The sequence below is a fragment of the Streptomyces sp. NPDC058678 genome (assembly GCF_042714835.1).
Classification (GTDB): Bacteria; Actinomycetota; Actinomycetes; order Streptomycetales; family Streptomycetaceae; genus Streptomyces.
In genome coordinates, this window is the sequence record NZ_JBHXSG010000035.1 from 1 (window position 1) to 55,119 (window position 55,119).

Consider the following 55,119-nt stretch of genomic DNA (forward strand, 5'->3'; position numbering starts at 1 on the left):
CGGACGGGCTGATTTCAGCCCCTCCGGCGTTTGAGGAGCGGGGTCTGGGGCGGAGCCCCAGAAGGACGGGAACGGGAAGGGGCGGCGGGGGCGGTCACTCCGGGGCCGTGACGAAGTCGATCAGTTCCTCCACGCGGCCCAGCAGCTCCGGCTCCAGGTCCCGGTAGGAGTTCACCCGCTTCAGGATCGCCTGCCACACCGCGCCCGTGTTCTCCGGCCAGCCCAGGGCCCGGCACACGCCCGTCTTCCAGTCCTGGCCGTGCGGGACGCGGGGCCAGGCATCGATGCCCACCGCCGCGGGCTTCACGGCCTCCCAGATGTCGATGTACGGGTGGCCGACGACCAGCGCGTGGTCGCTGGTCACCGACTCGGCGATACGGAACTCCTTGGTGCCGGGAAGCAGGTGGTCCACCAGGATGCCCAGGCGGGCGTCGGGGCCCGGCGCGAACTCCGCGACGATGGCCGGGAGGTCGTCGACGCCCTCCAGGTACTCCACGACCACGCCCTCGATGCGCAGGTCGTCGCCCCACACCTTCTCGACCAGTTCGGCGTCGTGCCGGCCCTCGACGTAGATGCGTCCGGCGCGGGCCACGCGCGCGCGTGCGCCGGGGACGGCGACCGAGCCGGAGGCCGTACGGGTGGGGCGCACCGGAGCCCGGCCGGCGGAGCGTACGAGGGTCACCACCCGGCCCTCCAGGAGGAAGCCGCGGGGCTCCAGGGGGAACACGCGGTGCTTGCCGAAGCGGTCCTCCAGGGTGACCGTGCCCGCCTCGCAGCGGATCACCGCACCGCAGAAGCCCGTCCCCGCCTCCTCCACCACCAGGCCGGGCTCCGCAGCGACCTCGGGTGCGGGCGTGGGCTTCTTCCACGGCGGAGTCAGGTCCGCAGAGTACTGGCGCATTCGGATGACGATAGGAGAAGACGCCGTGGAGACGACGCGGGGCCGTCACGACACGCCGAAACGCCCGGCCAGGGCGTCCCGCTGCGCCCGGACGAACGCCGCGTCCACCACCGCTCCGTGACCGGGCACGTACAGCGCGTCCTCGCCGCCCAGGTCCAGCAGGCGGTCGAGGGCGGCCGGCCAGTGGGACGGTACGGCGTCGGGGCCCGCCTGGGGTTCGCCGGACTCCTCGACCAGGTCGCCGCAGAAGACCACCTCCGGCGAGCCGGGGACGAGGACCACGAGGTCGTGGGCCGTGTGGGCGGGGCCCACGTTCGCCAGCAGGACCTGGCGGCCGCCGCCCAGGTCGAGCGTCCACTCGCCGGAGACGTGGTGGCGGGGGACCGTCAGGGCGTCGACCGCCTCGTCGGCCAGGCGCGCGTCGAGCCCGTTGCCCACCGCGTCCGCGCGCAGTTCCTCACGCCCCTGCCGGGCGGTGAACACCGTCTCGACGCCGACCGCGCCGAAAACCTCCGCACCCGCGAACGCCGCCGCCCCGAAGACATGGTCGAAGTGCGGATGCGTCAGCGCGAGATGGGTCACACGACGACCGGCGAGTTCCTGCGCCCGCGCCCGCACCCGCGCCCCCTCCGCCAGGCTCGACCCGGCGTCGACCACCAGGGCCGCGCCCGCCCCGACGACCAGCCCCGCCGTGCAGTCCCACACCGGCAGGCGGCACCGGCCGACCCCGGTCGCCAGCCGCTCCCACCCCAGCTCTTCCCAAGTCACCGTCATACCGCGACGCTAGCGGGGAAGCCTCCACGGGCACGGCATCGCAGGCCCGGCCTTGCCCCGGGCGTACCCCACGGCCGTACACTGGCCGGGGTGCGCTGGCACTCGGATGTGACGAGTGCCAGGCGAAGCGCAAGGGGTCGACTTTCTGGAGGTGTGCGCGATGCTGAGTGAACGCAGGCTCCAGGTGCTGCGCGCCATCGTCCAGGACTACGTCGGCACCGAGGAGCCGGTCGGCTCCAAGGCGCTCACCGAGCGGCACAACCTCGGTGTCTCCCCGGCGACCGTGCGCAACGACATGGCCGCCCTGGAGGACGAGGGGTACATCGCCCAGCCGCACACCAGCGCGGGGCGGATCCCGACCGACAAGGGCTATCGGCTGTTCGTCGACAAGCTGGCCGGGGTCAAGCCGATGACCGGACCCGAGCGGCGCGCGATCCAGAACTTCCTGGACGGCGCGGTCGATCTCGACGACGTGGTGGCGCGGACCGTGCGGCTGCTCGCGCAGCTGACGCGGCAGGTCGCCGTCGTGCAGTACCCGTCGCTCACACGGTCGACGGTGCGGCACGTCGAGCTGCTCTCCCTCGCCCCCGCGCGCGTGATGCTCGTTCTGATCACGGACACGGGACGGGTCGAGCAGCGGATGGTCGACTGCCCGGCGCCGTTCGGCGAGGCCTCGCTGGCCGATCTTCGGGCGCGGCTCAACAGCCGGATCGCCGGCCGTCGCTTCGCCGACGTGCCGCATCTGGTGGAGGACCTGCCCGAGGGCTTCGACGCCGAGGATCGCGGCACCGTCTCGATGGTGCTCTCCACGCTGCTGGAGACGCTCGTCGAGGAGAACGAGGAGCGGTTGATGATCGGCGGCACCGCCAATCTCACCCGCTTCGGACATGACTTTCCCCTCACCATCCGGCCCGTCCTGGAAGCCCTCGAGGAGCAGGTCGTGCTCCTCAAGCTCCTTGGCGAGGCGGGGGATTCGGGCATGACCGTACGCATCGGTCACGAGAACGCCTACGAGGGACTCAACTCCACTTCGGTGGTGTCGGTCGGCTACGGTTCGGGCGGCGAGGCAGTAGCCAAGCTCGGCGTGGTCGGACCGACCCGCATGGATTACCCGGGAACGATGGGAGCGGTACGCGCAGTGGCACGGTACGTCGGACAGATCCTGGCGGAGTCGTAAGTGGCCACGGACTACTACGCCGTTCTCGGCGTGCGCCGCGACGCGTCGCAGGAAGAGATCAAGAAGGCCTTCCGGCGGCTCGCACGCGAGCTGCACCCGGACGTCAACCCCGATCCGAAGACCCAGGAGCGGTTCAAGGAGATCAACGCCGCCTACGAGGTGTTGTCGGACCCGCAGAAGAAGCAGGTCTACGACCTCGGCGGGGATCCCCTGTCCCAGGCGGGCGGCCAAGGCGCGGGCGGCTTCGGCGCCGGCGGCTTCGGGAACTTCTCGGACATCATGGACGCCTTCTTCGGTACGGCGTCCCAGCGGGGTCCGCGCTCGCGGACCCGGCGCGGCCAGGACGCGATGATCCGGCTGGAGATCGAGCTCGACGAGGCGGCCTTCGGCACGACGAAGGACATCCAGGTCGACACCGCGATCGTCTGCACCACCTGTAGCGGTGAGGGTGCGGCGCCGGGGACCTCCGCGCAGACGTGTGACATGTGCCGCGGTCGCGGTGAGGTGTCGCAGGTGACGCGGTCCTTCCTGGGCCAGGTCATGACCTCGCGCCCCTGCCCGCAGTGCCAGGGCTTCGGCACGGTCGTCCCGACGCCGTGCCCGGAGTGCGCCGGCGACGGCCGCGTCCGGTCCCGTCGGACCCTGACCGTCAAGATCCCCGCCGGTGTCGACAACGGCACCCGCATCCAGCTGGCCGGCGAGGGCGAGGTCGGGCCCGGTGGCGGTCCCGCCGGTGACCTGTACGTCGAGATCCACGAGCTGCCGCACTCGCAGTTCCAGCGGCGGGGTGACGACCTGCACTGCACGGTCACCATCCCGATGACCGCGGCCTCCCTCGGCACCAAGGTCCCGCTGGAGACGCTGGACGGCCTGGAAGAGGTCGACATCCGGCCCGGCACCCAGTCCGGACAGTCGATCCCGCTGCACAGCCGGGGCGTCACGCACCTGCGCGGCGGCGGACGCGGCGACCTGATCGTCCACGTCGAGGTCCAGACCCCGAACAAGCTCGACCCCGAGCAGGAACGCCTGCTGCGTGAGCTGGCCAAGCTGCGGGGTGAGGAGCGGCCCACGGGGCAGTTCCAGCCGGGGCAGCAAGGGTTGTTCTCGCGGTTGAAGGACGCGTTCAACGGTCGTTGACGGGTGGGCTGCGGGTGGCCTTTCTCGCCCCCGCCGCCCCTTCCCTTCCCGTCCCTGGGGGCTGCGCCCCCAGACCCCCGCTTCGGCCGAAGGGCCTCGTCCTCAAGCGCCGGACGGGCTGAAAGCACGCCGGTTGCAGTGGCGTGTGCCAAGGGGAAGGGTCGATTCGGACTTGTTCGGAGGACGTGACAACATGCCGTCATGTCCTCCGCACTGACCGATCTCTTCCCCCACCCGATCGTGCAGGCCCCCATGGCGGGCGGTGTCTCCGTACCGACGCTCGCCGCCGCCGTGTGCGAGGCCGGCGGGCTGGGGTTCCTCGCTGCCGGGTACAAGACGGCCGACGGCCTGTACCAGGAGATCAAGCAGCTGCGGAGCCTGACGGCCCGCCCCTTCGGCGTGAACCTGTTCATGCCGCAGCCGGAGTACGCGGACCCGGCCGCCGTCGACGTGTACGCCCATCAGCTGGCCGGCGAGGCCGCCTGGTACGAGACCGAGCTGGGTGACCCCGAGAGCGGGCGTGACGACGGCTACGAGGCCAAGCTCGCGGTGCTGCTCGACAACCCGGTGCCGGTGGTCTCGTTCCACTTCGGCGTGCCGAGCCGGGATCTCCTGGACTCGCTGCGCCGGGCCGGCACCTTCACCCTGGTCACCGCGACCACCGCCGAGGAAGCCTTCGCGGTCGAGCAGGCGGGTGCCGACGCGGTGATCGCCCAGGGCGTGGAGGCGGGCGGCCACCAGGGCACCCACCGCGACATCCCGGGGACCGACGGCTCGGGCATCGGCCTCCTCTCCCTGATAGCGCAGGTCCGCGAGACCGTGGGCATCCCGATCGTCGCCGCCGGCGGCATCATGCGCGGCGGCCAGATCGCCGGCGTGCTCGCCGCGGGCGCGAGCGCGGCCCAGCTCGGCACGGCGTTCCTCGCCACCCCCGAGTCCGGCGCGTCCGCCGTGCACAAGCAGGCGCTGACCAATCCCCTCTACGTGCGTACCGAGTTGACCCGCGCCTTCTCCGGCCGCCCGGCCCGCGGACTGGTCAACCGCTTCCTGCGCGAGCACGGCCCCTACGCGCCCGCCGCCTACCCGGAGATCCACCACCTGACCGCGCCGCTGCGCAAGGCGGCCGCCAAGGCGGGCGACGCGCAGGGCATGGCGCTGTGGGCGGGCCAGGGCCACCGGATGGCCCGCGAGCTGCCCGCCGGACAGCTGGTGGAGGTGCTGGCGTCCGAACTCGCCGCCGCCTGGACAGCGTTGTCGTGGGGCGGGGCGCGATGACGGCGCCGGTGTTCGTCGTCGAGCACTTCGACGCGGGCGGCGGCGGGCAGTACGTCCTCGACGGGCCCGAGGGGCGCCACGCCGTCTCCGTGAAGCGGCTGAAGCCCGGGGAGAGCGTCGTCCTCACCGACGGTGCCGGGCGCTGGGCCGAGTGCGAGGTGGTCGGCACCGAGGGCAAGGACCGGCTGATCGTCCACCTGACCGGCATCCGTGAGGAACCCCCGCAGTCCCCCCGCATCACCGTCGTCCAGGCCCTTCCCAAGGGCGACCGCGGCGAGCTGGCCGTCGAGACGATGACCGAGACCGGCGTCGACGCGATCGTGCCCTGGGCGGCCTCCCGCTGCATCACGCAGTGGAAGGGCGACCGCGGCCTGAAGGCGCTCGGCAAGTGGCGGGCCACCGCCCGGGAGGCCGGCAAGCAGTCCCGCCGGGTGCGCTTCCCCGAGGTCGCGGACGCGGCGACGAGCAAGCAGGTTGCGGCACTTCTCGCCGAAGCCGACTTCGCCGCCGTACTGCACGAGAGCGGCGAAGAGACCCTGGCCACCGCAGAACTGCCCGCCGAGGGCGGGATCGTGCTCGTCGTCGGCCCCGAAGGCGGCGTCTCCCCCGAGGAGCTGGCGCTCTTCGAGGAGGCGGGCGCGAAGGCGTACCGGCTCGGACCCACCGTCCTCCGGACGTCGACCGCCGGGACCGCGGCGACCGCCCTGCTCCTCGGCCGCACCGGCCGCTGGTCCTGAAACGTCTGCCACCAGGAGAACCGTTCGTGGAACTCGCCCAGGTACGCCTGCTCGTCAGCGACTTCGCCGCCTGCTACCGCTTCTACGCAGAAGTCCTCGGCCTGAAGCCGCAGTCGGGGACGGCGGAGGGGCCGTACGAGAAGTTCAGCCCGTCCACCGGCTCCGCCGGAATCGCCCTCCAGGACCGGGCCATGATGTCCGAGGTTCTCGGCGACGAACTGGGTGACGCGGCTACCGGCCACCGCTCCCTGGTGGTGCTGCGCGTCGACGCCCTGGACGCCTACTGCGAGCAGATCACCACCCGCGGAGCGACCCTGCTGCACGGCCCGGCCCCGATGACCGACCGGATGCGGGTCGCGCACCTCAAGGACCCTGAGGGCAATCTGGTGGAGCTTCAGGAGTGGCTGCTGCTGCGCGGCTGACGGCCACGGCGGGCAGCAGTTCCCAGCCGTCCAACTCGCCGCCGCCGGACAGCAGTCCGCGCTTCGCGGCCTCGTCGACCAGGGCGCGTACGACGCCGGGTTCGTTCAGGTTGACGTAGTGCTGGGTGTCGCTCACGCCGCCCGAGTGGCCGGGGTAGCCGCCGCCGGCGTCGCGTCCCGGGCCGGAACGGAAGACGACCCGGGTGCGGACGCCGTCACGGAGCAGGGTGAGGGTCTCGCGGCAGGGCTGGCCGTCGTCGTGCCGGTGGCGGACGTTCCACAGGTAGACGGTCCGCTCGTCCACGACGAGCCTTCTGAGACTGTGGTCCTTGCGCATCCGTCCACGGTAGACGCGGGGCGCGCAAGTGGCCGTATGCGCTCTACCGCGACGGGCGGGACGGTGGCAGGCTGCCCTGCATGGGGGCGTTGACGAGGATGCGGCGTCGGCCGCTCGGGCGGCGAGTGGCGGCTGTGGCGACTCTGGGCGTGCTCGCCGTGGGTGGCACGGTCGCCTGCGATCCGAGCGGGCTGAACTCCGCGACCGTGGCGTACACGACCGACCAGACCGTGACCGACGAGCTGGAGCGGCAGAAGGCCGACGTGCGCTGGCTCAACTGCACGGCCTCGTACGGCGACAGCGGCTCGACGCCCACGGCCACCGAGAACGCCGTCGCCGATGTCGACTGCCAGGGCGAGACCGACGACGGCAAGGACATCACCGTCACGGGCAAGGTCACCCGCGCGGTCAGCGGCGCCTGTGTGCGCGGGGACCTGACCGCCAAGATCGACGGCAAGCAGTGGTTCCACGTGGAGGGGCTCGGGAACTGCGAGTCGCGGACCACCCCGCCCGTCGACAACCCCGGTCAGCCCGGGCCGACGGTGACGGTGACCGTCACCAAGACCGTCTACTGCCAGAAGGCACCCCAGTGCTGGCCGGAAGGCAAGTGAGCCAACCGTCCGGGGCGGCTGGTCGCGTGATCCAAACCTGGTTCAAACGACTGTCACCGGTCGCCGCGCGTGCATAGGGTGATCGGGTGACACAGTCAGCGACCGCCGCAACCTCAGCGTATTTCCGATTCCCCCACCTGCACGGCGAGTTGGTCGCCTTCACCGCCGAGGACGACGTCTGGCTCGCCCCGCTCGACGGCGGCCGGGCCTGGCGGGTCAGCGCCGACAACGTGCCGGTCACCCACCCCCGCATCTCGCCCGACGGCACCACCGTCGCCTGGACCTCCACCCGCGACGGCGCCCCCGAGGTGCACATCGCCCCGGTGGACGGCGGCCCCGCCAAACGACTGACGCACTGGGGCAGTTCACGCACCCAGGTGCGCGGCTGGACCGCGGACGGCGAGGTCCTCGCCCTCAGCACCTACGGCCAGGCCAGCCTGCGCCGCAGCTGGGCCCGCGCGATCCCGCTCGACGGCGGCCCCGGCACGACCCTGCCGTACGGACCCGTCGGCGATGTCGCCCACGGAGGCCCCGGCACGGTCCTGCTGTCCGCGCCGATGGGGCGCGAGGCGGCCTGGTGGAAGCGGTACCGGGGCGGTACGGCGGGCAAGCTCTGGATCGACAGGGACGCCCGCGACGGGGAGGGTGCCGGCGAGTTCGTGCGGCTGCACGAAGAGCTGGACGGGAACATCGAGTACCCCGTGTGGACGGGCGACCGGATCGCCTTCCTGTCCGACCACGAGGGCGTCGGCGCGCTGTATTCCTCCCTCGCCGACGGCTCCGACCTGCGGCGGCACACTCCACTCGACGGCTTCTACGCCCGGCACGCCGCCGGTGACGGCACCCGGGTCGTGTACGCGTCCGCCGGTGAACTGTGGATCCTGGACGACCTCGACGGCGCCGAGCCCCGCCGGCTCGACGTGCGGCTCGGCGGGCAGCGCACCGACCGGCAGCCGTTCACGGTGAACGCCTCCCGCTGGTTCGGATCGGCCGCCCCCGACCACACCGCGCGCGGCAGCGCGGTCGCCGTGCGCGGAGCCGTGCACTGGGTGACCCACCGGGCCGGACCGGCCCGCGCACTCTCCGCCGAACCCGGGGTCCGCGCCCGGCTGCCCCGCACCTTCCGCGCCGAGGGCGAGGAGTGGGTGGTGTGGGTGACGGACGCCGAGGGCGAGGACGCCCTGGAGTTCGCGCCCGCCACCGGCCACGCGCCCGGCGCCACCCCGCGCCGGCTCGCCGGCGGGCAGCTCGGCCGGGTCCTCGGGCTCGCCATGGCACCCGACGGCAGCCGGGCCGCGGTCGCCGCGCACGACGGACGCGTCCTGCTCGTCGAACGCGAGACGGGCGAGGTCCGCGAGGTCGACCGCAGCGAGGAGGGGGACGCCACCGGGCTGGTCTTCTCACCCGACTCGGCCTGGCTCGCCTGGTCGCACCCCGGCCCGGGCCCGCTGCGCCAGCTCCGGCTCGCCAACACCACCGACCTGTCGGTCACCGAGGCGACCCCGCTCCGGTTCCGGGACTACGCCCCGGCGTTCACCCTGCACGGCAAGCACCTCGCCTTCCTCTCCAACCGCTCCTTCGACCCGGTCTACGACGAGCACGTCTTCGACCTGGCCTTCGTGGTCGGCGACCGCCCGCACCTGATCACGCTGGCCGCGACCACGCCGTCGCCGTTCGGTCCGCAGCGGCACGGCCGCCCCTTCGAGGCGCCCGACAAGGACGAGACACCCGACAGCGAGGGCACCCCGGCCACCCGCATCGACCTGGACGGCCTCGCCGACCGGATCGTGCCCTTCCCGGTAGAGGCGGCCCGCTACTCCAACCTGCGGGCGGCGAAGGACGGCGTGCTGTGGCTGCGGCACCCGGTGCGCGGTGTCCTCGGCTCCTCCCGGGCGACCCCGGACGACCCGGACCCGCACACCGAGCTGGAGCGCTACGACCTCGCCCAGCAGCGCATCGAGCACCTCGCCGTCGACGCCGACCACTTCGCCGTCAGCGGCGACGGCAAGCGGGTCCTGCTGTGGACCGACGGCCGGCTCAAGGTGGTTCCCAGCGACCGGCGTGCCTCGAACGACGACGACAGCGACACGAACATCACCGTCGACCTCACCCGCGTACGGCAGACCGTCGACCCGGCGGCCGAGTGGCGGCAGATGTACGAGGAGACCGGCCGCGTCATGCGGGACCACTTCTGGCGCCCGGACATGAACGGGGTCGACTGGGCCGGCGTCCTCGACCGCTACCGTCCCGTGCTGGACCGCGTCGCCACCCACGACGACCTCGTCGACCTGCTGTGGGAGGTCCAGGGCGAACTCGGCACCTCGCACGCCTACGTCGTCCCGCGCGGCGGCCACGGCGGCGGGCCCCGGCAGGGGCTGCTCGGTGCGGACATCTCCCGTCATGAGGAAGGCAGGTGGGTCATCGACCGCATCCTGCCGACCGAGACCTCCGACCCGGACGCCCGCTCCCCGCTGGCCGCGCCCGGTGTCGCGGTGCGCGCCGGGGACGCGATCGTGGCGGTGGCCGGGATGCCGGTCGACCCGGTGACCGGGCCGGGCCCGCTGCTCGTCGGTACGGCGGGCAAGCCGGTCGAGCTGACGATCTCGCCGTCCGGCGGGGGCGAGGTGCGGCACGCGGTGGTCGTCCCCACGGCGGACGAGGAACCGCTGCGCTATCACGCGTGGGTCGCGGACCGGCGGGCGTACGTCCACGAGAAGTCAGGCGGACGGCTGGGCTACCTCCACGTGCCGGACATGCAGGCGCCCGGCTGGGCCCAGATCCACCGCGACCTGCGGGTGGAGGTGGCCCGGGAGGGGCTGGTCGTGGACGTCCGCGAGAACCGCGGCGGGCACACGTCCCAGCTCGTCGTCGAGAAGCTGGCCCGGCGGATCGTCGGCTGGGCCGTGCCGCGCGGGATGCGGCCCTACAGCTATCCGCACGACGCGCCCCGCGGGCCGGTCGTCGCCGTCGCCAACGAGTTCTCCGGCTCGGACGGGGACATCGTCAACGCGGCGATCAAGGCGCTGGGGATCGGGCCGGTGGTCGGTACGCGGACGTGGGGCGGGGTGATCGGCATCGACAGCCGGTACCGGCTGGTCGACGGGACGCTGATCACTCAGCCGAAGTACGCGTTCTGGCTGGAGGGATACGAGTGGGGGGTCGAGAACCACGGGGTCGACCCGGACGTGGAGGTCGTGCAGCGGCCCCAGGACCACGCGGCGGGGCGGGACGCGCAGCTGGACGAGGCGGTTCGGCTGGCGTTGGCGGCGTTGGAGTCGGCGCCGGCGAAGGTTCCGCCGAGTCTGCCGTAGCCCGGCGTGGGGCTGGACGGGGGTGGGTCGCGCAGCCCGGCGCTACGGGGTGCCGCCCGCGCCCACCCTCCCCCACTCTCGGCTTCGCTCGAGCGGGGGGACCCCCATCGCCCCAGCGGCACGACTGCCCGCGGCTGGGCGACTAGCATGCCCCGATAAGAGATCACCGGCGTGAAGGAGGCACACGCATGGCAGGGGAACCGCAGGACGACTGTCTGTTCTGCAAGATCGTCGCGGGGAGCATCCCGGCGACGATCGTCCGTGAGACCGACACCACCGTCGCGTTCCGGGACATCAACCCCCAGGCGCCCACGCACGTCCTGGTGATCCCGAAGGCCCACCACAAGGACGCCGGCGCGCTCGCCACCGACTCGCCGGAGCTCGCCGCCGACGTCCTGCGCGAGGCCCAGGCCGTCGCCGACGACGAGAAGCTGGAGAGCTACCGCATCGTCTTCAACACCGGCAGCGGCGCCGGGCAGACCGTCTGGCACGTGCACGCGCACGTCCTCGGCGGCCGCGGCCTGCAGTGGCCTCCCGGTTGACCCGGAGGGACGTAAGTCACCGTGTCCGTACGTGAACTGGTCGTCCTCGGCACCGCCAGCCAGGTCCCGACCCGGCACCGCAACCACAACGGCTACCTGCTGCGGTGGGACGGCGAGGGCATCCTGTTCGACCCCGGCGAGGGCACGCAGCGGCAGATGCTGCGCGCCGGGGTCGCCGCGCACGACCTGAACCGGATCTGTGTCACGCACTTCCACGGCGACCACTCGCTGGGTCTGGCCGGCGTCATCCAGCGGATCAACCTCGACCGGGTCCCGCACGAGGTCACCGCCCACTACCCGCGCTCCGGGCAGCGCTTCTTCAACCGGCTGCGGTACGCCACCGCCTACCGCGAGACGGTCGAGCTCGTCGAGGCGCCGGTGGCGGCGGACGGGACGATCGCCAAAACCCCCGGCTACACCCTGGACGCGCGCAAGCTCTCCCACCCCGTCGAGTCCTACGGCTATCGGCTCATCGAGCCGGACGGCCGCCGCATGCTGCCCGACCGGCTCGCCGCGCACGGCATCAAGGGCCCGGACGTCGGCCGCCTCCAGCGCGAGGGGATTCTCGGCGGTGTCTCCCTCGACGACGTCAGCGAGACCCGCCGCGGGCAGCGGTTCGCGTTCGTCATGGACACCCGGCTGTGCGACGGCGTGCACGCGCTGGCCGAGGGCTGCGACCTGCTGGTCATCGAGTCGACGTTCCTGGACGAGGACGAGCAACTGGCCGTCGAACACGGCCACCTGACCGCCGGTCAGGCCGCGCGGGTCGCGCGGGACGCCGGTGTACGGCACCTCGTGCTCACCCACTTCAGTCAGCGCTACTCCGAGCCGGAGGAGTTCGAGCGGCAGGCGCGGGCCGCCGGGTTCGAGGGCGAGCTGACGGTGGCGCACGATCTGCTGAGGGTCCCGGTTCCGAAGCGTCGGTGAACCGCCGTACCATGCTTCGATGTCCCTCCCCAAAGCTGAACTGCACCTCCATATCGAAGGCACCCTGGAGCCGGAGCTGGCCTTCGAGCTGGCCGCCCGCAACGGCGTCGAACTGCCGTACGCCGACACGGACGAGCTGCGCAAGGCGTACCGGTTCGAGGACCTCCAGTCCTTCCTGAATCTGTACTACGAGCTCATGGCCGTGCTCCGCACCGAGCAGGACTTCGCGGACCTCGCGAACGCCTACCTCGCCCGCGCCGCCGCGCAGGGCGTGCGGCACGCGGAGATCTTCTTCGACCCGCAGGCCCACATGGCGCGGGGCGTCGGCATGGGAACGGTCGTGGAGGGACTGTGGCGGGCGCTGGGGGACAGCGAGGCCGCACATGGCGTCTCCACCCAGCTGATCATGTGCTTCCTGCGCGACGAGTCCGCCGAGTCGGCGCTGGAGACCCTGGAAGCGGCGAAGCCGTACCTCGACCGGATCGTCGGCATCGGGCTCGACTCGGCCGAGGTCGGGCATCCGCCGGTGAAGTTCCGGGAGGTGTACGACTCGGCAGCGGCCTTGGGGCTGAGGCGAGTGGCGCATGCAGGCGAAGAGGGGCCGCCGGAGTACATCACCGAGGCCCTGGACGTGCTCGGGGTCGAGCGGATCGACCATGGGCTGCGCTGCATGGAGTCCCCCGAACTGGTCGAGCGGCTCGTCCGGGACCGCGTCCCGCTGACCCTCTGCCCCCTCTCCAACGTCCGGCTGCGTGCCGTCGACGTCCTCGCCGAGCACCCGTTGCCCGCGATGCTGGAGGCCGGGCTGCTGTGCACGGTCAACTCCGACGATCCGGCCTACTTCGGTGGTTACGCGGGCGACAACTTCGACGCCGTACGCCAGGCGCTGGGCCTCGGCGAGGACCGGCTGCGCGAGCTGGCCCGCAACTCCTTCGTCGCGTCCTTCCTGGAGCACGACGAGGAGCGGCGGGCGCGCTGTCTGGCCGAGGTGGAGGCGTACGTCTTCCCGTAGGCCCGTCGGTTCGTCAGGACCCCGGTGCGGCGGTGCCCGCCTGCCGGGGTCCTGCCGTGTCGTAGGACCGCTGGGCGGGGACGGCCGGGGCGTCGATCGGGATCTCCACGACCGGCTGCTCGGGGACGCCGGCCCGCGGGAGCGCGTCGGCCGGGGTGCCGGTCGAGGCGGCGACCACGGCGGCCGGGGTGCCGCCCCGGCGGCGCACCGCGCCGGTGAGCAGCGGGCGCCCGCCGGTGTGCAGGGCCACGGCGGTCATCGGGAGGGTGACCACCAGGAGACCGAGGGCGAGGAGCGCGCCCATGGCCGGGAAGCCGACCTCGGCGGACAGCAGACTGCCGGTGAGCGGCCCGGCCGCCGTGCCGAGCGAGGCCGCCGAGCCGACGAGCACCGCCCAGCGGCCGCGCGGGTCGAGGGAGGCGGCGAGGCCGATGACGTACGACAGGACGATCGGGTACAGCGTGTTCCAGGCGATCTCGCCGCCCGCGAAGGTCGCCAGGTCGGTCGCGGACGCGCTCAGCGCGATGCAGCCGGCGATGAGGACGGTGCCCGCGCCGACGGGCACTGCCCGGCCGAGTCGCGGCCCGAGCGCTCCGGCGCCGACGACTCCGAGGAGCCCGGCACCCAGCGCCACGGCGAAGACGACGCCGACGGTCGTCTCCGTCAGCCGTGCCTGTGTGAGGCCGATCTGCCCGCTGACACCCCACAGGGAGTTCTGCGCGAGCGACCAGAACAGCATGGCGGTGGCGAGGACGAGACCGGCGCGCAGGTGGGGGAGCGGGTCGTGGTTCCGGCGGGTCTGCCGGGTGGTGGCCGTACGGACCGGGAGACGGCTCGTCAGGGGCCAGACGGCCGCCGCGGTCAGGGCGATCGCGGCGAGCGGCAGCCCGTGGCCGGGACCGAGGTGCGGAACCGTCAGATAGACCGTGCCCGCGAGCGCCGAGACGCTCAGCAGGCCCAGCGTGGTCGTGCGGTGCGGGTCCGGCTGGGCGGCGATCCCGGTGGCGGCGACCGTGGTGGCCGTACCGGAGCCGAAGCCGCCGAGCAGCGCGCCCGCGACGACGGCCGGGACGGAGGTGGTGAGGGCGGCGGTGCCGTAGCCGAGAACGGCCAGCGCCAGTCCGGCGCGGGCCAGCGTCCGGGCGCCGATCCGCTCGACGCGGGAGGCGAGCAGGAAGCCCGCCGACGCCGAACTCAGCAGCAGGGCACTGCCAATGGCTCCCGCCTGTGTGGCGGACAGAGGCAGCCCCGAGTCGAGCCTGCCGACGGTGGTGGGGAGGAGGTACGGGGCGAGGTACCCGGCCATGAAAAGGGCAACGAGGGGCCAGGGCGTGGTGGTGCGGGCGAACACGGGCGTTCCCAGGGCATGCGAAAGAAGCGGCTCAAAAAGGGGGTTGGGCGACGACCGTCGACGGACAGGAACGCGCGGGCAATTTGTATCAAGCACGCGGTTCGGGAAAGAAACGCGGGGGGTGTGATGTGGCGCACGTTGCGTTTGAGGCGAGGGGCGCCGGGTAGGTGAGCGCGTTTCGTGATCGCCTACCGCCAGTGCACGGCCCCGCCCGCCACAGGGGAAATCGCCTCGATCTTGCCCCTGATCTCCCGCATGACCGCGACGATCCGCTCCTCGTGCTCCGGGGTCAGCCGGGCCACCGGCACCGAGCAGCTGACGGCGTCCTGGGCGGGGGAGTCGTAGCGCAGGGCGAAGCCGAAGCCGACGATGCCGAGGACGCCCTCCTCGCGGTCGATCGAGTAGCCGCGGGCGCGGATCCGCGCCAGGTCCGCGGCCAGTGACGCGCGGCTGGTGTGGGAGTTCGGGGTGAGTGCCTCGTACGGCCCCTCGGGCAGTTCGGCGTCGTCCCGTTCGGCCAGCAGCGCCTTGCCCAGCGCGCCCACGTGGGCCGGCAGCCGGCGCCCCACCCGACTGATGGTCCGCAGGTACTCGTGCGACTCGCGCGTCGCCAGATACGCCACGCCCCGGCCGTCGAGCCGCCCCATGTGGATCGTCTCGCCCAGCGCCTGGGACGCCTCGTCGAGATACGGCCGTACGACGCGCACGCGCGGGTCGGAGTCGAGGTAGCTGGTGCCGGTGAGCAGGGCGTGGATGCCGATGCCGTACAGGGAACCGGTGACGTCCGTGCGGGCCCAGCCGTGCGAGATGAGGGTCTGCAGCAGTGCGTACATCGAGCTGCGCGGCACGCCCAGCTCGTCGGCGAGCTCCTGCAGCCGTGCCGGACGGTCGCCCCGCGCGGCGAGCAATTCCAGCAGCTCGACCGTGCGCGCGGCCGACTTCACCTCGCGGACGCCCCCTGTCTCTGACATGCGTCGATCGTAAGCGCGGGTGCCCGGCCCATTGACGAGGATCGTTCGCCTATCTAATCTTCATCTTCATACGTGTATGTCGTCTACATAGGGAGATGCGTGAGGGTGAGTCCTGATACCGGCGCCGTGGCGCGGAAACTGAGGAAGGGCATGGTGAACGGCGTGCTGTCGTTCCCGCTGACCAGCTTCCACGACGACGGCTCCCTCGACCCGGACGGCTTCCGCGCCTACGTCGCGGACCGGATTGCCACCGGCCCGGGCGCCGTCTTCCCCGCCTGCGGCACCGGAGAGTTCTTCTCGCTGGACGAGGACGAGTACCGGCAGGTCGTCACCATCACGGTCGAGGAGGCCGGCGGGCGCGTGCCCGTCGTCGCCGGGACCGGTTACGGCTGGGCGCAGGCCGTCCGGTTCGCGCGCATCGCCGAGCAGGCCGGGGCCGACGCGCTCCTCGTCCTGCCGCACTACCTGGTCGCCGCCCCGCAGGACGGACTCGTCGCACAGCTGGAGCAGATCGCGGCCCGCACCCGGCTGCCGCTCATCGCCTACCAGCGCGGGCAGGTCGCCTTCACGGTCGCCTCCCTGAAGCGCGTCGCCGACATCCCGACCGTCATCGGCCTGAAGGACGGCCACAGCGACCTCGACCGGCTTCAGCGCCTCACCCTCGCCGCCCCCGAGGACTTCCTCTTCTTCAACGGCGCCGCCACCGCCGAGATCCAGGCCCGCGCCTACGCCACCGTCGGCGTCCCCGCCTACTCCTCCGCCGTCCACGCCTTCGCCCCCGAGATCGCGAACGCCTTCTTCACTGCGTTCCAGGGCGGCGACGACGGCACGGTCGACAAGCTGCTGCGCGACTTCTACGTCCCGCTCGTCGAACTCCGCGACCGGGTACCCGGATACGCCGTGTCCCTGGTGAAGGCGGCGGCCCGGCTGCGCGGCCGTCCGGTGGGACCCGTGCGCGCCCCGCTCACCGACCCCTCGGCCGCCGACCTGGCCGCGCTCGAACAGCTGCTGACCACCGGACTCGACCTGGTAGGAGCCACCCTGTGAACCTCTCCATCGCGGACGTCCGGCTGACACCGATCCTGGTCGCCGACCCGCCGCTGCTGAACACCCAGGGCGTGCACCAGCCGTACACGCCCCGGCTGATCGTGGAGGTGGTGACGGCCGACGGGATCACCGGCATCGGCGAGACGTACGGCGACACCAAGTACCTGGAACTGGCCCGGCCGTTCGCGCAGAAGCTGGTCGGACGTCAGGTGAGCGACCTGAACGGACTGTTCGTCCTCGCCGACGAGGTCGCCGTCGACAGCTCCCGGGTCTCCGGTCAGGTCGACGTCGGCGGACTGCGGGGCGTCCAGACCGCCGACAAGCTGCGCCTGTCCGTCGTGTCCGCCTTCGAGGTGGCCTGCCTCGACGCGCTGGGCAAGGCGCTCGGCCTGCCCGTGCACGCCCTGCTGGGCGGCAAGCTGCGGGACGCGGTGGAGTACAGCGCGTACCTCTTCTACAAGTGGGCGGACCATCCCGAGGGCGTGCCGGCCGAGAAGGACGACTGGGGCGTCGCCGTCGACCCGGCCGGGGTCGTCGAGCAGGCCCGGAAGTTCACCGAGCGGTACGGCTTCACCTCCTTCAAACTCAAGGGCGGCGTCTTCCCGCCGGACGAGGAGATCGCGGCCGTACGCGCGCTGGCGGCGGCGTTCCCCGGACACCCGCTGCGGCTCGACCCCAACGGGGCGTGGAGCGTCGAGACCTCGCTGAAGGTGGCCAAGGAGCTCGGGGACGTCCTCGAGTACCTGGAGGACCCCGCGCTCGGCACTCCGGCCATGGCCGAGGTCGCCGCTCGGACGGACGTTCCCCTCGCCACCAACATGTGCGTGACGACCTTCGCCGAGATCAAGGAGGCGTTCACCCGCGGTGCCGTCCAGGTGGTGCTCTCCGACCACCACTACTGGGGCGGACTGCGCAACACCCAGCAACTCGCCGCGATCTGCCGCACCTTCGGCGTCGGGGTGTCCATGCACTCCAACACCCACCTCGGGATCTCGCTGGCCGCGATGACCCATGTCGCGTCCACCGTCCCGAACCTCCACCACGCCTGCGACTCCCACTACCCCTGGCAGTCGGAGGACGTCCTCACCGAACGCCTCACCTTCGAGGGCGGCAAGGTCACCGTCTCGGACACACCCGGCCTGGGCGTCGAACTCGACCGGGACCGGCTCCGGTTCCTTCACCGGCGCTGGCTCGACGACGACGGTTCGCTGCGCGAGCGGGACGACGCGGCGGCGATGCGGGTCGCCGAGCCCGGGTGGGTCCCGCCGGCCGTCCCCCGCTGGTAGGCGGCCCTGACCGACGTCCGCCCGGGGTGCGCCGACGGCCGCGACGACCGGATCCGGACACGGTCGGAGCAGGATCTGACAGCGACCACGGCACCGGAGGCCGCGCAGGCGGGTGCCGGACGCCCGGGACGTAGGCGGGGGCCGGCCGCCGCCCGGGACAGCGCATCCTGCGGTGGGCTGGTCAGGGCCTGCGGTGGCCCGGCCGGTGTTGCGGTGGCCCGGCCGGGGCCTGCGGTGGCCTTGCCGGACGAGGGGGGCTGGACGGGACCTCGGTGGCTCGGCCGGGACCTGCGGTGACCCTGCCGGACCTGCGGCGGGGCGGACGCGACCCCGGTGGCTCTGCCGAGCCAGCGGCGGGCCGGACGGGGCCCCGGTGCCCCTGCCAGGGTCAGCGGCGGGCCGGATGGGGCCGTGGTGGCTCTGCCGGGGCCTGCGGTGGCCTGGCCGGGACCAAGGCGGTCCTGCGGCCAGGGGCGGGCCGGATGGGGCCGTGGTGGCGTTGCCGGACCAGGGGCGGGCTGGACGGGGCCGTGGTGGCTCTGCCGGGGCCTGCGGTGACCTGGCCGGGACCCGCGGTGGCCCGGCCAGGGATCAGGGTGGCCAGGCCGGGACCAGGGTGACCCTGCCAGGACCAGCGGCCGGCCGGACCCACCGCGGTGGCCCTGACGGGACCCGCGGTGGCCCTGCCGGGACCTGCGGTGGGCCGGACGGAGCCTGTGGTCACGGTGTGACGACGGCGCGTTGACACTGGCTTGGTGCAGACTGGCCTGATCGGCACCACGTCAGGGAGCGCACCGTGATCGCGTCCACCGCGTCCACCGGAAAGGGACCGTCGCACCTCGGAGAGGCCGGGCATCCTCGGGCCCAGGTCGACCCGCTCGCCGCCCTGCGCACCCCCGGCGATCCGCCCTGGGACGTGTACCTCACGGGCACCGTCTTCCTCGACATCATCTTCACCGGGCTCGACTCCGCCCCGGTGCGCGGGACCGAGTCCTGGGCGCGCGGGATGGGATCGAGCCCGGGTGGCGTGGCGAACATGGCGACCGCGCTGGCCCGCCTCGGCCTGCGCACGTCCCTCGCGGCCGCGTTCGGCGACGACCACTACGGCGAGTACTGCTGGGACGCGCTGGAGACGGGCGAGGGCATCGACCTCACGCCGTCCCGCACGGTTCCCGGCTGGCACTCGCCGGTCACCGTCTCCATGGCGTACGAGGGGGAGCGCACGATGATCTCCCACGGCCACGAGCCGCCCCCCGACGCCGAGCTCATCGAAGGGGGCGCGCCCGAGTGCCCGCCACGCGCGCGTGCCGCCATCGCCTCGCTCACGCCGGGCAGACGGGCGCCCTGGATCGCGCAGGCCGCACGCAAGGGGGCGCGGATCTTCGGTGACGTCGGCTGGGACGACACGGGCGCGTGGGATCTGGCGGGGCTGCCCGACCTGGAGCACTGCGAGGCGTTCCTGCCGAACGCGGCGGAGGCGATGCGGTACACGGGGGCGGCCTGTCCGCGGGAGGCCGCGCACGCGTTGACCGATCACGTTCCGGTGGCTGTCGTCACCCTCGGCGCGGAGGGGGCGTACGCGGTGGACCGCCGGACGGGGGAGACGGCGGAGGTGCCGGCGATCGCCGTGGAGGCGCTGGATCCGACCGGGGCGGGGGACGTGTTCGTGGCGGGCTTCGTCACCGGCACCCTGGCGGGGTGGCCGCTGGCCGACCGGCTGGCGTTCGGCGGGCTGACGGCCGCGTTGTCCGTGCAGGAGTTCGGCGGGTCGCTGTCGGCGCCCGGGTGGTCCGAGATCGGGGCGTGGTGGCGGAAGGTGCAGTCGGTGGACGGGCAGGACCCGGCGGCGCTGCAGCGGTACGGGTTCCTGGCGGGGCTGGTGCCGGAGGAGGAGGCGGCGCGGCCGTGGCCGTTGCGGCGGGCGGTGCCGACGATCGGGTTCGGGCGGTCGGCGTGAGCCGCCCGGCGCCCTGGTGACCGTCCCGGGGCCCCGCCCCGGGAAGGGTCGGCGAAAAGCCCTACGGCGTTGTCAGTGCACCGTCGTACCCTTGGTATCGCGAGGCCGCTCTCAGCTACGCGGCCGTGATGAGGAGGAACCGCAGGCCTACAGCGCCGGCCCATGACTCAGACACCCACAGCTCACACACCCGCGCAGGGGCAGGCCAGAGCACAGTTCACCGTCCCCGCCCAGCACCCCATGGTGACCGTGCTGGGTTCCGGCGACTCCCTACTGCGCGTGATCGAGAAGGCGTTCCCGGCGGCCGACATCCACGTCCGCGGAAACGAGATCAGCGCGGTCGGCGAAGCCGCCGAAGTCGCACTCATCCAGCGCATGTTCGACGAGATGATGCTGGTGCTCCGCACCGGACAGCCGATGACGGAGGACGCAGTGGAACGCTCGATCGCCATGCTGAGAGCCAGTGAGAGCGGCGAGAGCGACGGCGAGGAGACCCCCGCCGAAGTGCTCACGCAGAACATCCTCTCCTCGCGCGGCCGCACGATCCGCCCCAAGACCCTCAACCAGAAGCGGTACGTCGACGCGATCGACAAGCACACGGTCGTCTTCGGCATCGGCCCCGCCGGCACCGGCAAGACCTACCTCGCCATGGCCAAGGCGGTGCAGGCCCTGCAGTCCAAGCAGGTCAACCGCATCATCCTGACCCGCCCGGCGGTGGAGGCGGGAGAGCGTCTCGGATTCCTCCCGGGCACCCTCTACGAGAAGATCGACCCGTACCTGCGCCCGCTGTACGACGCGCTGCACGACATGCTGGACCCCGACTCGATCCCGCGGCTGATGGCGGCGGGGACGATCGAGGTCGCGCCGCTGGCGTACATGCGTGGTCGCACGCTCAACGACGCCTTCATCATTCTGGACGAGGCCCAGAACACGAGCGCCGAACAGATGAAGATGTTCCTCACCCGGCTCGGCTTCGACTCGAAGGTCGTCGTCACGGGTGACGTGACCCAGGTCGACCTGCCGAGCGGCACGAAGTCCGGGCTGCGGCAGGTGCAGGAGATCCTGGAGGGCCTCGACGACGTCCACTTCTCGCGGCTCACGTCCCACGATGTCGTACGGCACAAGCTGGTCGGCCGTATCGTCGACGCGTACGAGAAGTACGACAGCGAGAACGGTACGGAGAACGGCACCCACAAGGGCGCCCGTAACAAGCGGAAGTAGACCAGCACGACCATGTCGATCGACGTCAACAACGAGTCCGGAACCGAGGTCGACGAGCAGGCGATCCTCGACATCGCCCGCTACGCGCTCGCGCGGATGCGCATCCACCCGCTCTCCGAGCTCTCGGTGATCGTCGTGGACGCCCCCGCCATGGAGCAGCTCCACATCCAGTGGATGGACCTGCCGGGGCCGACCGATGTCATGTCCTTCCCCATGGACGAGCTGCGGCCGCCGTCGAAGGACGACGACGAGCCCCCGCAGGGGCTGCTCGGCGACATCGTGCTGTGCCCCGAGGTCGCCGAGAAGCAGGGCAAGGAAGCGGACACGCAGCACTCCATGGACGAGGAGCTCCAGCTCCTCACCGTCCACGGAGTGCTGCACCTTCTCGGGTACGACCACGAGGAGCCCGACGAGAAGGCCGAGATGTTCGGGCTGCAGGCCGCCATCGTGGACGGCTGGCGTGCGGAGAAGGGCCTGACCGGTCCGTCCCCGGCTCCGACCGTCTCATGAGCCCGACGCTCGTCTCCGGCGCGATCGCCCTGGTCGTCGTCGCCTGGCTCGCCGCCTGCGCGGAGGCGGGCCTCGCGCGGGTCTCCAGCTTCCGGGCCGAGGAGGCCGTGCGGACCGGCCGTCGCGGCAGCGAGAAGCTCGCCCAGATCGCCGCCGACCCGACCCGCTATCTGAACGTGGCGCTGCTGGTGCGCGTCGCCTGCGAGATGGCGGCCGCCGCCCTCATCACGTACGCCTGTCTGCAGGAGTTCGCGGGAACCACCGAGGCGCTCCTGGTCGCGATCGGGGTGATGGTCCTGGTGTCGTACGTGGCCGTCGGGGTGTCCCCGCGCACCATCGGCCGCCAGCATCCGCTCAACACGGCGACGGCTGCGGCGTACGTCCTGCTCCCGCTCGCGCGGATCATGGGCCCGATCCCGTCCCTGCTGATCCTCATCGGCAACGCCCTCACCCCGGGCAAGGGCTTCCGTCGCGGCCCCTTCGCGTCCGAGGCGGAGCTGCGGGCGCTGGTCGACCTCGCCGAGAAGGAGTCGCTGATCGAGGACGAGGAGCGCCGCATGGTGCACTCCGTCTTCGAGCTGGGCGACACGCTCGTACGGGAGGTCATGGTCCCGAGGACCGACCTCGTCGTGATCGAGCGCTACAAGACGATCCGTCAGGCGCTGACCCTGGCGCTCAGGTCCGGTTTCTCCCGCATCCCCGTCACCGGGGAGAGCGAGGACGACGTCGTCGGGATCGTGTATCTGAAGGACCTGGTCCGCAAGACGCACATCAGCCGGGACGCGGAGAGCGAACTGGTGTCGACGGCCATGCGGCCGGCCGCCTTCGTGCCCGACACCAAGAACGCCGGTGACCTGCTGCGGGAGATGCAGCAGGACCGCAACCACGTGGCCGTGGTCATCGACGAGTACGGCGGCACGGCCGGAATCGTCACCATCGAGGACATCCTCGAGGAGATCGTCGGCGAGATCACCGACGAGTACGACCGTGAACTCCCGCCGGTGGAGGAGCTGGGCGGCGACCGCCACCGCGTCACCGCCCGCCTCGACATCACCGACCTCGGCGAGCTGTACGGCCTGGAGGAGTACGACGACGAGGACGTGGAGACCGTCGGCGGGCTGCTGGCGAAGGCGCTGGGCCGGGTCCCGATCGCCGGAGCGTCGGCCGTCGTCGAACTTCCCGACGGGCGCGAGCTGCGCCTGACGGCGGAGGCCGCCGCGGGCCGCCGGAACAAGATCGTGACGGTGCTGGTGGAGCCGATGGACCCGGTCGGCGCCTCCGCGGACGAGGAGACGAAGGCGGAGTGACCCCGCAGGAACTGCGCGCGTTCTGCCTCTCCTTCAACGCGGCCGTCGAAGACTTCCCGTTCAACCCGCAGACGTCCGTCTTCAAGGTGCAGGGCAAGCTGTTCGCCCTGACGGACCTCGACGCGCGGCCTCTGACGGTGAACCTCAAGTGCGACCCGGAGGACGCGGTGCGGCTCCGTGAGGAGCACCCCGGGCTCGTCATCCCCGGCTACCACATGAACAAGCGCCACTGGAACACGGTCACGGTCGACGGCGACCTCCCGGACCGGCTGGTCCGAGAGCTCGTCGAGGACTCGTACGACCTGGTGGTGGCCGGTCTACCGCGCGCCGACCGCCTCCGCCTCGACCGTCCCTGAGTCGCCCCGGCGGACCCGCAGCCCCACCGCCACCAGCACCGCCGCCGCGAGCACGATCGCCGCGTCGAGGGCCAGCACTGTGTGGACACCGGACATCAGGTCGCCCGACGTCGTCGCCAGGACCCCGAGGAGGGGGATGCCGATGGTGATGCCGACCTGCTGGGTGGAGGTGACGAGGCCGGTGGCCAGTCCCTGTTCCGCGTCGGGCACGCCGGAGGTGACGGTCAGGCCGTAGGAGATGATCGCGCCGAGGTGGCACATGCTGGCGAGGGACACGGCGGCCGTGGCCAACCAGACCGACCAGCCGTCCTCGTTCAGGGCCAGGAGGGTCGCCACCAGCGCGCCCTGGCCGGCGAGGGAGGCGACGAGCGTGCGGCGGGCGCCCAGACGGCCGATCACCCTCGGCGTGTACGAGCCCGCCACCACCGAGAGCACGCCCTGGACGCCGAAGACCAGGCCCGTCTCGAAGGCCGACAGGTGCAGGACCTCCTGGAGGTACAGGGTCAGGACGAAGACGACCGTCGACATCATCGAGAAGGTGACCAGGCCGCCCAGGTTGCCCCACGCGACCGTGCGGCGGCGCAGCATCGGGAGGGAGACCAGGGGGGAGTGGGCGCGGGACTCGACGGCCACGAAAGCCGTGAGGAGCAGGACGCCCGCGATCAGCGTCACGATGACGTCGGGGCGGCCGAAGCCGTGGTCGGCGGCCGTCGACAGGGCGTAGATGAAGGAGAGCAGGCCCGTCGTGACCGTGATGGCGCCGGGGATGTCCAGGCGGGGGCGGTCGGGAGTGCGGGATTCCGGGAGCAGGGCCGGGGCCAGGGGCAGCACGAGCACCGCGAACAGGCCGAGCAGGCCCATGGTGGAGCGCCAGCCGAGGGTGTCGGTGAGGACGCCGCCGGCCACCATCCCGACGGTGAAGCCGAGGGAGAGCAGGGTGCCGGAGATGCCGAGCGCGCGGTCGCGGGCCGGGCCCTCCGGGAAGGTCGTCGTCAGCAGCGACATGCCCGTCGGGACGATCGCCGCCGCGCCCACGCCCTGCAGCGCGCGACCGGCCAGGAACGACGCCGGGTCCCAGGCGAACGTCGCCAGGAGCGAGGCCGCGCCGAACAGGGCGAGCCCCGTCAGGAACAGCCGGCGACGGCCGTACAGGTCGCCCACGCGGCCGAAGAGGAGCAGGAAGCCGCCGGAGGGCAACGCGAACGCGGTGACCGCCCACTGGAGGGCGGACTGGCTCATGCCGAGGTCCGCGCCCAGGACGGGCAGGGCGACGTTCAGGACGGAGAAGTCGAGCGCGACCATGAACTGGGCGGCGCACAGCACGAAGAGGACGAGTTTGTCGCGGGCCGAGAGGCGGGGTGCGGCTGTCTCGCGCAGTTGCGGGGAGGAGGTGTCGATCGCCATGCGCAAGAGCCTGCGGGCCGTGGAATAGCCGTGGGGAGCGGGAAGTTGTCCTGGTGGTGGCACCACCAGACTTGGGGGAGTACGTGGCGGACGTGATCGAGACGGGCGCGGGCAAGGCGCATCGGCTGCGTGAGCTGCGCGAGTTCCTGATGAGCCGGCGGGCCCGGGTCTCCCCGGCCGAGGCGGGGCTGCCCGACGGCGGGGCGCGGCGCCGGACGCCGGGGCTGCGCCGCGAGGAGGTCGCCGTACTCGCCGGAGTGGGCGCCTCCTGGTACCAGTGGCTGGAGCAGGGGCGGGACATCTCCGTGTCCCCGCAGGTCCTCGACTCCGTCGCCCGGGTGCTGCGGCTCAGCAACGCCGAACGCCGCCATCTGTACGTCCTCGCCGGGCTGAACCCGCCCGCCCCCGAACCGGCGGCGGACCACGGCTGCGAGGGGTTGCGGCGGCTGATCGACGCGTGGATGCCCTATCCGGCGCACCTGATGGACGCGTACTACAACTGCGTGATGTACAACGACGCCGCCGCATGGGTGCTCGGCATGCGTCCCGAGATCACGCAGAACTGCATCGTCGACTTCTTCACCGACCCCATGTACCGCTCCCGGTCACAGAGTTGGGAGCGGAACGCGCGCATGGTCGTCGCCCAGTTCCGGGCGGCCTGCTCGGCCCGCCCGGACGACGAGGGGTTCCAGGAGGTCCTGGCCCGGCTGCACGCGGCGAGCCCGGAGTTCAGCGCGCTGTGGGAGCGGCGGGACATCCAGGACGCCGGGGTGATCCGCAAGGAGCTCGACCATCCGCTGGTCGGGCTGCTGTGCGTGGAGTCCACGGCGATGAAGGTGCCGGCGCGGCCCGACCTCACGGTCGTCCTGCACACGCCGCTGGACGAGGCGAACACCGCGGCCAAGCTGGAGTGGCTGGCCTCGCCGGAGGGGCGGCGCGGGGCCATGTACCCCGTGGCGGGGTGAGTGGGCCCCCTCGCCCCGCGGCTACGTATGCTCACCTCATGACCGACAGCAGCGCGCTCGACCCCGAGGACCGCAAGATCGTCACCCTGGCCCGTTCGGCGCGGGCCCGCAACGGCGTGCCCGAGGGGGCGGCCGTACGCGACGAGACCGGGCGGACGTATGTCGCCGGGACCGTCGACCTCGACTCGCTGAAGCTGAGCGCCCTGCAGACGGCGGTGGCGATGGCGGTGGCCTCGGGCGCCAAGTCCCTGGAGGCGGCCGCGGTGGTGACGGACGCGGAGTCCGCGGCACCGGAGGACCGGGCGGCCGTACGGGATCTGGGCGGGCCCGAGACGCCGGTGCTGGTGGCGGGGCCGGACGGGTCCGTGCGGGCGACGGTCTCCGCGGGCTGATCAGGCCACCGGCACCGCAGGTCGCTCCACCGGCCGGGACCGGCTGAATATCGCTCTTGTCGGCATCCGCCTCGTGCGCATCAATGGGACCAGCAGTTCTGACGGACCGTCAGCAATCTCCCGTCCATCCCCACATGGCACTTCCCCACTCGGGAAGGGAGTCGGAATCCCATGAGAGGCAAGCGAGCAGGAACAGGTGTGGCAGTCGCGGTCGGAGCCCTCGCGCTCACCGGACTCGCCCTCGCACCCACGGCCGTGGCCGTCACCCCGGACACCGCCACCATCACCGCCGACTGCGGAACCTTCGGCAGCGGTGAAGCCACCCTGACGGCGACGCAGGACGGCACCGCCGCCACCGTCACCGTCACCTCCGCCGCGATCACCGCGCCGATCGCCCTGACGCAGGACTCGATCAGCTCCACCCTCACCCTGGTGAACGCCGCCGGCGGCACCACCGCCTTCACCGGCACGAAGAACGCGGCCATGGCGGCCGGCGACCCCGTCAACGTCGGCCCGCTCGACGGCACCGTGGCCTCCGGCGACACCCTGGAGGCCTTCGGCGGTTCCCTGCAGATGACCGTCTTCGGGATCACCATCACCTGCACGGCGACCGGGCCGCAGTCGCCGGGCCCGTTCGTGTTCGACTGAGCCGCGCGCGAACGCGGCCCCCGTGGCTACAGCGCGTCGGGGCCGCGTTCGCCCGTCCGTACCCGTACGACCGTCTCCACCGGCAGGGCCCACACCTTGCCGTCCCCGATCTTCCCCGTCTGCGCGGCCTTGACGATCGCGTCGATCACGGCGTCGGATTCCGCGTCCTCGACGACGACCTCGATCCGCACCTTGGGAACCAGGTCGATCTGGTACTCGGCGCCGCGGTACACCTCGGTGTGGCCACGCTGCCGGCCGTAGCCGCTGGCCTCGGTCACGGTCAGACCGTGCACGCCGATTTCCTGCAGGGCGTTCTTGACCTCGTCGAGGCGGTACGGCTTGATGATCGCGGTGATGAGCTTCATGCCTGAGGCTTGACCTTCTGCGCGGAGGGGAGGGACGCGGTGACCGGGGCGCCGTGGCCCAGGACGCCGTGATCGTATGCGGTCTCGGCGTGCACCGTAAGGTCCAGACCGGTCTGCTCCTGCTCCTCGCTCGCGCGCAGGCCCATCGCCTTGTCGATCAGTGTGGCGATGCCGTACGTCATGAGGAAGGCGTACGCCCCTACGGCGATCACGGCCACCAGCTGCTTGCCGAGCTGGGCGAGGCCGCCGCCGTAGAGGAGCCCCTCGGCCCCGCCGGTCATCGACTCGACCGCGAAGACGCCGATCAGAAGGGTGCCGATGACTCCGCCGACCAGGTGGACGCCGACGACGTCCAGGGAGTCGTCGTAGTTCAGCCTGGACTTCCAGCTCACGGCGTACGAGCAGACCGTGCCGGCGGCGAGGCCGACGACCAGGGCGCCGAGCAGCGAGACCGAGCCGCAGGACGGCGTGATCGCGACCAGGCCCGCGACCGCGCCGGAGGCCGCGCCCAGCGTCGTCGGGTGGCCGTCGCGCCTCTGCTCCACGAAGAGCCAGCCGAGCAGACCGGTGCAGCCGGCGGCGAGGGTGTTGAGGAACGCGGCGGCGGCGAGGCCGTTGGCACCGAGCGCGGAGCCGGCGTTGAAGCCGAACCAGCCGAACCAGAGCAGTCCGGCGCCCAGCATGACCATGGGCAGGTTGTGCGGACGCATGGCGTCCTTCTTGAAGCCCAGCCGCGGACCGAGGACCAGACACAGGGCGAGACCGGAGGCGCCGGAGGTGATCTCGACGGGCAGGCCGCCCGCGAAGTCGAGGGCGCCGAGGCGGTCCAGGATCCAGCCGCCCGGGCCCCACACCCAGTGGGTGACGGGAACGTATACGAGCAGCGCCCACACGGGCACGAAGACGAGCCACGCCCCGAACTTCGCCCGGTCGGCGATCGCGCCGCTGATCAGGGCGGCGGTGATGATCGCGAAGGTGAGCTGGAACGTGGCGAAGAGGAGGGTGGGGACGGTCCCCTGGACGCTGTCCGGGCCGAGGCCGGACAGCCCGACGTGATCGAGCCCGCCGATGAGCCCGCCGCCGATGTCGTCACCGAAGGCGAGGGAGTACCCGGCGGCCAGCCACACCACCGTGACCAGGGCGATCGACACGAAGCTCATCATCAGCATGTTGAGGACGCTCTTCGTGCGGACCATGCCGCCGTAGAACAGGGCCAGGCCCGGGGTCATCAGCAGGACGAGGGCGGTGGCGGCGAGCAGCCAGGCGGTGTCGCCGGTGTCGACGCTTGCGGCGGCGAGGGTCACGGTCGTCTCCAACGGTGTGAGGGCTCGTCAGAGGGTCACGGGTGTGCGTTTCTGAACGTCTACGGGTGTGTTTCCGCGACGTTTCGTTGCGAGGGGGTTTCCGAAAGCTCACGGGGAGGCGGGTGTGGGGGTGGCCGTGCGGACGGCCGCGCAGGCGCTTGTCCGGACGGTTGTGCGGGCGGTTGTACGGCGGGGCTCCGTGGATCAGGGAGAATGGGGCGCATGAGCGTTCGCAGCCAGTCATCCGAGCCGTCGGAATCGTCGGAGGCCGTCCATCGGGCGGGCTTCGCCTGTTTCGTGGGCCGCCCCAACGCGGGCAAGTCCACCCTCACGAATGCTCTGGTCGGCACGAAGGTGGCCATCACCGCGAACCAGCCGCAGACCACGCGGCACACGGTTCGCGGGATCGTGCACCGGTCCGACGCTCAGCTGATCCTGGTGGACACCCCGGGGCTGCACAAGCCGCGCACCCTGCTGGGCGAGCGCCTCAACGACATCGTCCGGACGACGTGGGCCGAGGTCGACGTGATCGGCTTCTGTCTGCCCGCGAACGAGAAGCTCGGCCCCGGTGACCGCTTCATCGCGAAGGAACTGGCGTCCATCAAGAAGACGCCGAAGGTCGCGATCGTCACGAAGACCGACCTCGTCGACTCCAAGACGCTCGCCGAGCAGCTCATCGCGATCGACCAGCTCGGCAAGGAGCTGGGGTTCGAGTGGGCGGAGATCGTGCCGGTTTCGGCGGTCGCCGACCAGCAGGTGGGCCTGCTGGCCGACCTGCTCGTCCCGCTCCTGCCGGAGGGCCCGGCCCTCTACCCCGAGGGTGACCTCACCGACGAGCCCGAGCAGGTCATGATCGCGGAGCTGATCCGGGAGGCCGCGCTGGAGGGCGTGCGCGATGAGCTGCCGCACTCCATCGCGGTCGTGGTGGAGGAGATGCTGCCTCGCGAGGACCGGCCCGCCGACAAGCCGCTCCTCGACATCCACGCGTTCGTCTACATCGAGCGTCCCAGCCAGAAGGGCATCGTCATCGGGCCCAAGGGCAAGCGCCTGAAGGAGGTCGGCATCAAGTCCCGCAAGCAGATCGAGGCGTTGCTCGGTACGCCGGTGTTCCTCGACCTGCATGTGAAGGTGGCGAAGGACTGGCAGCGGGACCCCCGCCAGCTGCGCAAGCTGGGCTTCTGACGGAGGCCGCTCCACCCACCCCCTGAGGGCTCCGCCCCCTGGACCCCCGGGCCCGTGGCCACCCCTGCCACCCGGCTTGGGTGGCGTCCCGGTGACCGTCTCTGGGGGCTCCGCCCCCAGACCCCCGGACCTGTGCCCACCCACCACCCGACTCGGTGGGTCGAAACGCACCCACAACGCAAGCGTCCACTGCGGGAGCCGAACAGCCGTCCTCAACCGTCGTGACAAGGCCCACCTCTCGACCAACCGAGACGGGTGGCAGGGTGGGCACAGGTCGGGGGTCTGGGGGCGGAGCCCCCAGTGCGGGTCAGCTTTCGGGCCTCAGCAGGTTCTGGAACCACGTGTACGACGCCTTCGGGGTTCGTGCCAGCGTTTCGTAGTCCACGTGGACCAGGCCGAACCGCCGTGCGTAGCCCTCCGCCCACTCGAAGTTGTCGAGGAGGGACCAGACGAAGTAGCCGCGGACGTCCACGCCCGCTTCCGCCGCTCGGTGGAGGGCGCTGATGTGGGCGTCCAGGTACGTGATGCGGGCCTGGTCGTCGACGCCCTCGTACGAGCAGCCGTTCTCGGTGATGACGATCGGGGGGAGGCGGTCGGCGTAGCGGGTGTGGAAGGCGGTGAGGAGGTCCGTCAGGGCCTCGGGTACCACCGGCCAGCCGAAGTCCGTCGTCGGGACGCCCTCGATCTCACGGACCGAGAAGGGGAGTTCGGCGGGGATCGTCAGGCCGCCGAACTCGATGTCCTCGCCCTGCGGGGCGCCCACGCGGGTCGGGGCGTAGTAGTTGATGCCGTACCAGTCCAGCGGCTCCCCGATGATCTTCAGGTCCGCCGCCACGTCCCCCGGCATCAACTCGCCCATCCCGTCCGGGTATTCGCCCAGCAGGACCGGGTCCGCGAACAGGCGGTTGAGGAGGAGGTCGTAGAAGCCGGCCGCTTCCACGTCCGCGGGCTCCTCGGACGCCGGCCACGTCGGGCCGTGCGAGTTGGCGATGCCGATGTCCGTGGCGCCGGCCGCCCGCAGGGCCCGTACGGCGAGGCCGTGACCGAGGAGCTGGTGGTGGGCGGCGGGCAGCGCGTCGAACATCAGCTGCCTGCCCGGTGCGTGCGCGCCCAGCGCGTGCCCGAACAGCGTGTGTTCGGCGGGCTCGTTGATCGTGATCCACTTCTTGACGCGGTCGCCGAGACGGTCGGCCACGACCGACACGTACTCCGCGAAGTGCGACGCCGTGTCCCGCTCCAGCCAGCCGCCCGCCTCCTGGAGGGCCAGCGGCAGGTCCCAGTGGAAGAGGGTGGGGACCGGACGTACGCCCGCCGCGCACAGCTCGTCGACCAGGCGGTCGTAGAAGTCCAGGCCGCCCTCGGCGCGCACCCGCGGCCAGGAGATCGAGAAACGGTACGCGTCCACGCCGAGGCCGGCCAGCAGGGCCACGTCCTCGCGGTAGCGGTGGTAGTGGTCGCAGGCCACCGCCGCCGTGGAGCCGTCTTTCACCCGTCCCGGCTCGGCCGCGAAGGCGTCCCAGACGGACGGCTCGCGCAGGTCGGCCGCTCCCTCGATCTGGTGGGCCGAGGTCGAGACGCCCCACAGGAAGCCGTCAGGGAACGCAGGGAGCCGGGGTATCGGGTTCGTCGCCATGCGCCGGATCATCCGTACTGGCGGGTAAGGAAGTCAACGGGCAGGCGGGAACCACGAGTCAGGCGCCTTGCTTGAGGACCTTCGAGATCAGCGTCCGCTGCTCCTCCGTCAGCCGGGGATCGGACGCGTACACCGTCCTCCCGTCCACGGTGATCTGGTAGCTGAAGCCGTCCGGCACCCCGATGGGCGGTGTGCCCCGGCCGGCGGCGAGTGCCTTCTCGGCCAGGGCGTGCCATTCGTGGGCATCGGCCCGGCCCGAGGTGTCCACCTCGGCGTACCGCTCGATGCCCGCGAACCCGCCCGTGCGCCTCACCTGAATACGCATGGGTCCCTGTCTAGTACGGAGTCAGAGAATGCGCACCCCGACTTGCTCCCAGGCCTTCTCCACGGCCTGGAGTTCCTCGCCGCCGTCGCCGAAGCGCTCGCGGGCGGCCTTGACGGTCAGCCTGGCGAAGTCGCCGAAGAAGGCGCGCTCGGTCAGCTCGCCGCCGGACAGGGCGTCGTACCAGATCTGTCCCGCCTTCTCCCAGGCGTGGCCGCCGAGGGCGGTGGCGGCCAGGTAGAAGGCGTGGTTGGGGATGCCGGAGTTGATGTGGACACCGCCGTTGTCGCGGCCGGTGCGGACGTAGTCGTCCATGGTCGCGGGCTGCGGGTCCTTGCCGAGGACGTCGTCGTCGTAGGCGGTGCCCGGTTCCTTCATGGAGCGCAGGGCCTTGCCGCTGACGCTCGGGGCGAGCAGGCCCGCGCCGATCAGCCAGTCGGCCTCGGCGGCGGTCTGGCCGAGCGTGTACTGCTTGATGAGCGAGCCGAAGACGTCGGACATCGACTCGTTCAGAGCGCCCGGCTGGCCGAAGTAGGTGAGGTTCGCGGTGTACTGCGTGACACCGTGGGCCAGCTCGTGGCCGATGACGTCGATCGGGATGGTGAAGTCGAGGAAGATCTCGCCGTCACCGTCGCCGAACACCATCTGCTCGCCGTTCCAGAAGGCGTTGCCGTAGTTCTCGTCGTAGTGGACGGTGGCGTCCAGGGGCAGGCCGTCGCCGTCGATCGAGTGGCGGCGGTAGGCCTTGAGGAAGAGGTCGAAGGTGGCGCCGAGGCCGGAGTAGGCGCGGTTGACCGTGGCGTCCTGGCCGGGGTCCTGGCCCTCCCCGCGCACCTTGGTGCCGGGCAGGACGGTCCGGCGTCCGGCGTCGTAGACGGTGCGCAGCGGCTGGTCCGACGGTGCCTTCGCCCTCGGAGCGGCGGCCAGGCCGTACTCGGTGGTCACCCGGCGGCGGCTGCGTTCCTGGGCGTCGCGCACAAGGGTGCGCTGGGCGGGGCCGGACAGGGCGGGGTCCTCGTTGCGGGCGAGCTTGTCGAGGACATGGGGTGGAACGATCGTGCAGAAGACGGGCTCGAAGCCCCCGTGGGTCGTCATGCCCGGCACCCTTGCACTGAGTCATTCCGGTGTCACTACCCGCAACCATGATTGGTGAAATGTAGGGATAAGGAGCCTCACTCTCCGTAGCGAAGTGGTATGGCGCACTTTTTGTCCCATTGGTCCCTGGGGTCCCGCATACTGATACAGGCCCACGCGACCGGCGTGGCTCGGCTAGGCTGCGGAGCATCATGCGATTCGGGCTGCTTCTCCTTAGCTGCCGCGGCGAGGGCCTGTAACCGAGGCCGACCCCCTCCCCGCGGAGTTTTGGCGTTGCGCCGTCGGCCGTCCTTCCGGACCAGCCCTCGAGGAGCCCCCGCATCATGGCGAACCGCCAGCAGCCCAGTTCCATGCCGATCCACAAGTACGGCCAGTACGAGCAGGTCGACATCCCGGACCGCACCTGGCCGAACAACCGGATCACCGCCGCCCCCCGTTGGCTCTCCACGGACCTGCGTGACGGCAACCAGGCCCTGATCGACCCGATGTCGCCCGAGCGCAAGCGCCGGATGTTCGACCAGCTGGTCAAGATGGGCTACAAGGAGATCGAGGTCGGCTTCCCGGCCTCCGGCCAGACGGACTTCGACTTCGTGCGCTCCATCGTCGAGGAGCCCGGCGCCATCCCCGACGACGTCACCATCTCCGTACTGACCCAGGCCCGCGAGGACCTGATCGAGCGGACCGTGGAGTCGCTGAAGGGCGCCAAGCGCGCCACCGTGCACCTGTACAACGCCACCGCGCCCGTCTTCCGCCGCGTGGTCTTCCGCGGCTCCAAGGACGACATCAAGCAGATCGCGGTGGACGGCACGCGCCTGGTGATGGAGTACGCGGAGAAGCTGCTGGGCCCGGAGACCGAGTTCGGCTACCAGTACAGCCCCGAGATCTTCACCGACACCGAGCTGGACTTCGCCCTGGAGGTCTGCGAGGCGGTGATGGACGTCTACCAGCCCGGCCCGGGCCGCGAGGTCATCCTCAACCTGCCCGCCACGGTGGAGCGTTCGACGCCGTCCACGCACGCGGACCGCTTCGAGTGGATGAGCCGCAACATCTCCCGCCGCGAGCACGTCGTCATCTCCGTCCACCCGCACAACGACCGCGGAACCGCCGTCGCCGCCGCCGAGCTGGCGCTGATGGCCGGCGCCGACCGCGTCGAGGGCTGCCTGTTCGGGCAGGGCGAGCGCACCGGCAACGTCGACCTGGTCACCCTGGGCATGAACCTCTTCTCCCAGGGCGTCGACCCGCAGATCGACTTCTCCGACATCGACGAGATCCGTCGTACGTGGGAGTACTGCAACCAGATGGAGGTCCACCCGCGCCACCCGTACGTGGGCGACCTGGTCTACACGTCCTTCTCCGGCTCCCACCAGGACGCCATCAAGAAGGGCTTCGACGCGATGGAGGCCGACGCGGCCGCCAAGGGCGTCACCGTCGACGACATCGAGTGGGCCGTGCCGTACCTGCCGATCGACCCGAAGGACGTCGGCCGCTCCTACGAGGCGGTCATCCGGGTCAACTCGCAGTCCGGCAAGGGCGGTATCGCGTACGTCCTGAAGAACGACCACAAGCTGGACCTGCCGCGCCGGATGCAGATCGAGTTCTCCAAGCTCATCCAGGCCAAGACCGACGCCGAGGGCGGCGAGGTCACCGGCGGCGCCATCTGGGCGACCTTCCAGGACGAGTACCTGCCCAACCCCGAGAACCCGTGGGGCCGGATTCAGGTCAAGAACGGCCAGTCGACGACCGACACCGACGGCGTGGACACACTGCGCGTCGAGGCGACGGTCGACGGCGTCGACACCGTCCTGACCGGTACCGGCAACGGTCCGATCTCGGCCTTCTTCGACGCCCTGCAGTCCGTCGGCATCGACGCCCGGCTGCTCGACTACCAGGAGCACACGATGAGCGAGGGGGCGTCCGCGCAGGCCGCCTCCTACATCGAGTGCGCGATCGACGACAAGGTTCTGTGGGGCATCGGCATCGATGCCAACACCACACGCGCCTCGCTGAAGGCGGTCGTGTCGGCCGTCAACCGCTCGGCTCGCTGACCAGCCTCACCGGCGGTTTAGGGCCCCGTTCGCCATTTGTCCGGCGGGCGGGGCCCCGTCCTGTCCCGTCGTATACCGGCCAATCCATGTGCAGGTCACGGGAAGGTCTCGTCACGGGTACTGACGCCGGGTCGCTGATGTGGCTAACATCACGCAAGCGCGGCGATGTTGCCGTGGGGTTACGGAGGTGCTGACGTGCTGCCAGGACGGGGACGAAACGGCCGTGCTGCCAGGCCTGTGCGCCTCCTGGGCACCCGTACCGCGTGGACGCCGGTCGGGGACGGGGAGTTCTTCTGCCCCGGCTGCGGTGGCGACCGCAACTTCCAGCGGCTGACCGGGCACCGCCGCTTCACCCTTCTCGGTGTGCCCGTGCTGCCGCGCGGCGAGACCGGCCCCGTCGTGGAGTGCGCGGCCTGCCGCCGCCACTTCGGCACCGACGTCCTCGACCACCCGACGACCACCCGCTTCTCCGCGATGCTCCGCGACGCCGTCCACACGGTCGCCCTCGCGGTGCTGTCCGCGGGCGGCACCTGCTCCCGTACGTCTCTGGAGGCCGCCGCGGCCACCGTGCGCGCCGCCGGCTTCGACGACTGCACGGAGGAGCAGCTGGACGCCCTCGTCGAGGCGCTGGCGCTGGACACCGGGCGGGTCTACGGCCGCCCGTGCGGTGCCGGGCTGGCCATAGAGCTGCACGAGGCGCTGGACCCGCTGGCCCCGCACCTCGCCGCGGCCGGCCGCGAATCGATCCTGCTGCAGGGCGCCCGGATCGCCCTCGCCGACGGCCCGTACACCCCGGCCGAGCGTGATGTCCTGACGACGGTGGGCGCCGCCCTGACCATCTGCGCGGACGACGTGACCCGGCTCCTGGTGTCGGCGCGGACCCCGTCCTGACACTCCCCGGGGAGTAGTCCCGCCCGCCCGCCACCCCGGAACTCGCCCTCCCGCCCGACGAATCGCCTCCCCGCCGGGAGTCCGGAAACGACCCGGACACCCCGACCGGAGGGGGCCGTCGAGCCGACGCGCGGCGCGCGGGACGACCTTGTGGTGATGGACGTCCGGCTGCCCGGCCGGACGGGATCGAGGCGACTCGGCTGAGCGCCGCGGACGAGGACCCCCACGGGGCCGGCCCCTGGGATGGGACGGCGTAGGGGCTGCCACAGGGGTACGGAAACCCCTGTGGCAGCGCCGGGGGCGCCGACCCCTGTGCGGCGCCCCCGGGGCGCGGCCCTTACGGGAGGGTCTTCTGGTAGGACCCGTCCTCGTCGGAGTCGTAGACGAGCTTGCCGCCGGCGTCGTAGCCCTTGACGTGCGGCGCGAGGGTGACCTGCTGGTTCAGGACGCCGGAGGCGACGAACCAGCCGTGGTCGAGGGCGGCCTCGCTGGTGGCGTCGCCGTAGGAGACGGTCACCTTGGCCACCGACGGCTCCACCGTGCCGATGAACCCCCAGCGGAACGGCAGCTTCCAGTTGCCCTTGTCCAGGAACGACTGCTGGTACAGCTTGCCGCCGTTGATGTCGGCCAGCACGGGCGGGGAGTCCGGCAGCCGGTCGCCGCCGCTGGTGTTGAGCCCCCCGGCCTCGCCGTCCTTGACGTTGCAGATCAGCCGGGTTTCCCGTGGCTTCTCCTTCACGGCGACGACGTACATGCCGTCGCCGGGCGCGTTGGTGTCGCCGGTGCTGTTCTGCGCCAGGATGATCCGGTAGCTGTCGGCCGTACCCAGGTTCAGTTCGAGCCCGCCCTTCTTCTCCTGCTCCCGCTGGTCGGCCAGGCACTTCTCCAGCCCGTCCGCGGCCTGGGCGAACGTGATCCCGTCGAGCAGCTGCCCCGGCGTGGCCGGCCCGGCGGGTCCCGACGGAGTCGCCGATGGCGTGGGCGTGGGCGTCGGTGACGCCGCCCGCGAGGCGCTGACCGACGACTGCGGCGACGCCGTGACCGACCCCCCGCCCGAACCCCCGACCGCGTACGCCCCCACCGGCACCGCCGCCAGCGTCACCAGAACCGCCCCGGCCGCCGCCACCCGGCGCCGCCGCTCCACCACGCCCCGGCGCCGGATCGCCGGGTACGGTGCCTGCGAGGGCCGGATCGTGTACGCGTCCTCGGCGAGCAGTTCACGCAACTGCTCCTCGAAGTCGGGCCCCTCTTCCCGTCCCTGCCCTTGTTCCTCGCTCACCTGGTTCCTCCCTGTCCCGCGGACGAGGTGCCGGCGGATGACGTGCGGCTTGGCTCGGCCCGGTCCATGACCTGCGCGAGCCCCGGATACGTACGCAACTTCGCCAGCCCCTTGGACGCCTGGCTCTTGACCGTGCCGGGGGAGCAGCCGAGCATCTCGGCCACCTCCGCCTCGGACAGGTCCTCCCAGTACCGCATGACGATCACCGCCCGCTGTTTCGGCGGCAGCCCGGCCAGCGCGCCGATCAGGACACCGCGCTCGTCGACCCGTGCCACGGCCTCGTCGCGTCCCGCAACCTCCGGCGGCGCCGCGGTCAGTGACTCCGCGACGCGCCGCTTGCGGAACCGGTCGCTGTTGCAGCTGACCAGCATCCGACGGACGTACGCCTCCGGGCTGTCGCTGCGCGACACGCGCCGCCAGGAGCGGTACGCCTTCGCCAGCGCCGTCTGCGTCAGGTCCTCGGCGTGGTGCACGTCGCCGGTGAGCAGGTAAGCGGTCCGTACGAGCCGGGACCACCGGGCTCTGACGAATTCCTGGAACTGGGCCTCTTGTTCGGCCTGCATCAAGCACCCTCCCTCGCCCTCCAGACCACCGTTCTCCCGGATTCGGTTGCCCGGCGTCCGGCACGGCGTTCGAATGGGTCCATGGGGAGTATGGAGCTGTGGGACGAGCGGGACGCCGGGGTGCTGAGGCTGCCTTCCGGGCGGCTGGTGCGGGGCCGGGGCCTGCGGCACCCCCTCGCAGTGGGGGCGCCGAGCCCGTCGTACGGCGTCTATCTGCTCGGCCGGCAGCCGCCCGCTGTGGACTGGGAGTCCCGCTGGCTGCGCTGGCCCGACTTCCGGCTGCCCGCCGACCACGAGGCGGCCCGCGCGGTCCTCACCGAGGTCTGGGAACGGGCCGCCGGTGAACGCGTGGAGCTCGCCTGCGGCGGCGGACGCGGCCGTACGGGCACGGCGCTCGCCTGCCTCGCGGTGCTGGACGGTGTGCCGGCCGAGGAAGCCGTCGCGTACGTCCGCCGGCACTACGACCGGCACGCGGTGGAGACGCCGTGGCAGGCGCGGTACGTACGAGGGTTCGCGGCGGCGGCGGGTTCAGGGGCGGCGGGCGCGGACGCGTAGGCCGCCGCTCCACGGGTGCGTGTCGACGGACACGTCCGCGAAGCCGGCCCGCTGCCGGCGGCCGGCAGACCCGCCCGGTCGAGGGTGCTCATCGTGTCCCGGAGGTGGAGGACGCGGAGGCGCGGGCTCGGTCGGCTGTCGTTGCCGGCGAAGGTGCCGCCGGGGCGCGGTACTTCCCGGTCAGCCGAGGGCTTCGGCCAGCAGCGCCGCCGTGTCCGCGACCAGCGCGTCGTCCCATGCCGCGTCCTGGGTGGGCTTGGTCGACAGGACGGACAGGACGACGGGAGCACCGTGGTCGGTCCAGGCGACGCCCACGTTGTTGGTGGTGCCGTAGGAGCCGGAGCCCGTCTTGTCGGCGATCGTCCAGGTCGCCGGGAGGCCCGCGCGGAAGCGCTTGCCGCTGGTCGTGTTGTTCAGCAGCCAGTGGGTGAGGAGGGCGCGGTCCTCGCGGTTCAGCGCGTCGCCGAGGACCAGTCGGCCGTACGTGCGGCCGATGGCGTACGGGCTTGTCGTGTCCGTGATCCGCCACGGCTCGGCCGAGTTGAGGTCCGTCTCCCAGCGGTCGAGGCGCGTCACCGGGTCGCCCAGGGAGCGGGCGAAGCGGGTGATCGCGGTGGGGCCGCCGAGTTCGCGCAGGAGGAGGTTGCCGGCGCCGTTGTCGCTGTAGGTGATGGCCACCTCGGCGAGTTCGGCGACGGTCATGCCCTCGGCCAGGTGCTCCCTGGTCTTGTCGGAACCCGTCGCCGGCAGGTCGGCCTCCGTGTAGCGGATACGGCGGGCCAGGAACTCGCCGTTGCGATCCAGGTCGCGCAGGACGGCCGCGGACGCGAGCGTCTTGAACAGGGAGCACATCGGGAACAGCTCGTCGGCCCGGTGCCGGACGGACCGCCCGGTCGCGAGGTTGTGGGCGAAGACGCCCAGACGGGCGCCGTGCCGCTCCTCCAGGCGCCGGAGGCGGGCGGTGACGCCCGGGGCGCCGGTGGCATGCGCGGGCACGCTCGTGAGCAGGGTGGCCGCGGTGGCGGTGCCGGCGGCGAGGAGGGTGCGTCGGGTCATCGGGGACTTGTCGGAGCCTAAGATCTTGCTCTCCTTCGCTGGATGTGCGTCGACGATCTCTCCAGTGATCGACGCCGGATCTCATCCCTTGGTTGCGGGGCCGTAGACCATCGGAGGACGGCGGTGCGCGCCCGCGCTCGGCACAGTGACGGCATGGAGAAGACGAAGGGGATCAACCGAGCACAGTTCCTGGCCGGGGCGGCGGCCCTGGGAGTCGCGGCGGCGACCCTGCCCGCGCGCCCGGCCGAGGCGGCCGCACGCCCCGCCGAGGCGACCGGACGCGGGCTGCGGCACCACGGCGTCGTCTACACCGTCGGCGCCGGCGAGACGCCCGGCACCGCCTTCAGCACCGCCCGGATGCGCGAGGACGTCCGGGCCATCCGCGACGACCTCCACGCCGACACCCTCGACGTCACCGGGGACGGCGTCGAACGCCTCACCGCCACCGCCGCCGAGGCCGCCGAGCGCGGACTGCACGTCTGGCTCCAGCCCACCCTCGGGGACGTCCCGGAGCGGGACATCCTCGAACACCTCGCGGAGACCGGACGGTTCGCGGAGCGGCTGCGGCGGCAGGGCGCGAGCGTGGACCTCAGCGTGGGCTGCGAGTTCTGGCTGTTCGTCCCCGGGATCGTGCCGGGGGAGAACGTCCTCGAGCGCATCGAGAACCTGCAGAACGGCACGGTCGACTGGGAGCTCATGCAGCGCCGCCTGGACCGCTTCACGGCCAAGGCGGCGAAGGTGGGCCGCTCGGTCTTCCGCGGCCGGCTGAGCTATGCCGCCGCCCAGGACGACACGGTCGACTGGAACCTCTTCGACGTCGTCGGCATCGACTACTACTCCCACTTCCGCGACCGGCGCGCGTACGTAAGGGAGTTGAAGAAGTACCTCCGCTGGGGCAAGCCCCTCGCGATCACGGAGTTCGGCACCTGCACGTACGTCGGTGCCCCCGAGGCGGGCGGCATGGGCTGGGGCATCGTCGACCTGGAGAAGGACCCGCCGGAGATCAAGGGCGACCCGGTGCGCAGCGAGCGCGTCCAGGCCGCCCATCTGACGGACCTGCTCGACGTCTTCGAGTCGATGGGCCTGTACGCGGCGATGGCCTTCGAGTTCGTCACCCCGGACTCCCCGCACCGCCCCGACGACCCGCTCCACGATCTCGATCTGGCGAGCTACAGCATCACCAAGACCCTCAAGGACCGCCCGGACGACCCGGATTCGGGATGGCACTGGGAGCCGAAGGAGGCGTTCCACGCGCTGGCCCGACGCTATGCCGGGGCGTGTCGGTCGTCCCGTCGGTCGCTGTAGCGGTCGGTCGCGGTGGCCGCCTGTCGCGGTAGACGTCAGTCGCAGTACACGTCCGCGTCGGGCCGCTCTCCGGTGGCCAGGAAGCGGGACACCGTCTCGTCCCCGCACGCGTTGCCGTTGTCGAGGTAGGCGTCGTGGCCGGTGGAGTTCACGGTGACCATGACGGCACGGTCGCCGAGGGCGCGGCGGAGCTTCAGGGCACCGGAGAGCGGGGTGGCGACGTCCCGCTCGTTCTGCACGAGCAGGATGTTGGACGGCCCTCGGTCGGTGATTCGTACCGCCGGCTCCTTGGGCGGGTACGGCCAGGCGGCGCAGAGCATCGCGTTGCGGGGCATGCCGGCGGTCAGCGGGTACTTGGCCCGGCTCTGATCGGCGCCCTTCTGGTAGTGGGCGGCTGAGGTGGGCCAGGCGACGTCGTTGCACAGGGTCCCCGCGCCGACGCCGGTGACGTTCTGCAGCACGGATTCCGGGGGAGCGGCGGGCGCAGGCGGCACGGTGCCCTCGCGGGCGGCCAGGATCAGCTGCGCCAGGGCCGGGAAGTCGTCCGGGTCGTAGAGGCTGTCCAGCAGGGTCTGGCGCAGCACGTTGCCGTTCAGCTCCTCCGGGTTGGCGCCCGGCCAGGGGATCGGCTCACGGTCGAGCCGGGCGGCCAGGGCGAGGAACAGCGGCCGTATCTCTGCCGCCGTGTCCGCCAGCCGGTCCGGGTTGCCCGGCGCCGACGCCCACTTCGCGAACTCGGGGAACGTGTCCTCGACGCCCTGCTCGTGCCCGGCGAGCCAGGCCCGGGAGACGCGGTCGGGATCGGGGTCGTCGTTGCTGTCGAGGACGATCCGGTCGGTGCGGTGCGGGAACAACTGGCTGTAGACCGAGCCGACATACGTCCCGTACGACACTCCCCACGCCGAGAGTCTCCGCTCGCCGAGCGCCGCCCGGATGCGGTCGATGTCGCGGGCCTCGTTGGCGGTGCTGAGGTGCCGGATCAGTTCACCACCGTTGCGCACGCAGGCGTCCGCCATGCGACGGGCGGTGACCATGTTCTCGGCGACGGAACCGTCCGGGGCGGGCCAGGGTCGCAGCTTCGAGAGGGCGAGGTCGCCATGCTCGAGGCCGCAGCTGACGGAGGTCGAGGGCGCGAGTCCGCGCGGGGCGAAGCCGATGAGGTCGTAGGTGTCGCGTACGTCCTGCGGGAGCTTCTGGCCCTTGCCGGAAGGGTTGTTGAGGCTGGACCCGCCGGGCCCTCCCGGGATCAGCACCAGCGCCCCGCGGCGGGCGTCAGGATCCTCGGCGGGGATGCGGGAGACGACGACATCGATCTTCTGGCCGTGCGGTTCGGTGTAGTCCATCGGGACTTCGACGGTCGCACACTGCTGCCGCGGGTCGAGGCCGGTGCCCGCGCACTTCGCCCACCGGAGGGAGGGGGTGGCGGCGGACGCGGACGTGGTGAGCGGGGCGGTGAGACCGAGGAGAACGGCGGAGGCGGCGACCAGGGCTGCGTTTCTCTTGATCTGCGTCATGCGGACGAGCCTCGCGGAACCCCACGGTTCGCCACATCCGGGTAACTCCCGTATTTCTGGACGGGGTTACCCCCACAGCGGTGCTCGGGTTTCCCCGGAGCCCGAGAACCAACCCGTGACATCAGCCCCGTCCGCCATCAGGCGATCCCGACGGTACGGATGAACTCCGTCCAGGCGACCGGCCCGACGACCAGCACGGGCCCAGCGGGCACCTTGCTGTCACGGACCGGGACGACGGCACCGGGGACTCCGTCGGCGACCTCGACGCAGTCCTCCCCGCCGCTGCCGCCGCTGTGGCTGCTCTTGCGCCAGCGGGCGTTGCTCAGGTCGTACTCGCGCATCGTCTGTAGTCCTCCGCCACCGACTCGATCAGGGCAAGGGTCGCCTCCGGCGACAACGCGGCGGCCCTGATGTGATCGTAGGACGCCCGGACCTGCTTCACCACCGCCGGTTCGTCCAGCAGACTCCCCGAACGCACCCCTTCTGTATAGATGGTTGGCGGGGCGTCCTCGAACTCCATGAGCTTCATCAACTTGCCCATCTCCGGGTGCGCCCCCGCCGCGAATGGCAGCACCTGCAACAGTCCTGTGCGCCCTCGGGCCAGTGCCGCGACGTGGTCCAGCTGGTGCGCCATGATCCCGGCGTCGCCGACCGGCATGCGCAGAGCCGTCTCGTGCAGGACCGCCCAATACACCGGCCGTGTAGCGTCCTTGAGGAGCTGCGTCCGGTCCATGCGCCCCCTGACCAACTCTTCGATGTACTCGTCGGTGGCCAGCGGATTGCCCGCAAGGAACACTGCTCGCGCGTACTCCCGCGTCTGGAGCAGGCCCGGAATCACCGTCGGCGCGTACTCGCAGATCTCCGTCGCCAGCTGCTCCAGCTCCACCACGTGCGCGAAGTACTCCGTGTATGGCTGCTCCTTGATGAGCTTTCTCCAGAGCCGTTCGAAAAGGCCATCGGTTTGTAGTACTCCGTCAATGCGCTGAGCCACATCCAATTGAGGTTTCCGAATCGCCTGTTCGAACTGTCCGATGTACCCACCGGACACGAAAACCCTCAATCCCAGTTCCGCCTGTGTGATACCCGCGTCCTCGCGCCGTCGCTTCAGCTCTGTGCCGAAGAACTCCCAAGCCGCCTGACGTGAACCATTGGCCACAGCCAACCACCCCCTGCTGACCCGCACTTGTAGTGCACAGACTCCTGCCGAGTGTAGGCCCCGCAGGGCACCCTGGAGATGAGAAGAGTGAAACTCAAAAAGGAAGGGGAGCACGGTGGAGTCACGGCACTCGGCGCACTGCGTCGAAGAGGCGGAGGAAACGTTGAAAGAATTGCGTGAGACCCTCCTTGTGGCGGGAATTGCACTTCCGTCACTGGGGCTCGATCCGGTGAGTCTTGCGCGGGAGGCGCCCTGTCCGCTCATCGAATTGGGGCGGTGTTCCGTGGAGACCGCGCAGCGACTCGCGGCGGTGTTGCGGTGAAGCCGCCGGTGGGGGCGTACGTCGTGGACACCCGGAGCGGGAGGGTGGGGATCGTCATGGGGCACGAGGGGCCGTATGTGCAACTGAGACCGTACGGCGGGGGCCGGGAGTGGGACGCCGATCCGGGTGCCGTACGGCATGCCACCCCGGCCGAGCGGCTGAGCGCGATGACGGCGTACGCCAACGCGCGCAGCCGCGGTGAGGTGCCTTGAAGCACCGGGACGACGGGGGACGACGGGGGACGACCGGCGTAGGCGAGAATGGGCCCCATGAGTCTGTTCCGTGACGACGGCGTCGTGCTGCGCACCCAGAAGCTGGGTGAGGCGGACCGGATCATCACCCTGCTCACGCGCGGTCACGGGCGGGTACGGGCCGTGGCCCGCGGGGTGCGCAGGACCAAGTCGAAGTTCGGGGCCCGGCTGGAGCCGTTCTCCCACGTCGACGTGCAGTTCTTCGCGCGGGGGAGCGAGCTGATCGGGCGCGGGCTGCCGCTGTGCACGCAGAGCGAGACCATCGCGCCGTACGGGGGCGGGATCGTCGCCGACTACGCGCGTTACACCGCCGGGACGGCCATGCTGGAGACCGCCGAGCGGTTCACCGATCACGAGGGCGAGCCGGCGGTGCAGCAGTATCTGCTGCTCGTCGGCGCGCTGCGGACGCTCGCCCGGGGGGAGCACGCCCCGCATCTGATCCTCGACGCGTTCCTGCTCCGCTCCCTCGCCGTCAACGGCTACGCGCCCACCTTCACCGACTGCGCGAAGTGCGGCATGCCCGGGCCGAACCGGTTCTTCTCGGTGGCGGCCGGGGGGTCGGTCTGCGTCGACTGCCGGGTGCCGGGGAGTGTCGTACCGTCGCCGCAGACCCTGGATCTCCTCGGTGCGCTGCTTACGGGAGACTGGGAGACCGCGGACGCGAGCGAGCCGCGGTATGTCCGGGAGGGGAGTGGGCTGGTGTCCGCGTACCTGCACTGGCATCTGGAGCGCGGGCTGCGCTCCCTTCGCTACGTGGAAAAGTCCTAGCCGGCAAGCACGAGGAGACGAGAAGCACCATGGCCGTACGCGGGATCCTGGGGCGTCAGCGCCGCGAGTACAAGACGCCGGAGCCGCACCCGTCCGGGGCCCGTCCGCCGAAGCTCCCCGGCGAGCTGGTGCCCACCCATGTGGCGATCGTCATGGACGGGAACGGCCGCTGGGCCAAGGAGCGCGGCCTGCCGCGCACGGAGGGGCACAAGGTCGGTGCCGAGCGGGTGCTGGACGTGCTCCAGGGCGCGATCGAGCAGGGTGTGAAGAACATCTCCCTGTACGCCTTCTCCACCGAGAACTGGAAGCGGTCGCCGGACGAGGTGCGCTTCCTGATGAACTTCAACCGCGACTTCATCCGCAAGACCCGCGACCAGCTCGACGAGCTCGGGATCCGGGTGCGCTGGGTGGGCCGTATGCCCAAGCTGTGGAAGTCCGTCGCCAAGGAGCTCCAGGTCGCCCAGGAGCAGACCAAGGACAACGACAAGCTGACGCTGTACTTCTGCATGAACTACGGCGGCCGTGCCGAGCTCGCGGACGCGATGCAGGCCATGGCGGAGGACGTGAAGGCCGGCCGGCTCGACCCGTCCAAGGTCTCCGAGAAGACCATCCAGAAGTATCTGTACTACCCGGACATGCCGGACGTGGACCTGTTCCTGCGGCCGAGCGGAGAGCAGCGCACCTCCAACTACCTTCTCTGGCAGAGCGCCTATGCCGAGATGGTCTTCCAGAACGTGCTGTGGCCGGACTTCGACCGGCGGGACCTGTGGCGCGCCTGCCTGGAGTTCGCCCAGCGGGACCGGCGCTTCGGCGGGGCCATCCCTAACGAGGAGCTGCTGGCCATGGAGGGCAAGCAGGAGTAGGCCGGACCGGCGCCGGTGTTGCTGCCGGCCGGGGGTGGGTGCGCAACCCGGCGCTGCGGGGTGCCGCTGCGCCCACCCGTGCCGCCCAGCGGCACGATTGCCCGCAGCTACGGCGACTGGCGGCTGCGACCGCCCGCCGCTGAGCTGCTACGCCGGCTTCGCCGCGCAGTCCTCGCACGTGCCGAAGATCTCCACCGTGTGCGCCACGTTCACGAACCCGTGTTCCGAGGCGATGGCCTCGGCCCACGTCTCCACCGCCGGGCCCTCCACCTCCACGGCCTTGCCGCAGACGCGGCAGACGAGGTGGTGGTGGTGTTCCCCGGTGGAGCAGCGCCGGTAGACGGACTCGCCGTCGGAGGTGCGCAGGACGTCGACCTCGCCGGCGTCGGCGAGGGACTGGAGCGTGCGGTAGACCGTGGTCAGCCCGACCGAGTCGCCCTTGTGCTTGAGCATGTCGTGGAGATCCTGAGCACTGCGGAACTCGTCGACCTCGTCGAGGGCCGCCGCCACGGCGGCCCGCTGCCGGGTTGCGCGGCCCTTCACGGACGGTCCTGCGGTCGTCACCGGTTGCCTCCTTAGCGTCTGCACCTGCCGGGCCATTGTGCCAGTCCGGCCTGTCAGGGGTCAGACGCCGACCTCTCCGCCGGATCCCCGGCTGGCCGGAATCGCACACTCCGCGGGATCCCCGGCGGGCTGCGCCGCCGCCAGTGCCCGCGCGCGCCGCCGGGCCAGCGGGGCCGCCAGAGCGGTCAGCAGGATGAACGCCGCGATGGCCAGCAGGACGATCGTCGCACCGGGCGGCACGTCCTGGTAGTACGACGTCGCGGTGCCGCCGACGGCCACCGAGACCCCGATGCCCACCGCGATCGCGAACGTGGCCGCGAAGCTGCGGCTCAGCTGCTGCGCCGCCGCGACCGGCACCACCATCAGCGCCGACACCAGCAGCAGGCCGACCACGCGCATCGCGACCGTCACCGTGACCGCCGCCGTGATCGCCGTCAGCAGGTTCAGGGCCCGCACCGGCAGGCCCGTGACCCGCGCGAACTCCTCGTCCTGGCTCACCGCGAACAGCTGGCGGCGCAGACCGAGGGTGACCAACAGCACGAAGGCGGCCAGAACGCAGATCGCCGTGATGTCCGACTCGCTCACCGTCGAGAGGGAACCGAAGAGGAACGACGTCAGGTTCGCGTTCGAGCCCCGCGGCGTGAGGTTGATGAGCATCACGCCGCCGGCCATGCCGCCGTAGAAGAGCATCGCGAGGGCGATGTCGCCGCGCGTCCTGCCGTACCAGCGGATCAGTTCCATGGTGACCGCGCCGAGCACGGCCACGAGCGTGGCCGTCCACACCGGTGACCAGGACAGCAGGAAGCCCAGGCCGACGCCGGTCATCGCCACGTGACCGATGCCGTCGCCCATCAGGGCCTGGCGGCGCTGGACGAGGTAGATGCCGACGGCCGGGGCCGTGATGCCGACCAGGACCGCGGCCAGGAGCGCCCGCTGCATGAAGGCGTAGTTCAGGAGGTCCATCAGCTCAGCAGTCCTGTGCGGATCGGTTCGGCGTCGTGAGCCGCGTGCGGGTGTACGTGGTCGTGGCCGGGCAGCGCGTGCTGGCCGAGGGCCTGAGGGGGCGGTCCGTCGTGCATGACACAGCCGTCGCGCAGGACGACGGCCCGGTCGATCAGGGGCTCCAGCGGGCCCAGTTCGTGCAGGACGAGCAGGACGGTCGTGCCCTGGGCGACCTGCTCACGCAGGGTCGACGCCAGCACCTCCTGGCTCGCCAGGTCCACGCCGGCCATCGGCTCGTCCATGATCAGGAGGTCGGGTTCGGCGGCGAGGGCGCGGGCGATCAGCACGCGCTGGTGCTGGCCGCCGGAGAGTGCGTTGACGGAGTCCTTCGCGCGGTCGGTCATGCCGACCAGGTCCAGCGCACGGCGCACGGCGGCGTGGTCGGCCTTGCGGAGCACGCCGAAGCGGGCGCGGGAGAGGCGGCCGGAGGAGACGATCTCGGTGACCGTCGCCGGGACACCGCCGGCTGCCGTGGTGCGCTGCGGGACGTAGCCGAGGCGGGCCCAGTCGCGGAAGCGGCGCCGCGGGGTGCCGAACAGCTCTATCTCGCCGTCGCTGACGGGCACCTGGCCGATGATGGCGCGGATCGCCGTCGACTTGCCGGAACCGTTGGCCCCGAGCAGCGCGACGACCTCACCGCGGGACACGGTGAGGTCGATTCCGCGCAGGACCGGGCGCGAACCCAGCTCGGCGCGAACGCCGCGCAGGGAGATGACGGGCTCGCTCACGAGGTCCTCCGTAGGGATCACTTGGCGCCTAGAGCGGACTGCAGCGCCTTGAGGTTGGACTCCATGACCTGGAAGTAGTCGTCGCCCTCGGACTTGGACGTGATGCCCTCGATGGGGTCGAGCACGTCCGTCTTGAGGCCCGCGTCCTGGGCGAGGGTCTTCGCGGTCTTGTCGGACACCAGTGTCTCGTAGAAGACGGTGGTGACGCCGTCGGCCTTGGCCTCGGTCTGCAGTTCCCTGATCCGGGCCGGGCTGGGCTCGCTCTCCGGGTCCAGGCCGGAAATGGCCTCCTGGGTCAGGCCGTAGCGCTCGGCGAGGTAGCCGAAGGCGGCGTGGTTGGTGAAGAAGACCTTGCTGTCGGTGGTCTTCAGGCCGTCGGTGAACGCGGTGTTCAGATCGCCGAGCTTCTTGGTGAGCGCGTCGGCGTTCTTCCGGTAGTCCGCCGCGTTGTCCGGGTCGGCCTTCTCGAAGGACTTGGCGACGCCCTCGGCGACCTCGGCGTACTTCACCGGGTCCAGCCAGACGTGCGGGTCGAGGGCGTGCTCCTCCTCCTCGGAGTGGGCCTCCTCGCCCTCGTGCTCGTGCTCGACGTCGCCGTGGTCCTCCAGCTTGGTCAGAGTGGCCGCGTCGATCTTGTTCTTGACGTCGGCCTGTCCGACCGCCTCGTCGACGGCAGGCTGGAGGTTCTTGAGGTAGAGCACCGCGTCGGACTCCTGGAGCTGCGCGGTCTGCTTGGCGCTGATCTCCAGGTCGTGCGGTTCCTGGCCGGGCTCGGTGAGACTCGTGACGTTCACATGGTCCCCGCCGATCTGCTCGGCGAGGAAGGCCATCGGGTAGAACGAGGCGACGACGTCGAACTTGTCCGTGTTGCCCGCGGCCGCGCTGTCGCTCGAGCAGGCGGAGAGGGTGCCGAGGCCGAGGGCGGTGGCCGCGGCGACCGCGATGCCGGATATGTGGTGTCGTCGTACGTTCATGACACTCATTTTCAACAAATATGGAAACCGTTGTCAACAAACGTGGTGAGAGGCCCTGTACAGGGACCGATTTGATCGGAGGGGAGTCCCCGCCGGTAACCTGAAGCATTCGCTCTGAAGCATCCTCGCTTCGTCGCCCGTCGTCGTAATGAAGAGAGCACCGTGGCCGCCGACAAGATCGACACCATCGTCAGCCTGAGCAAGCGCCGTGGCTTCGTATTCCCCTGCAGTGAGATCTACGGCGGACAGCGCGCCGCCTGGGACTACGGGCCGCTGGGTGTCGAGCTCAAGGAGAACCTCAAGCGCCAGTGGTGGCGCTACATGGTGACGTCGCGCGAGGACGTGGTCGGTATCGACTCGTCCGTGATCCTGGCCCCCGAGGTCTGGCAGGCCTCGGGCCACGTCGCCACCTTCACGGACCCGCTCACCGAGTGCACCTCGTGTCACAAGCGGTTCCGTGCCGATCACCTTGAAGAGGCGTACGAGGCCAAGCACAACCGCCTGCCGGAGAACGGCCTGGCGGACGTGAACTGCCCCAACTGCGGCAACAAGGGCCAGTTCACCGAGCCCAAGCAGTTCTCGGGTCTGCTCTCCACCCACCTCGGCCCGACCCAGGACAGCGGCTCCGTCGCCTACCTGCGTCCCGAGACCGCCCAGGGCATCTTCACCAACTTCGCCCAGGTGCAGACCACTTCGCGCCGCAAGCCGCCGTTCGGCATCGCGCAGATGGGCAAGTCCTTCCGCAACGAGATCACGCCCGGCAACTTCATCTTCCGCACCCGCGAGTTCGAGCAGATGGAGATGGAGTTCTTCGTCAAGCCGGGCGAGGACGAGACGTGGCAGGAGTACTGGATGGAGCAGCGCTGGAGCTGGTACACCGGCCTCGGCATGCGCGAAGAGAACATGCGGTGGTTCGAGCACCCGAAGGAGAAGCTCTCCCACTACTCCAAGCGCACCGCCGACATCGAGTACCGCTTCCAGTTCGGCGGCAACGAGTGGGGCGAGCTGGAGGGTGTCGCCAACCGCACCGACTACGACCTGGGTGCGCACTCCAAGGCCTCCGGCCAGGACCTGTCGTACTTCGACCAGGACGCCCAGGAGCGCTGGACCCCGTACGTCATCGAGCCGGCGGCCGGTGTCGGCCGCGCGATGCTCGCCTTCCTGCTCGACGCCTACGTCGAGGACGAGGCGCCCAACGCCAAGGGCAAGATGGAGAAGCGCACGGTGCTGCGCCTCGACCCGCGGCTGTCCCCGGTGAAGGTCGCCGTGCTTCCCCTGTCGCGGAACCCCGAGCTCTCGCCGAAGGCCAAGGGCCTCGCCCAGGCGCTGCGCCAGAACTGGAACATCGACTTCGACGACGCCGGCGCCATCGGCCGCCGCTACCGCCGCCAGGACGAGATCGGTACGCCGTTCTGCGTGACGGTCGACTTCGACACCCTGGACGACAACGCGGTGACCGTGCGCGAGCGTGACTCGATGAAGCAGGAGCGCGTGTCGCTGGACCAGATCGAGGGATACCTGGCCGCGCGTCTCGTCGGCTGCTAGGTGTTGGCGCGGTTCCCCGCACCCCTGGGTGGGTGCGGGGAACCGTTCGTCTACAGGTCCACGTCCACGTGGAGCGCCGCGTGGTCGGAGGCCGCGTTGCCCTTCGAGGTCACGGTGTCGAACGACTTGATGTCGTCCGCGAAGATGCCGCGGGTCTCCAGGCCGACCTGTTGCACCTCCTGCCACACGTCCGGCGACAGCAGCAGGTAGTCGAGCTTGTTCTGTTCGCTCTTGCACTCCCCGAACGTGCCGGGCAGCCCGCCGTAGGAGCGGTGGGTCATCACGTCCCGCAGCCCGGTGCCCGCCAGCACCGCGGCCGCGTCGCTCTCCGGGTGATCGTTGAGGTCCCCGGCGACGACGACGTGCGGCGTGCGCTCCAGCGCGGTCCGGTAGATCTCCGCGACCCGCCTCGCCTGGGCCAGCCGCAGTTCCGGGTCGTCGTGTGACTTGCTCTTCAGGTGGTTGCCGAGGAGCACGAGGGGCGTGCCGTTGAGCTGGATCTCGAACTCGGGGCAGTCACGGCTGAAGAGGCGCTGGTCGGGACGTTCGGGGTTGGTGTCGAAGAGGTGGGTCCGGATGGACGTGATCGGGTGCCGGCTCAGGATCCCGATGTCGATGCCCCGGCTGTCGTTGCCGTCGACCAGCAGACAGTAGGGGTACGGCCGCCTGCCGAGCGCTCCGGCCAGGACCTGGGTGTTGAAGCGCTCAAGGGTGAGCCGGTCCTCGACCTCCACGGTGAGCAGGATGTCGGCGTCGACCTCCGAGACCACCCGGCCGGTGTTCCTCACCACGTCCAGGTCGAGGTCGTCCCGACCCAGTTCGGCCCAGCCGGCCCAGGCGGCACGGCCCTTGGCGGTGACCTCGACGGTGGTGTTCTTCCCCGACCCCTTCGTCCTGAACAGCCCCGAGTCCTTGCCCGGGCGGGACTGGTTGACGTAGATCGGCGGCGGGTTCTTCGGGTCGACGTCGTACGCCCGGTGCTTCTCGACGAGCCGGGCGATCTCCTTCTTGTCGGCGTCCTGGTACACCGGCAGGTCGAGGCGAGCGACCAGTGCGGCGAAGTCGTCCAGGATCTCCTTGCGCTTCGCCGGGTCCTCCAGGCGGAAGGCCGTGGGCCGGCGGAAGACGTTCTCCATGTTGAACGTGGCGATGCGGATGCTCATACGGGCCTCCTGGGGGGCGGCGCGAGAGGGCCGCTCGACCGGCGGCAGGCGCCGCCGAAGTGACTGCACGCCGACATCTCCCATTGTCCTCGGGGTGCCCGTTCCGTCGACCGGACAGATGACAGGTGATGGATAACAGATGTCAGCTGACAGATATTGAAATCTGTCAGCTGTCATGCCAGAGTGGGTGTCATGACGATGCACACGCGCACTCTCGGTACCACCGGCCCCCAGGTCTCCGCCCTCGGTCTCGGCTGCATGGGCATGTCCGCGCTGTACGGCGAAGCCGACCGCGCCGAGTCGATCGCCACGATCCACGCCGCCCTGGAGGCGGGCGTGACGCTGCTCGACACCGGCGACTTCTACGGCATGGGCCACAACGAGCTGCTGATCGGCGAGGCCCTGCGCACCGCGCCCGCAGCCCGCCGCGAACAGGCCCTGGTCAGCGTGAAGTTCGGCGGGCTGCGCGACCCGGACGGCGGCTGGTCCGGATACGACGGCCGCCCGGCCGCCGTGAAGAACTTCGCCGCCTACTCGCTCCAGCGTCTCGGCGTCGACCACATCGACGTCTACCGGATCGCCCGGCTCGACCCCGCCGTACCGATCGAGGAGACGGTCGGCGCGATCAGCGAACTGATCGAGAAGGGGTACGTCCGTCACGTCGGCCTGAGCGAGGTCGGCGCCGACACCATCCGCCGGGCCGCCGCCACCGCCCCCGTCAGTGACCTCCAGATCGAGTACTCCCTCATCTCCCGCGGCATCGAGGACGAGATCCTGCCGACCACCCGCGAACTGGGCATCGGTGTCACGGCGTACGGGGTCCTCTCCCGCGGGCTGATCTCCGGCCACTTCACCGGCGACCGGCAGCTCGCGGCGAACGACTTCCGGGCGATGTCCCCGCGCTTCCAGGGCGAGAACCTCCAGCACAACCTGAACCTCGTCGAGGCCCTGCGGAAGATCGCCGAGCAGAAGGGCGTCAGCGTCGCCCAGATCGCCATCGCCTGGGTGCTCTCACGGGGCGCGCAGCACAACGACGACATCGTGCCGCTCGTCGGCGCCCGCACCCGGGGGCGGCTGGCGGAGTCGCTCGGCGCGCTGGACGTCACCCTGGAGGCGGCCGACCTCGCCGCCATCGAGGACGCCGTACCGGCCGGGGCCGCCGCCGGCGAACGCTACCCGGCCGCCCAGATGGCACACGTCGAGCGCTGACCCGGCCGCCGGGTACGGTCTGCTCATGCCACCGACCAGCGAGATCCTGACCGCCGAGCGCATCCTCGAAGCCACCGAGGAGGTGCTGCGCCGCCACGGCCCGGCCAAGGCGACCGTGGTGGACGTGGCCCGCGCGCTCGGCGTCAGCCACGGCAGCGTCTACCGCCACTTCCGGACCAAGGCGGCACTGCGGGAGGCGGTCACGAAGCGATGGCTGGACCGCGCGTCCGCGTCCCTGGCCGGAATCGCCGCCGACTCCGGGCGGGACCCCGCACAGCGCCTGCGCGACTGGCTCGCGGCCCTCTTCGAGGCCAAGCGCCGCAAGGCGGGCGACGACCCCGAGCTGTTCGCCACGTACATGGTCCTCACCGACGAGAACCGCGAAGTGGTCGGCGAGCACATCACCGACCTCACCGCCCAGCTGACCCGAATCGTCCGGGCAGGCGTGGAGGCGGGCACCTTCACGGCCGCCGATCCGGCCTCCGCCGCCCGCGCCGTCTTCCAGGCGACAGGCCGCTTCCACCACCCCTGCCATGCGCGGGAGTGGGAACTGCCGGGTGTGGAGGGCGAGTTCGAAGCGCTGGTCGAGTTGCTGCTGCGGGGTCTCGCGGCCTGAACCCGCGGGAATCGCCCGGTCGTCCGCCAGGTTGAGGAGTCAGTACCCGCGATCTTCGAGGAGCCGACATGGTCGACAAGTCCGACGAGCCCGCCGTCCGCGAACTCCGCCTGGTCGTCACGGCAGCCGACTACGACGCGGCACTGCACTTCTACCGTGACGTCCTCGGTCTGCCCGAACGCGCCGCGTTCGCCTCCGAGGACGGGCGGGTCACCATCCTCGAGGCCGGCCGGGCCACCCTGGAGCTGACCGACCCGAACCACGCCGCCTTCATCGACGAGGTCGAGGTCGGGCGGCGGGTGGCCGGCCACATCCGGGTCGCCTTCCAGGTCGACGACTCCGTCGCCACCACCGAGAAGCTGGCCGCCGCGGGAGCCGAAGTGGTCGCCGAGCCGACCCGCACCCCCTGGAACTCGCTGAACTCCCGGCTGGAGGCACCGGGCGCACTGCAGCTGACGCTCTTCACGGAGCTCGGCGAGTAGCGGCGCGCTACGCCCCGGCCGGATCCACCGTCGCCTGGTGCGCCTCCGCGAGGTGCTCCTCCGCCTTCAGCCAGGGCAGGAACTGCGCTCCCTTGCGCCAGCCGCACGTGTCGCATCTGATCGTGCGCTGCATTCCCGCACGCTGTACCCGCACGACGTGCTCGCGCCCGTGCTGGTCCCACCGGCTCACCTTGCTCGTGTTGATCTCCAGCATGCTGCCTCCAGAGGCCGGGCCCTGAGTCTGTTGACACCGAGCCTGTTGACGCAGCAAGGAGTGTGCAGCAAGACCAACATCAACGGGGGATCCTTCACACCGAGTTGGCCAACCCGTGTTCTGGGGCTCGGCCGGCGGGGCGTTCCGCATGCTCATCACGCCGCTGCGTGCCGCCCGAGGACCCGGGCGCAAGGCGTTCCTGAACCGGTGCGTCGGCCGCATCGGCGCTCTGCCACGCGACCGAGGTGATCTCCCGGACTCCGGGTGACTCTGCGAAGTGCGGGAACTCGGGTCACCGAAAGGTGAGGCACGACCCGAGGAGAGTCATGGCCGAGCAGAAGTCGACGCAGAATCTCCCGCAGCCGCTGCGGGCGGCCGCCTCGGTACTGCGCGTGGTGCCCGGTGCCGGAACGGTGGGCCGGGCGGCCGAGGGCGCGCTGGACAAGATCGGAGCGGTGTCGCCGCGCGGGCGGCGGATCGCCGTGTACACCGGCGCCGGGGTGCTCGGCGTCGCGGGAGTCGTGGAGTGGCCCGTCGCGATCACCGGAGCGGCGGTGGCGTGGCTGACCCAGCCGCGGCGGGAGGAAACGCAGGAACAGGAACAGGAGCAGGAGCAGGAGCGGGCGGAGGCGGAAGCCGCCGGCGGTACGGCACGGGCGGGCGCGGCGTCCGGCACGGCGCCGACGCCGCAGGTACTGGCCTCGACCTCCGGCAGGCCCTCCGCGGAGGCTACGGCGGCACCCGCGACGCCCTCCGACAAGTTGCCCACGGCGTCCTCCGCAGGCGGGGGAAGCGGTGGGAGCCGTGGACCGGGTGGCTCGACGACGGCCCGACGAGCCTCTACGAACGGCTGAGGGCGAGTGATGAGCGGAGGACTTCTCTCCCGTCCCACAGCAGCCGCCGCCGGGCTCGTCATGGCCGGCCCGCGCCTGCTCGCCCGGGGTACGGCACCCGCCGTGGGCGTCGCCGCCGGAGCCGTGGCAGGCACGGCCCGGGTCGGCGTGCGCAGCGCCGACTTCGCGCTGCGCGCGGCGCGCGTCACCCGAGCGGCCCTCCCGGGCGCCCCCCGCCACTGGCACGCCGGCACCCGAACCCACCTGGCCCTGCGACAGGCCACCCCGGAGGAACTCCGCCAGGCAGCACACCAGGCGGAAGAGGCGGCGGAGCGCGCAGAGCACGCAGGCGACGCGGCACGGAGCACCGACCGGCCCGACGACGGGCTGCACCCGGCCGGGCCGGACGGCGTGGATCACCCGGGGGCCGGCGCGGAGTCCGCTGACGGGGGCGGGCGCGCGGAGCGGCAGGCGGGCGGTGTCGGCCACGAGGCATGGCAGGCCGACGGTGGTGTGAAGCCGCGGCCGGGCGGCGCCGAGCCCCCGGCGCAGCCGGACTCCGGCGCCCCCGAACACCCACGCACCGACCCCCGCCATACCGAACCTGCGGCCTCCCAACCGCCCGAACCCTCCGCCCCGCACCCCCACCGCACCGAGCACCTCGCCCGTCGTGTGGCCGTCGCTCTCGCCGAGCATCCGGATGTCGCCTTCGCCTACTGGGACCGCGGGCTGGCCCGGCTGG

57 protein-coding genes (1 of these 57 only partly in view) are annotated in these 55,119 nt (G+C 71.4%); 34 read left to right on the forward strand and 23 right to left on the reverse strand.

Translation table 11 applies throughout. The annotated features are described in order from the left end of the window. Positions 1-94: 94 nt before the first annotated feature. Complete coding sequence (locus ACFWWR_RS28200) at positions 95-901, reverse strand: DUF3097 domain-containing protein (protein WP_383867990.1); 807 nt, start codon at positions 899-901, stop codon at positions 95-97. 45 nt (positions 902-946) lie between these two features. Beyond that, a complete protein-coding gene (locus tag ACFWWR_RS28205) occupies positions 947-1,675 on the reverse strand; it encodes an MBL fold metallo-hydrolase (protein WP_383867988.1) in 729 nt (242 codons plus the stop codon). Positions 1,676-1,835: 160 nt separating this feature from the next. On the opposite strand from ACFWWR_RS28205, the gene hrcA reads away from it, so the two are divergent. From hrcA to ACFWWR_RS28230, 5 genes are all read left to right on the forward strand, one after another. Further along, on the forward strand, positions 1,836-2,852 hold the full coding sequence (hrcA, locus tag ACFWWR_RS28210; protein WP_383867986.1) for a heat-inducible transcriptional repressor HrcA: 1,017 nt from the start codon (positions 1,836-1,838) through the stop codon (positions 2,850-2,852). Continuing rightward, entirely contained in the window at positions 2,853-3,989 is a 1,137-nt protein-coding gene (gene dnaJ / locus ACFWWR_RS28215; protein WP_383867984.1) for a molecular chaperone DnaJ, read from the forward strand. A 201-nt stretch (positions 3,990-4,190) separates the two neighbouring features. Further along, the gene (locus ACFWWR_RS28220; protein WP_383867982.1) at positions 4,191-5,264 is read left to right on the forward strand and encodes a nitronate monooxygenase; all 1,074 of its coding nucleotides are present in this window, start codon (positions 4,191-4,193) and stop codon (positions 5,262-5,264) included. Then, a complete protein-coding gene (locus tag ACFWWR_RS28225; protein WP_383867980.1) occupies positions 5,261-6,001 on the forward strand; it encodes a 16S rRNA (uracil(1498)-N(3))-methyltransferase in 741 nt (246 codons plus the stop codon). Before ACFWWR_RS28220 ends, ACFWWR_RS28225 begins: the two co-directional genes overlap by 4 nt. Positions 6,002-6,027: 26 nt before the next feature. After that, positions 6,028-6,423: a VOC family protein gene (locus ACFWWR_RS28230; RefSeq protein ID WP_383867978.1), complete on the forward strand. Its 396-nt coding sequence runs from the start codon at positions 6,028-6,030 to the stop codon at positions 6,421-6,423. On the opposite strand, the gene ACFWWR_RS28235 is transcribed toward ACFWWR_RS28230, so the two are convergent. Then, complete coding sequence (locus ACFWWR_RS28235; RefSeq protein ID WP_383867976.1) at positions 6,365-6,760, reverse strand: hypothetical protein; 396 nt, start codon at positions 6,758-6,760, stop codon at positions 6,365-6,367. The two genes, ACFWWR_RS28230 and ACFWWR_RS28235, sit on opposite strands and share 59 nt — an antisense overlap. 80 nt (positions 6,761-6,840) lie before the next feature. Here ACFWWR_RS28235 and ACFWWR_RS28240 point away from each other — a divergent pair, with 80 nt between their 5' ends. The 5 genes from ACFWWR_RS28240 (at position 6,841) to ACFWWR_RS28260 (ending at position 13,163) form a co-directional block, all read left to right on the forward strand. Further along, positions 6,841-7,371 carry a hypothetical protein gene (locus ACFWWR_RS28240; RefSeq protein WP_383867974.1) on the forward strand — a complete coding sequence of 177 codons (531 nt, stop codon included), beginning with the start codon at positions 6,841-6,843 and terminating at the stop codon, positions 7,369-7,371. An 86-nt stretch (positions 7,372-7,457) separates the two neighbouring features. After that, positions 7,458-10,682 (forward strand): S41 family peptidase, encoded by a 3,225-nt coding sequence (locus ACFWWR_RS28245; protein WP_384306005.1) that lies wholly within the window; start codon positions 7,458-7,460, stop codon positions 10,680-10,682. 188 nt (positions 10,683-10,870) lie between these two features. Next, on the forward strand, positions 10,871-11,224 hold the full coding sequence (locus ACFWWR_RS28250; protein WP_384306008.1) for a histidine triad nucleotide-binding protein: 354 nt from the start codon (positions 10,871-10,873) through the stop codon (positions 11,222-11,224). 21 nt (positions 11,225-11,245) lie between these two features. Further along, a complete protein-coding gene (locus ACFWWR_RS28255) occupies positions 11,246-12,151 on the forward strand; it encodes a ribonuclease Z (protein ID WP_383867968.1) in 906 nt (301 codons plus the stop codon). Between the two features lie 19 nt (positions 12,152-12,170). Further along, positions 12,171-13,163: an adenosine deaminase gene (locus ACFWWR_RS28260; RefSeq protein ID WP_383867966.1), complete on the forward strand. Its 993-nt coding sequence runs from the start codon at positions 12,171-12,173 to the stop codon at positions 13,161-13,163. A 13-nt stretch (positions 13,164-13,176) separates the two neighbouring features. Here ACFWWR_RS28260 and ACFWWR_RS28265 read toward each other — a convergent pair whose 3' ends face one another. Further along, complete coding sequence (locus ACFWWR_RS28265) at positions 13,177-14,514, reverse strand: MFS transporter (RefSeq protein ID WP_383867964.1); 1,338 nt, start codon at positions 14,512-14,514, stop codon at positions 13,177-13,179. A 188-nt stretch (positions 14,515-14,702) separates the two neighbouring features. After that, positions 14,703-15,485 (reverse strand): IclR family transcriptional regulator, encoded by a 783-nt coding sequence (locus ACFWWR_RS28270; protein ID WP_384306011.1) that lies wholly within the window; start codon positions 15,483-15,485, stop codon positions 14,703-14,705. 150 nt (positions 15,486-15,635) lie between these two features. On the opposite strand from ACFWWR_RS28270, the gene ACFWWR_RS28275 reads away from it, so the two are divergent. The 7 genes from ACFWWR_RS28275 to ACFWWR_RS28305 all read left to right on the forward strand — a co-directional run bounded on the left by ACFWWR_RS28275 (position 15,636) and on the right by ACFWWR_RS28305 (position 23,169). Beyond that, entirely contained in the window at positions 15,636-16,532 is an 897-nt protein-coding gene (locus ACFWWR_RS28275; protein WP_383868000.1) for a 5-dehydro-4-deoxyglucarate dehydratase, read from the forward strand. Beyond that, positions 16,529-17,818: a glucarate dehydratase family protein gene (locus ACFWWR_RS28280; RefSeq protein ID WP_383867960.1), complete on the forward strand. Its 1,290-nt coding sequence runs from the start codon at positions 16,529-16,531 to the stop codon at positions 17,816-17,818. The genes ACFWWR_RS28275 and ACFWWR_RS28280 overlap by 4 nt, the downstream gene beginning before the upstream one ends. Positions 17,819-18,614: 796 nt before the next feature. Beyond that, complete coding sequence (locus ACFWWR_RS28285; protein WP_383867958.1) at positions 18,615-19,775, forward strand: carbohydrate kinase family protein; 1,161 nt, start codon at positions 18,615-18,617, stop codon at positions 19,773-19,775. A 162-nt stretch (positions 19,776-19,937) separates the two neighbouring features. Beyond that, positions 19,938-20,996: a PhoH family protein gene (locus ACFWWR_RS28290; RefSeq protein WP_383867956.1), complete on the forward strand. Its 1,059-nt coding sequence runs from the start codon at positions 19,938-19,940 to the stop codon at positions 20,994-20,996. Between the two features lie 12 nt (positions 20,997-21,008). After that, positions 21,009-21,506 carry an rRNA maturation RNase YbeY gene (gene ybeY, locus ACFWWR_RS28295; RefSeq protein ID WP_383867954.1) on the forward strand — a complete coding sequence of 166 codons (498 nt, stop codon included), beginning with the start codon at positions 21,009-21,011 and terminating at the stop codon, positions 21,504-21,506. After that, on the forward strand, positions 21,503-22,813 hold the full coding sequence (locus tag ACFWWR_RS28300) for a hemolysin family protein (protein WP_383867952.1): 1,311 nt from the start codon (positions 21,503-21,505) through the stop codon (positions 22,811-22,813). The genes ybeY and ACFWWR_RS28300 overlap by 4 nt, the downstream gene beginning before the upstream one ends. Further along, positions 22,810-23,169: an MmcQ/YjbR family DNA-binding protein gene (locus tag ACFWWR_RS28305; RefSeq protein ID WP_383867950.1), complete on the forward strand. Its 360-nt coding sequence runs from the start codon at positions 22,810-22,812 to the stop codon at positions 23,167-23,169. The genes ACFWWR_RS28300 and ACFWWR_RS28305 overlap by 4 nt, the downstream gene beginning before the upstream one ends. Here ACFWWR_RS28305 and ACFWWR_RS28310 read toward each other — a convergent pair. Then, entirely contained in the window at positions 23,131-24,573 is a 1,443-nt protein-coding gene (locus ACFWWR_RS28310; protein ID WP_383867948.1) for an MFS transporter, read from the reverse strand. The two genes, ACFWWR_RS28305 and ACFWWR_RS28310, sit on opposite strands and share 39 nt — an antisense overlap. Before the next feature lie 83 nt (positions 24,574-24,656). On the opposite strand from ACFWWR_RS28310, the gene ACFWWR_RS28315 reads away from it, so the two are divergent. The 3 genes from ACFWWR_RS28315 (at position 24,657) to ACFWWR_RS28325 (ending at position 26,578) form a co-directional block, all read left to right on the forward strand. Beyond that, positions 24,657-25,538, forward strand: a complete 882-nt coding sequence (locus ACFWWR_RS28315) for a helix-turn-helix transcriptional regulator (protein WP_383867998.1) — start codon at positions 24,657-24,659, stop codon at positions 25,536-25,538. Positions 25,539-25,576: 38 nt separating this feature from the next. Then, complete coding sequence (locus ACFWWR_RS28320) at positions 25,577-25,930, forward strand: cytidine deaminase (RefSeq protein ID WP_383867946.1); 354 nt, start codon at positions 25,577-25,579, stop codon at positions 25,928-25,930. A gap of 171 nt (positions 25,931-26,101) precedes the next feature. After that, complete coding sequence (locus tag ACFWWR_RS28325; RefSeq protein WP_383867944.1) at positions 26,102-26,578, forward strand: hypothetical protein; 477 nt, start codon at positions 26,102-26,104, stop codon at positions 26,576-26,578. A 26-nt stretch (positions 26,579-26,604) separates the two neighbouring features. Here the strand turns inward: ACFWWR_RS28325 and ACFWWR_RS28330 are convergent, their stop codons facing one another. Together ACFWWR_RS28330 and ACFWWR_RS28335 are read right to left on the reverse strand one after the other, a co-directional pair. Continuing rightward, complete coding sequence (locus ACFWWR_RS28330) at positions 26,605-26,943, reverse strand: P-II family nitrogen regulator (RefSeq protein ID WP_383867942.1); 339 nt, start codon at positions 26,941-26,943, stop codon at positions 26,605-26,607. Then, entirely contained in the window at positions 26,940-28,247 is a 1,308-nt protein-coding gene (locus tag ACFWWR_RS28335) for an ammonium transporter (protein WP_384306013.1), read from the reverse strand. The genes ACFWWR_RS28330 and ACFWWR_RS28335 overlap by 4 nt, the downstream gene beginning before the upstream one ends. A gap of 222 nt (positions 28,248-28,469) precedes the next feature. Here ACFWWR_RS28335 and era point away from each other — a divergent pair, with 222 nt between their 5' ends. Continuing rightward, positions 28,470-29,429 (forward strand): GTPase Era, encoded by a 960-nt coding sequence (gene era, locus ACFWWR_RS28340; protein WP_383867938.1) that lies wholly within the window; start codon positions 28,470-28,472, stop codon positions 29,427-29,429. A 307-nt stretch (positions 29,430-29,736) separates the two neighbouring features. On the opposite strand, the gene ACFWWR_RS28345 is transcribed toward era, so the two are convergent. From ACFWWR_RS28345 to ACFWWR_RS28355, 3 genes are read right to left on the reverse strand one after another with little or no spacing between them, the layout of a single operon-like run. Beyond that, positions 29,737-31,074 (reverse strand): GH1 family beta-glucosidase, encoded by a 1,338-nt coding sequence (locus ACFWWR_RS28345; RefSeq protein WP_384306016.1) that lies wholly within the window; start codon positions 31,072-31,074, stop codon positions 29,737-29,739. Positions 31,075-31,120: 46 nt separating this feature from the next. Continuing rightward, on the reverse strand, positions 31,121-31,387 hold the full coding sequence (locus ACFWWR_RS28350) for a protealysin inhibitor emfourin (RefSeq protein WP_384306018.1): 267 nt from the start codon (positions 31,385-31,387) through the stop codon (positions 31,121-31,123). 21 nt (positions 31,388-31,408) lie between these two features. Beyond that, positions 31,409-32,479 carry a M4 family metallopeptidase gene (locus tag ACFWWR_RS28355; RefSeq protein WP_384306020.1) on the reverse strand — a complete coding sequence of 357 codons (1,071 nt, stop codon included), beginning with the start codon at positions 32,477-32,479 and terminating at the stop codon, positions 31,409-31,411. Positions 32,480-32,802: 323 nt separating this feature from the next. On the opposite strand from ACFWWR_RS28355, the gene leuA reads away from it, so the two are divergent. Together leuA and ACFWWR_RS28365 are read left to right on the forward strand one after the other, a co-directional pair. Next, on the forward strand, positions 32,803-34,524 hold the full coding sequence (gene leuA, locus ACFWWR_RS28360) for a 2-isopropylmalate synthase (protein WP_384306023.1): 1,722 nt from the start codon (positions 32,803-32,805) through the stop codon (positions 34,522-34,524). A gap of 195 nt (positions 34,525-34,719) precedes the next feature. Beyond that, positions 34,720-35,415, forward strand: coding sequence for a TerB family tellurite resistance protein (locus ACFWWR_RS28365; RefSeq protein WP_383867928.1), 696 nt, complete (start codon positions 34,720-34,722; stop codon positions 35,413-35,415). Between the two features lie 337 nt (positions 35,416-35,752). On the opposite strand, the gene ACFWWR_RS28370 is transcribed toward ACFWWR_RS28365, so the two are convergent. Both ACFWWR_RS28370 and ACFWWR_RS28375 read right to left on the reverse strand, forming a co-directional pair. After that, entirely contained in the window at positions 35,753-36,694 is a 942-nt protein-coding gene (locus ACFWWR_RS28370; RefSeq protein ID WP_383867926.1) for a hypothetical protein, read from the reverse strand. Next, the gene (locus ACFWWR_RS28375; protein ID WP_384306026.1) at positions 36,691-37,257 is read right to left on the reverse strand and encodes a SigE family RNA polymerase sigma factor; all 567 of its coding nucleotides are present in this window, start codon (positions 37,255-37,257) and stop codon (positions 36,691-36,693) included. Before ACFWWR_RS28375 ends, ACFWWR_RS28370 begins: the two co-directional genes overlap by 4 nt. 81 nt (positions 37,258-37,338) lie before the next feature. Between ACFWWR_RS28375 and ACFWWR_RS28380 the strand changes: the two genes are divergently transcribed. Beyond that, positions 37,339-37,812 (forward strand): protein phosphatase, encoded by a 474-nt coding sequence (locus tag ACFWWR_RS28380; protein WP_383867922.1) that lies wholly within the window; start codon positions 37,339-37,341, stop codon positions 37,810-37,812. A gap of 180 nt (positions 37,813-37,992) precedes the next feature. Here the strand turns inward: ACFWWR_RS28380 and bla are convergent, their stop codons facing one another. Then, the gene (bla, locus tag ACFWWR_RS28385; RefSeq protein ID WP_384306029.1) at positions 37,993-38,868 is read right to left on the reverse strand and encodes a class A beta-lactamase; all 876 of its coding nucleotides are present in this window, start codon (positions 38,866-38,868) and stop codon (positions 37,993-37,995) included. Between the two features lie 153 nt (positions 38,869-39,021). Here bla and ACFWWR_RS28390 point away from each other — a divergent pair, with 153 nt between their 5' ends. Beyond that, positions 39,022-40,173, forward strand: a complete 1,152-nt coding sequence (locus ACFWWR_RS28390; RefSeq protein ID WP_383867918.1) for an abortive phage infection protein — start codon at positions 39,022-39,024, stop codon at positions 40,171-40,173. A 35-nt stretch (positions 40,174-40,208) separates the two neighbouring features. Here ACFWWR_RS28390 and ACFWWR_RS28395 read toward each other — a convergent pair whose 3' ends face one another. From ACFWWR_RS28395 to ACFWWR_RS28405, 3 genes are all read right to left on the reverse strand, one after another. Next, entirely contained in the window at positions 40,209-41,687 is a 1,479-nt protein-coding gene (locus ACFWWR_RS28395) for an alpha/beta hydrolase (RefSeq protein ID WP_384306032.1), read from the reverse strand. 137 nt (positions 41,688-41,824) lie between these two features. Next, positions 41,825-42,028, reverse strand: coding sequence for a DUF397 domain-containing protein (locus ACFWWR_RS28400; RefSeq protein ID WP_384306035.1), 204 nt, complete (start codon positions 42,026-42,028; stop codon positions 41,825-41,827). Further along, the gene (locus ACFWWR_RS28405) at positions 42,010-42,843 is read right to left on the reverse strand and encodes a Scr1 family TA system antitoxin-like transcriptional regulator (protein WP_384306038.1); all 834 of its coding nucleotides are present in this window, start codon (positions 42,841-42,843) and stop codon (positions 42,010-42,012) included. The genes ACFWWR_RS28400 and ACFWWR_RS28405 overlap by 19 nt, the downstream gene beginning before the upstream one ends. A 318-nt stretch (positions 42,844-43,161) precedes the next feature. Between ACFWWR_RS28405 and ACFWWR_RS28410 the strand changes: the two genes are divergently transcribed. From ACFWWR_RS28410 to ACFWWR_RS28420, 3 genes are read left to right on the forward strand one after another with little or no spacing between them, the layout of a single operon-like run. Then, positions 43,162-43,377: a hypothetical protein gene (locus ACFWWR_RS28410; protein ID WP_383867910.1), complete on the forward strand. Its 216-nt coding sequence runs from the start codon at positions 43,162-43,164 to the stop codon at positions 43,375-43,377. A 57-nt stretch (positions 43,378-43,434) separates the two neighbouring features. Beyond that, positions 43,435-44,184, forward strand: coding sequence for a DNA repair protein RecO (gene recO, locus ACFWWR_RS28415; RefSeq protein WP_383867908.1), 750 nt, complete (start codon positions 43,435-43,437; stop codon positions 44,182-44,184). Positions 44,185-44,213: 29 nt separating this feature from the next. Further along, complete coding sequence (locus tag ACFWWR_RS28420; protein WP_383867906.1) at positions 44,214-45,047, forward strand: isoprenyl transferase; 834 nt, start codon at positions 44,214-44,216, stop codon at positions 45,045-45,047. 147 nt (positions 45,048-45,194) lie between these two features. On the opposite strand, the gene ACFWWR_RS28425 is transcribed toward ACFWWR_RS28420, so the two are convergent. From ACFWWR_RS28425 to ACFWWR_RS28440, 4 genes are read right to left on the reverse strand one after another with little or no spacing between them, the layout of a single operon-like run. Next, entirely contained in the window at positions 45,195-45,611 is a 417-nt protein-coding gene (locus ACFWWR_RS28425; RefSeq protein WP_383867904.1) for a Fur family transcriptional regulator, read from the reverse strand. 60 nt (positions 45,612-45,671) lie between these two features. Then, entirely contained in the window at positions 45,672-46,574 is a 903-nt protein-coding gene (locus ACFWWR_RS28430; RefSeq protein WP_383867902.1) for a metal ABC transporter permease, read from the reverse strand. Then, entirely contained in the window at positions 46,574-47,341 is a 768-nt protein-coding gene (locus tag ACFWWR_RS28435; protein ID WP_384306040.1) for a metal ABC transporter ATP-binding protein, read from the reverse strand. The genes ACFWWR_RS28430 and ACFWWR_RS28435 overlap by 1 nt, the downstream gene beginning before the upstream one ends. Before the next feature lie 17 nt (positions 47,342-47,358). After that, on the reverse strand, positions 47,359-48,315 hold the full coding sequence (locus ACFWWR_RS28440) for a metal ABC transporter solute-binding protein, Zn/Mn family (protein ID WP_383867898.1): 957 nt from the start codon (positions 48,313-48,315) through the stop codon (positions 47,359-47,361). Positions 48,316-48,477: 162 nt separating this feature from the next. On the opposite strand from ACFWWR_RS28440, the gene ACFWWR_RS28445 reads away from it, so the two are divergent. After that, entirely contained in the window at positions 48,478-49,860 is a 1,383-nt protein-coding gene (locus ACFWWR_RS28445) for a glycine--tRNA ligase (RefSeq protein WP_383867896.1), read from the forward strand. A gap of 50 nt (positions 49,861-49,910) precedes the next feature. Here the strand turns inward: ACFWWR_RS28445 and ACFWWR_RS28450 are convergent, their stop codons facing one another. Beyond that, entirely contained in the window at positions 49,911-51,023 is a 1,113-nt protein-coding gene (locus ACFWWR_RS28450; RefSeq protein ID WP_384306043.1) for an endonuclease/exonuclease/phosphatase family protein, read from the reverse strand. Positions 51,024-51,215: 192 nt separating this feature from the next. On the opposite strand from ACFWWR_RS28450, the gene ACFWWR_RS28455 reads away from it, so the two are divergent. The 3 genes from ACFWWR_RS28455 (at position 51,216) to ACFWWR_RS28465 (ending at position 53,330) form a co-directional block, all read left to right on the forward strand. After that, positions 51,216-52,232, forward strand: a complete 1,017-nt coding sequence (locus ACFWWR_RS28455) for an aldo/keto reductase (protein WP_384306046.1) — start codon at positions 51,216-51,218, stop codon at positions 52,230-52,232. A 25-nt stretch (positions 52,233-52,257) separates the two neighbouring features. Then, positions 52,258-52,848 (forward strand): TetR/AcrR family transcriptional regulator, encoded by a 591-nt coding sequence (locus ACFWWR_RS28460; RefSeq protein WP_383867890.1) that lies wholly within the window; start codon positions 52,258-52,260, stop codon positions 52,846-52,848. A gap of 68 nt (positions 52,849-52,916) precedes the next feature. Continuing rightward, a complete protein-coding gene (locus tag ACFWWR_RS28465; RefSeq protein ID WP_383867888.1) occupies positions 52,917-53,330 on the forward strand; it encodes a VOC family protein in 414 nt (137 codons plus the stop codon). Between the two features lie 7 nt (positions 53,331-53,337). Here the strand turns inward: ACFWWR_RS28465 and ACFWWR_RS28470 are convergent, their stop codons facing one another. After that, complete coding sequence (locus ACFWWR_RS28470) at positions 53,338-53,544, reverse strand: hypothetical protein (protein ID WP_383867886.1); 207 nt, start codon at positions 53,542-53,544, stop codon at positions 53,338-53,340. A gap of 326 nt (positions 53,545-53,870) precedes the next feature. Here ACFWWR_RS28470 and ACFWWR_RS28475 point away from each other — a divergent pair, with 326 nt between their 5' ends. Beyond that, positions 53,871-54,398 carry a hypothetical protein gene (locus ACFWWR_RS28475; protein WP_383867884.1) on the forward strand — a complete coding sequence of 176 codons (528 nt, stop codon included), beginning with the start codon at positions 53,871-53,873 and terminating at the stop codon, positions 54,396-54,398. Positions 54,399-54,407: 9 nt separating this feature from the next. Beyond that, positions 54,408-55,119 carry the 5' end (the start) of an HAD-IC family P-type ATPase gene (locus tag ACFWWR_RS28480; RefSeq protein WP_384306049.1) on the forward strand. 3,944 nt of this gene lie beyond the right edge of the window, so 712 of the gene's 4,656 nt are visible here — the first part of the coding sequence; it begins with the start codon at positions 54,408-54,410; the stop codon falls past the right edge of the window.

Bases quoted from the DNA above. Each gene is read 5' to 3' on its own strand.
- ACFWWR_RS28200 (WP_383867990.1), bottom strand. From the start codon at position 901: ATGCGCCAGTACTCTGCGGACCTGACTCCGCCGTGGAAGAAGCCCACG.
- ACFWWR_RS28205 (WP_383867988.1), bottom strand. From the start codon at position 1,675: ATGACGGTGACTTGGGAAGAGCTGGGGTGGGAGCGGCTGGCGACCGGG.
- hrcA (WP_383867986.1), top strand. From the start codon at position 1,836: ATGCTGAGTGAACGCAGGCTCCAGGTGCTGCGCGCCATCGTCCAGGAC.
- ACFWWR_RS28220 (WP_383867982.1), top strand. From the start codon at position 4,191: ATGTCCTCCGCACTGACCGATCTCTTCCCCCACCCGATCGTGCAGGCC.
- ACFWWR_RS28225 (WP_383867980.1), top strand. From the start codon at position 5,261: ATGACGGCGCCGGTGTTCGTCGTCGAGCACTTCGACGCGGGCGGCGGC.
- ACFWWR_RS28235 (WP_383867976.1), bottom strand. From the start codon at position 6,760: ATGCGCAAGGACCACAGTCTCAGAAGGCTCGTCGTGGACGAGCGGACC.
- ACFWWR_RS28240 (WP_383867974.1), top strand. From the start codon at position 6,841: ATGGGGGCGTTGACGAGGATGCGGCGTCGGCCGCTCGGGCGGCGAGTG.
- ACFWWR_RS28250 (WP_384306008.1), top strand. From the start codon at position 10,871: ATGGCAGGGGAACCGCAGGACGACTGTCTGTTCTGCAAGATCGTCGCG.
- ACFWWR_RS28260 (WP_383867966.1), top strand. From the start codon at position 12,171: ATGTCCCTCCCCAAAGCTGAACTGCACCTCCATATCGAAGGCACCCTG.
- ACFWWR_RS28270 (WP_384306011.1), bottom strand. From the start codon at position 15,485: ATGTCAGAGACAGGGGGCGTCCGCGAGGTGAAGTCGGCCGCGCGCACG.
- ACFWWR_RS28275 (WP_383868000.1), top strand. From the start codon at position 15,636: ATGGTGAACGGCGTGCTGTCGTTCCCGCTGACCAGCTTCCACGACGAC.
- ACFWWR_RS28290 (WP_383867956.1), top strand. From the start codon at position 19,938: ATGACTCAGACACCCACAGCTCACACACCCGCGCAGGGGCAGGCCAGA.
- ybeY (WP_383867954.1), top strand. From the start codon at position 21,009: ATGTCGATCGACGTCAACAACGAGTCCGGAACCGAGGTCGACGAGCAG.
- ACFWWR_RS28300 (WP_383867952.1), top strand. From the start codon at position 21,503: ATGAGCCCGACGCTCGTCTCCGGCGCGATCGCCCTGGTCGTCGTCGCC.
- ACFWWR_RS28310 (WP_383867948.1), bottom strand. From the start codon at position 24,573: ATGGCGATCGACACCTCCTCCCCGCAACTGCGCGAGACAGCCGCACCC.
- ACFWWR_RS28320 (WP_383867946.1), top strand. From the start codon at position 25,577: ATGACCGACAGCAGCGCGCTCGACCCCGAGGACCGCAAGATCGTCACC.
- ACFWWR_RS28325 (WP_383867944.1), top strand. From the start codon at position 26,102: ATGAGAGGCAAGCGAGCAGGAACAGGTGTGGCAGTCGCGGTCGGAGCC.
- ACFWWR_RS28330 (WP_383867942.1), bottom strand. From the start codon at position 26,943: ATGAAGCTCATCACCGCGATCATCAAGCCGTACCGCCTCGACGAGGTC.
- era (WP_383867938.1), top strand. From the start codon at position 28,470: ATGAGCGTTCGCAGCCAGTCATCCGAGCCGTCGGAATCGTCGGAGGCC.
- ACFWWR_RS28345 (WP_384306016.1), bottom strand. From the start codon at position 31,074: ATGATCCGGCGCATGGCGACGAACCCGATACCCCGGCTCCCTGCGTTC.
- ACFWWR_RS28350 (WP_384306018.1), bottom strand. From the start codon at position 31,387: ATGCGTATTCAGGTGAGGCGCACGGGCGGGTTCGCGGGCATCGAGCGG.
- ACFWWR_RS28355 (WP_384306020.1), bottom strand. From the start codon at position 32,479: ATGACGACCCACGGGGGCTTCGAGCCCGTCTTCTGCACGATCGTTCCA.
- leuA (WP_384306023.1), top strand. From the start codon at position 32,803: ATGGCGAACCGCCAGCAGCCCAGTTCCATGCCGATCCACAAGTACGGC.
- ACFWWR_RS28375 (WP_384306026.1), bottom strand. From the start codon at position 37,257: ATGCAGGCCGAACAAGAGGCCCAGTTCCAGGAATTCGTCAGAGCCCGG.
- ACFWWR_RS28380 (WP_383867922.1), top strand. From the start codon at position 37,339: ATGGGGAGTATGGAGCTGTGGGACGAGCGGGACGCCGGGGTGCTGAGG.
- bla (WP_384306029.1), bottom strand. From the start codon at position 38,868: ATGACCCGACGCACCCTCCTCGCCGCCGGCACCGCCACCGCGGCCACC.
- ACFWWR_RS28390 (WP_383867918.1), top strand. From the start codon at position 39,022: ATGGAGAAGACGAAGGGGATCAACCGAGCACAGTTCCTGGCCGGGGCG.
- ACFWWR_RS28395 (WP_384306032.1), bottom strand. From the start codon at position 41,687: ATGACGCAGATCAAGAGAAACGCAGCCCTGGTCGCCGCCTCCGCCGTT.
- ACFWWR_RS28400 (WP_384306035.1), bottom strand. From the start codon at position 42,028: ATGCGCGAGTACGACCTGAGCAACGCCCGCTGGCGCAAGAGCAGCCAC.
- recO (WP_383867908.1), top strand. From the start codon at position 43,435: ATGAGTCTGTTCCGTGACGACGGCGTCGTGCTGCGCACCCAGAAGCTG.
- ACFWWR_RS28420 (WP_383867906.1), top strand. From the start codon at position 44,214: ATGGCCGTACGCGGGATCCTGGGGCGTCAGCGCCGCGAGTACAAGACG.
- ACFWWR_RS28430 (WP_383867902.1), bottom strand. From the start codon at position 46,574: ATGGACCTCCTGAACTACGCCTTCATGCAGCGGGCGCTCCTGGCCGCG.
- ACFWWR_RS28440 (WP_383867898.1), bottom strand. From the start codon at position 48,315: ATGAACGTACGACGACACCACATATCCGGCATCGCGGTCGCCGCGGCC.
- ACFWWR_RS28450 (WP_384306043.1), bottom strand. From the start codon at position 51,023: ATGAGCATCCGCATCGCCACGTTCAACATGGAGAACGTCTTCCGCCGG.
- ACFWWR_RS28455 (WP_384306046.1), top strand. From the start codon at position 51,216: ATGACGATGCACACGCGCACTCTCGGTACCACCGGCCCCCAGGTCTCC.
- ACFWWR_RS28460 (WP_383867890.1), top strand. From the start codon at position 52,258: ATGCCACCGACCAGCGAGATCCTGACCGCCGAGCGCATCCTCGAAGCC.
- ACFWWR_RS28465 (WP_383867888.1), top strand. From the start codon at position 52,917: ATGGTCGACAAGTCCGACGAGCCCGCCGTCCGCGAACTCCGCCTGGTC.
- ACFWWR_RS28470 (WP_383867886.1), bottom strand. From the start codon at position 53,544: ATGCTGGAGATCAACACGAGCAAGGTGAGCCGGTGGGACCAGCACGGG.
- ACFWWR_RS28475 (WP_383867884.1), top strand. From the start codon at position 53,871: ATGGCCGAGCAGAAGTCGACGCAGAATCTCCCGCAGCCGCTGCGGGCG.